45 protein-coding genes and 1 tRNA gene (2 of these 46 cut by a window edge) are annotated in these 57,671 nt (G+C 73.8%); 19 read left to right on the forward strand and 27 right to left on the reverse strand.

Annotation, left to right across the window (positions count from 1 at the left end; all coding sequences use genetic code 11):
• The 7 genes from tmk to ACFWMZ_RS06150 all read right to left on the reverse strand — a co-directional run.
• A protein-coding gene (gene tmk, locus ACFWMZ_RS06120; protein WP_383199742.1) for a dTMP kinase crosses the window boundary here: on the reverse strand, positions 1-2,347 show its 5' portion. 884 nt of this gene lie to the left of the window's left edge; the window shows 2,347 of its 3,231 coding nt (coding positions 1-2,347); it begins with the start codon at positions 2,345-2,347; the stop codon falls past the left edge of the window.
• A gap of 632 nt (positions 2,348-2,979) precedes the next feature.
• Positions 2,980-5,895 (reverse strand): type I DNA topoisomerase, encoded by a 2,916-nt coding sequence (gene topA, locus ACFWMZ_RS06125; protein WP_383178263.1) that lies wholly within the window; start codon positions 5,893-5,895, stop codon positions 2,980-2,982.
• A gap of 366 nt (positions 5,896-6,261) precedes the next feature.
• Positions 6,262-6,645 (reverse strand): hypothetical protein, encoded by a 384-nt coding sequence (locus ACFWMZ_RS06130; RefSeq protein WP_383199744.1) that lies wholly within the window; start codon positions 6,643-6,645, stop codon positions 6,262-6,264.
• A gap of 327 nt (positions 6,646-6,972) precedes the next feature.
• Positions 6,973-8,517: a methyltransferase gene (locus ACFWMZ_RS06135; RefSeq protein WP_383178257.1), complete on the reverse strand. Its 1,545-nt coding sequence runs from the start codon at positions 8,515-8,517 to the stop codon at positions 6,973-6,975.
• Between the two features lie 487 nt (positions 8,518-9,004).
• Positions 9,005-9,580 (reverse strand): small secreted protein, encoded by a 576-nt coding sequence (locus ACFWMZ_RS06140; RefSeq protein ID WP_383178254.1) that lies wholly within the window; start codon positions 9,578-9,580, stop codon positions 9,005-9,007.
• A gap of 263 nt (positions 9,581-9,843) precedes the next feature.
• Positions 9,844-10,272: an ATP-binding protein gene (locus ACFWMZ_RS06145; RefSeq protein WP_383199746.1), complete on the reverse strand. Its 429-nt coding sequence runs from the start codon at positions 10,270-10,272 to the stop codon at positions 9,844-9,846.
• Between the two features lie 285 nt (positions 10,273-10,557).
• A complete protein-coding gene (locus tag ACFWMZ_RS06150; protein ID WP_003949660.1) occupies positions 10,558-10,899 on the reverse strand; it encodes an STAS domain-containing protein in 342 nt (113 codons plus the stop codon).
• A gap of 162 nt (positions 10,900-11,061) precedes the next feature.
• Between ACFWMZ_RS06150 and ACFWMZ_RS06155 the strand changes: the two genes are divergently transcribed.
• On the forward strand, positions 11,062-13,503 hold the full coding sequence (locus ACFWMZ_RS06155; protein WP_383178246.1) for a DEAD/DEAH box helicase: 2,442 nt from the start codon (positions 11,062-11,064) through the stop codon (positions 13,501-13,503).
• Here the strand turns inward: ACFWMZ_RS06155 and ACFWMZ_RS06160 are convergent.
• The 7 genes from ACFWMZ_RS06160 to ssd all read right to left on the reverse strand — a co-directional run bounded on the left by ACFWMZ_RS06160 (position 13,466) and on the right by ssd (position 19,735).
• Complete coding sequence (locus tag ACFWMZ_RS06160) at positions 13,466-13,831, reverse strand: Rv3654c family TadE-like protein (protein WP_383178243.1); 366 nt, start codon at positions 13,829-13,831, stop codon at positions 13,466-13,468. The two genes, ACFWMZ_RS06155 and ACFWMZ_RS06160, sit on opposite strands and share 38 nt — an antisense overlap.
• A 386-nt stretch (positions 13,832-14,217) precedes the next feature.
• Positions 14,218-14,634, reverse strand: coding sequence for a TadE family type IV pilus minor pilin (locus tag ACFWMZ_RS06165; RefSeq protein ID WP_383178241.1), 417 nt, complete (start codon positions 14,632-14,634; stop codon positions 14,218-14,220).
• 121 nt (positions 14,635-14,755) lie between these two features.
• Positions 14,756-14,893 carry a DUF4244 domain-containing protein gene (locus ACFWMZ_RS06170; protein WP_383178238.1) on the reverse strand — a complete coding sequence of 46 codons (138 nt, stop codon included), beginning with the start codon at positions 14,891-14,893 and terminating at the stop codon, positions 14,756-14,758.
• A 690-nt stretch (positions 14,894-15,583) separates the two neighbouring features.
• On the reverse strand, positions 15,584-16,027 hold the full coding sequence (locus ACFWMZ_RS06175) for a type II secretion system F family protein (RefSeq protein WP_383199748.1): 444 nt from the start codon (positions 16,025-16,027) through the stop codon (positions 15,584-15,586).
• Positions 16,028-16,419: 392 nt separating this feature from the next.
• The gene (locus tag ACFWMZ_RS06180; protein ID WP_383178232.1) at positions 16,420-17,277 is read right to left on the reverse strand and encodes a type II secretion system F family protein; all 858 of its coding nucleotides are present in this window, start codon (positions 17,275-17,277) and stop codon (positions 16,420-16,422) included.
• Entirely contained in the window at positions 17,277-18,470 is a 1,194-nt protein-coding gene (locus tag ACFWMZ_RS06185; RefSeq protein ID WP_383199750.1) for a TadA family conjugal transfer-associated ATPase, read from the reverse strand. Before ACFWMZ_RS06185 ends, ACFWMZ_RS06180 begins: the two co-directional genes overlap by 1 nt.
• Positions 18,467-19,735, reverse strand: coding sequence for a septum site-determining protein Ssd (ssd, locus tag ACFWMZ_RS06190; RefSeq protein ID WP_383199809.1), 1,269 nt, complete (start codon positions 19,733-19,735; stop codon positions 18,467-18,469). The genes ACFWMZ_RS06185 and ssd overlap by 4 nt, the downstream gene beginning before the upstream one ends.
• A gap of 1,138 nt (positions 19,736-20,873) precedes the next feature.
• Between ssd and ACFWMZ_RS06195 the strand changes: the two genes are divergently transcribed.
• Positions 20,874-21,725, forward strand: a complete 852-nt coding sequence (locus ACFWMZ_RS06195) for an HAD family hydrolase (protein ID WP_383178226.1) — start codon at positions 20,874-20,876, stop codon at positions 21,723-21,725.
• Between the two features lie 336 nt (positions 21,726-22,061).
• Here ACFWMZ_RS06195 and ACFWMZ_RS06200 read toward each other — a convergent pair whose 3' ends face one another.
• Positions 22,062-22,910 (reverse strand): oxidoreductase, encoded by an 849-nt coding sequence (locus ACFWMZ_RS06200; RefSeq protein WP_383178223.1) that lies wholly within the window; start codon positions 22,908-22,910, stop codon positions 22,062-22,064.
• 101 nt (positions 22,911-23,011) lie between these two features.
• Here ACFWMZ_RS06200 and ACFWMZ_RS06205 point away from each other — a divergent pair, with 101 nt between their 5' ends.
• Positions 23,012-23,998: an ATP-binding protein gene (locus ACFWMZ_RS06205; RefSeq protein WP_383178220.1), complete on the forward strand. Its 987-nt coding sequence runs from the start codon at positions 23,012-23,014 to the stop codon at positions 23,996-23,998.
• Positions 23,999-24,114: 116 nt separating this feature from the next.
• Here the strand turns inward: ACFWMZ_RS06205 and ACFWMZ_RS06210 are convergent, their stop codons facing one another.
• Positions 24,115-25,389, reverse strand: a complete 1,275-nt coding sequence (locus ACFWMZ_RS06210; protein ID WP_383199752.1) for a hypothetical protein — start codon at positions 25,387-25,389, stop codon at positions 24,115-24,117.
• Positions 25,390-26,977: 1,588 nt separating this feature from the next.
• On the opposite strand from ACFWMZ_RS06210, the gene ACFWMZ_RS06215 reads away from it, so the two are divergent.
• The 6 genes from ACFWMZ_RS06215 to ACFWMZ_RS06240 all read left to right on the forward strand — a co-directional run bounded on the left by ACFWMZ_RS06215 (position 26,978) and on the right by ACFWMZ_RS06240 (position 35,634).
• Positions 26,978-29,422 (forward strand): SulP family inorganic anion transporter, encoded by a 2,445-nt coding sequence (locus ACFWMZ_RS06215; protein WP_383181480.1) that lies wholly within the window; start codon positions 26,978-26,980, stop codon positions 29,420-29,422.
• A gap of 321 nt (positions 29,423-29,743) precedes the next feature.
• The gene (gene acs, locus ACFWMZ_RS06220) at positions 29,744-31,741 is read left to right on the forward strand and encodes an acetate--CoA ligase (RefSeq protein WP_383181477.1); all 1,998 of its coding nucleotides are present in this window, start codon (positions 29,744-29,746) and stop codon (positions 31,739-31,741) included.
• Between the two features lie 301 nt (positions 31,742-32,042).
• Entirely contained in the window at positions 32,043-33,431 is a 1,389-nt protein-coding gene (gene nhaA, locus ACFWMZ_RS06225) for a Na+/H+ antiporter NhaA (protein WP_383199754.1), read from the forward strand.
• A gap of 339 nt (positions 33,432-33,770) precedes the next feature.
• Complete coding sequence (locus tag ACFWMZ_RS06230) at positions 33,771-34,313, forward strand: phage holin family protein (RefSeq protein ID WP_383181471.1); 543 nt, start codon at positions 33,771-33,773, stop codon at positions 34,311-34,313.
• Positions 34,310-35,248, forward strand: a complete 939-nt coding sequence (locus tag ACFWMZ_RS06235; RefSeq protein WP_383181468.1) for an alpha/beta fold hydrolase — start codon at positions 34,310-34,312, stop codon at positions 35,246-35,248. The genes ACFWMZ_RS06230 and ACFWMZ_RS06235 overlap by 4 nt, the downstream gene beginning before the upstream one ends.
• A gap of 197 nt (positions 35,249-35,445) precedes the next feature.
• Entirely contained in the window at positions 35,446-35,634 is a 189-nt protein-coding gene (locus tag ACFWMZ_RS06240; RefSeq protein WP_003949641.1) for a hypothetical protein, read from the forward strand.
• A gap of 172 nt (positions 35,635-35,806) precedes the next feature.
• Here the strand turns inward: ACFWMZ_RS06240 and ACFWMZ_RS06245 are convergent, their stop codons facing one another.
• The 3 genes from ACFWMZ_RS06245 to nth form a co-directional block, all read right to left on the reverse strand.
• Positions 35,807-37,006, reverse strand: coding sequence for a MarP family serine protease (locus ACFWMZ_RS06245; protein WP_383181464.1), 1,200 nt, complete (start codon positions 37,004-37,006; stop codon positions 35,807-35,809).
• 284 nt (positions 37,007-37,290) lie between these two features.
• Positions 37,291-38,022 carry an NUDIX hydrolase gene (locus tag ACFWMZ_RS06250; RefSeq protein ID WP_383181461.1) on the reverse strand — a complete coding sequence of 244 codons (732 nt, stop codon included), beginning with the start codon at positions 38,020-38,022 and terminating at the stop codon, positions 37,291-37,293.
• Positions 38,023-38,155: 133 nt separating this feature from the next.
• Positions 38,156-39,073, reverse strand: coding sequence for an endonuclease III (nth, locus tag ACFWMZ_RS06255; protein ID WP_383199756.1), 918 nt, complete (start codon positions 39,071-39,073; stop codon positions 38,156-38,158).
• Between the two features lie 570 nt (positions 39,074-39,643).
• Between nth and ACFWMZ_RS06260 the strand changes: the two genes are divergently transcribed.
• Complete coding sequence (locus tag ACFWMZ_RS06260) at positions 39,644-40,318, forward strand: Crp/Fnr family transcriptional regulator (RefSeq protein WP_010643916.1); 675 nt, start codon at positions 39,644-39,646, stop codon at positions 40,316-40,318.
• 96 nt (positions 40,319-40,414) lie between these two features.
• Here ACFWMZ_RS06260 and ACFWMZ_RS06265 read toward each other — a convergent pair whose 3' ends face one another.
• The 4 genes from ACFWMZ_RS06265 to ACFWMZ_RS06280 all read right to left on the reverse strand — a co-directional run bounded on the left by ACFWMZ_RS06265 (position 40,415) and on the right by ACFWMZ_RS06280 (position 42,937).
• Positions 40,415-41,233 carry an MBL fold metallo-hydrolase gene (locus ACFWMZ_RS06265; RefSeq protein WP_383181455.1) on the reverse strand — a complete coding sequence of 273 codons (819 nt, stop codon included), beginning with the start codon at positions 41,231-41,233 and terminating at the stop codon, positions 40,415-40,417.
• Positions 41,230-42,120, reverse strand: a complete 891-nt coding sequence (locus tag ACFWMZ_RS06270; protein WP_383181452.1) for an NUDIX hydrolase — start codon at positions 42,118-42,120, stop codon at positions 41,230-41,232. Before ACFWMZ_RS06270 ends, ACFWMZ_RS06265 begins: the two co-directional genes overlap by 4 nt.
• Positions 42,121-42,314: 194 nt before the next feature.
• Entirely contained in the window at positions 42,315-42,782 is a 468-nt protein-coding gene (locus ACFWMZ_RS06275) for a RidA family protein (RefSeq protein WP_383181449.1), read from the reverse strand.
• Complete coding sequence (locus tag ACFWMZ_RS06280; RefSeq protein ID WP_383181446.1) at positions 42,779-42,937, reverse strand: hypothetical protein; 159 nt, start codon at positions 42,935-42,937, stop codon at positions 42,779-42,781. Before ACFWMZ_RS06280 ends, ACFWMZ_RS06275 begins: the two co-directional genes overlap by 4 nt.
• 84 nt (positions 42,938-43,021) lie before the next feature.
• Here ACFWMZ_RS06280 and ACFWMZ_RS06285 point away from each other — a divergent pair, with 84 nt between their 5' ends.
• Together ACFWMZ_RS06285 and ACFWMZ_RS06290 are read left to right on the forward strand one after the other, a co-directional pair.
• Positions 43,022-44,011, forward strand: coding sequence for an ArsA family ATPase (locus ACFWMZ_RS06285; RefSeq protein ID WP_383199758.1), 990 nt, complete (start codon positions 43,022-43,024; stop codon positions 44,009-44,011).
• Positions 44,012-44,053: 42 nt separating this feature from the next.
• Complete coding sequence (locus tag ACFWMZ_RS06290) at positions 44,054-45,439, forward strand: ArsA family ATPase (protein ID WP_383199760.1); 1,386 nt, start codon at positions 44,054-44,056, stop codon at positions 45,437-45,439.
• 182 nt (positions 45,440-45,621) lie between these two features.
• Here ACFWMZ_RS06290 and ACFWMZ_RS06295 read toward each other — a convergent pair whose 3' ends face one another.
• Positions 45,622-45,996 carry a WhiB family transcriptional regulator gene (locus tag ACFWMZ_RS06295; RefSeq protein ID WP_003949630.1) on the reverse strand — a complete coding sequence of 125 codons (375 nt, stop codon included), beginning with the start codon at positions 45,994-45,996 and terminating at the stop codon, positions 45,622-45,624.
• A 781-nt stretch (positions 45,997-46,777) separates the two neighbouring features.
• Here ACFWMZ_RS06295 and ACFWMZ_RS06300 point away from each other — a divergent pair.
• Positions 46,778-48,994 (forward strand): transglycosylase domain-containing protein, encoded by a 2,217-nt coding sequence (locus ACFWMZ_RS06300; RefSeq protein WP_383181436.1) that lies wholly within the window; start codon positions 46,778-46,780, stop codon positions 48,992-48,994.
• Positions 48,995-49,101: 107 nt separating this feature from the next.
• Here the strand turns inward: ACFWMZ_RS06300 and ACFWMZ_RS06305 are convergent, their stop codons facing one another.
• Positions 49,102-49,566 carry a GatB/YqeY domain-containing protein gene (locus ACFWMZ_RS06305; protein WP_383181433.1) on the reverse strand — a complete coding sequence of 155 codons (465 nt, stop codon included), beginning with the start codon at positions 49,564-49,566 and terminating at the stop codon, positions 49,102-49,104.
• A 76-nt stretch (positions 49,567-49,642) separates the two neighbouring features.
• On the opposite strand from ACFWMZ_RS06305, the gene ACFWMZ_RS06310 reads away from it, so the two are divergent.
• The 4 genes from ACFWMZ_RS06310 to ACFWMZ_RS06325 all read left to right on the forward strand — a co-directional run bounded on the left by ACFWMZ_RS06310 (position 49,643) and on the right by ACFWMZ_RS06325 (position 53,895).
• The gene (locus ACFWMZ_RS06310) at positions 49,643-50,572 is read left to right on the forward strand and encodes a metallophosphoesterase (protein WP_383181430.1); all 930 of its coding nucleotides are present in this window, start codon (positions 49,643-49,645) and stop codon (positions 50,570-50,572) included.
• A 239-nt stretch (positions 50,573-50,811) separates the two neighbouring features.
• Positions 50,812-50,885 (forward strand) — tRNA-Pro (locus ACFWMZ_RS06315).
• Between the two features lie 1,103 nt (positions 50,886-51,988).
• Positions 51,989-52,498, forward strand: a complete 510-nt coding sequence (locus ACFWMZ_RS06320) for an ATP-binding cassette domain-containing protein (RefSeq protein ID WP_383199811.1) — start codon at positions 51,989-51,991, stop codon at positions 52,496-52,498.
• A gap of 5 nt (positions 52,499-52,503) precedes the next feature.
• On the forward strand, positions 52,504-53,895 hold the full coding sequence (locus ACFWMZ_RS06325) for an ABC transporter permease (RefSeq protein WP_383199762.1): 1,392 nt from the start codon (positions 52,504-52,506) through the stop codon (positions 53,893-53,895).
• Here the strand turns inward: ACFWMZ_RS06325 and ACFWMZ_RS06330 are convergent.
• On the reverse strand, positions 53,892-54,902 hold the full coding sequence (locus tag ACFWMZ_RS06330; RefSeq protein ID WP_383181427.1) for a helix-turn-helix transcriptional regulator: 1,011 nt from the start codon (positions 54,900-54,902) through the stop codon (positions 53,892-53,894). The genes ACFWMZ_RS06325 and ACFWMZ_RS06330 overlap by 4 nt on opposite strands.
• A gap of 154 nt (positions 54,903-55,056) precedes the next feature.
• Here ACFWMZ_RS06330 and ACFWMZ_RS06335 point away from each other — a divergent pair, with 154 nt between their 5' ends.
• On the forward strand, positions 55,057-55,641 hold the full coding sequence (locus ACFWMZ_RS06335; RefSeq protein ID WP_383199764.1) for a DinB family protein: 585 nt from the start codon (positions 55,057-55,059) through the stop codon (positions 55,639-55,641).
• A 140-nt stretch (positions 55,642-55,781) separates the two neighbouring features.
• Positions 55,782-56,891 (forward strand): winged helix DNA-binding domain-containing protein, encoded by a 1,110-nt coding sequence (locus ACFWMZ_RS06340; protein ID WP_383199765.1) that lies wholly within the window; start codon positions 55,782-55,784, stop codon positions 56,889-56,891.
• Positions 56,892-56,937: 46 nt separating this feature from the next.
• On the opposite strand, the gene ACFWMZ_RS06345 is transcribed toward ACFWMZ_RS06340, so the two are convergent.
• Positions 56,938-57,671, reverse strand: the 3' portion of a protein-coding gene (locus ACFWMZ_RS06345; protein ID WP_383199767.1) for a glycosyltransferase. 31 nt of this gene lie beyond the right edge of the window; the window shows 734 of its 765 coding nt (coding positions 32-765); its start codon lies beyond the right edge, outside the window; it ends in the stop codon at positions 56,938-56,940.

Raw genomic sequence — 57,671 nt, forward strand, 5'->3', positions numbered from 1 at the left:
GCTCGGCCTGCCGCTCCGCCTCCAGCCGCTTGGCCTCCTCCAGCTCGCGCTTCTTGCGCTCCTCCTCCTCGGCACGCAGCCGGGCGAGCTGCTCCTGGCGCTCGCGCTCCAGGCGCTCCTCCTCGGCCTTGCGCGCGGCCTCTTCCTCGGCCTTGCGGCGCGCCTCCTCCTCGGCGGCGCGACGGGCCTCCTCCTGCGCCTTGATCTCCGCCTCGGAGAGCGGCAGCAACTGGTCCAGGCGGTGCCGGATGACGGTGGTGACGTCCTCCGGCTGCTGGCCCGCGTCGACGACGAGGTAGCGGTCCTGGTCGGCGGCGGCGAGGGTGAGGAACCCGGCGCGTACGCGCTGGTGGAAGGCGGCCGGCTCGGACTCCAGCCGGTCCGGTGCCTCGGTGAACCGTTCGCGGGCCGTCTCCGGCGAGACGTCGAGCAGCACCGTCAGGTGCGGGACGAGACCGCTGGTGGCCCAGCGGGAGATCCGGGCGATCTCGGTGGGCGCGAGGTCGCGTCCGGCGCCCTGGTAGGCGACGGAGGAGTCGATGTACCGGTCGGAGATGACGACGGCGCCGCGCTCCAGGGCGGGGCGGACGACGGTGTCGACGTGCTCGGCGCGGTCGGCCGCGTAGAGCAGGGCCTCGGCGCGGTGCGAGAGCCCGGCGCTGGAGACGTCGAGGAGGATCGCGCGCAGCCGCTTGCCGATCGGGGTCGCCCCCGGCTCACGTGTCACCACGACCTCGTGGCCCTTGGCGCGGATCCACTCGGCGAGCGCCTCGGCCTGGGTGGACTTCCCGGCGCCGTCGCCGCCCTCCAGGGCGATGAAGAAGCCGGTCGCGGCGGGCGCGGTGGCCGGGTCGTCGCCGCGCAGCGCATCCCGCAGGTCGCGGCGGAGCGGCACGCCCTGCCGGTCGTCGGCCTTGGCGAGCAGGATGGCGGCGACCGGCAGCAGCAGCGCGCCGAGCAGCATCAGGGTGAAGGCGGCACCGCCGTGGGCGAAGACGAACTTTCCGGCCTCGACCCGGTGCCGGCCGATGGCACCCGCGATGAGCGGGGCGGCCAGGACCGAGACGGCGAGGGCCAGCCGCACCACGGCCTGGAGGTGCTCGCCCTGGCGGGACCTGCGGAACTCCTCGGTCTCCTGGTCGATCAGGGTGTGCCCGGCCTGGGCCGCGACGCCCGCCGCGACACCGGCGAGCAGCAGCAGGAGCAGCACGGTCGTCACGTCCGGCACGAGCCCCGCCGCGAGCAGGGCCACGCCGGTCACGGCGACGGCGAGCGCGAGCAGCCTGCGCCGGGAGAGCGCGGGCAGCAGGCGCGGAGCGCTGCGGACGCCGAGGCCCGTACCGCCGGTGAGGGCCAGGACGAAGAGGCCGTAGAGGACGGGTCCGCCGTCGAGGTCCTTGGCGTGGATCACGGAGACGGCCACGGCGCCGGAGATCGCGGCGGTGACCGAGGCGCAGCCGATGACCAGCAGGCCGATGGTGCCGGTGCGGCCCCGGTCGGCGCCGGTGCCCGTCTTCGGGCGGCGCAGCCCCTCCAGCGGGGAGCGGGCGCGCGGCGTACGGGTGCCGGGCAGCGTCAGGAAGTGGACGACGGAGAGGGAGGCGGCGAACAGGCCGGCCGCGACGTACGAGGCCGGCGCCACCTGGTGCTCGGCGAACCAGTCGATGCCGGTGGCCAGCAGGTTCCCCGCCAGGGTGACCGCGACCAGCGCGGCGGCGGCCAGCGGCACGGCGATGAAGGTGGTGCGCAGGAAGAGGCGGTGCAGGGCCTCCGAGCGGTCCGGCAGCGGGCGTACCGCGTCGGCTCCGGGGGCCGGGGCGGGCAGCAGCGCGGGCGCCGCGCTCTCCCGGCAGACCGTCCAGAAGCGCTCGCCGACGCCGAGGACGAAGACCGTCACCAGCAGGGTCGCGAGGGCCGTGTCCGGGGTCCAGTCGATCCAGAGCGGCGCCACGATCAGCAGGGCGGCGCGCAGACCGTCGGTGACGAGCATCGTCCAGCGGCGGTCGAGCGGCCCGTCGGGCGCCGTCAGGGAGCTGACCGGGCCGAGCAGGACCGCGCCGAAGAGCAGCGTCGCGAGGACGCGTACCGCGAGGACGATGCTGACGGTGAAGGCCGCGCCCTGGTAGCCGCCGCCGAACGCCGCTTGCGCCAGCGAGGTCTGGAAGGCGAGCACCACCAGCACGAAGAGGGCCAGGACATCGCCGACACCCCCCACCAACTGGGCGCTCCAGAGCTGCTTGAGGGGGCGGAAACGCAGCAGGGCGCGCACGGCGCGCTCTCGGGAATCTGCGACCAGGGCGTCGTCGGGGGCCGGGTTCACGACCGTTGGCTGCTCGGCTCGCGTCATCCCGCCAGCCTAGCCCGCTCGTTCGTCACCCGGTCGGCCCACCCGAACATACGACCGGCCGACCCGGGGCAAAACCGCCCCACACCGGCATTCGACGCCGCCCGCGCACTCCTGGGCACCACGCACTCCTCCGCTTCCCGCCGCGCTCCGGCAGCCTCCTGATCCACCCGCACCCCTACCTCCACCGTCGCTCCTCGGTCGGCCCGCACCAGCGCCGTCCATCCGCCGCCGCACCGACCTCTTCCGGGCGGAGGGCCCGCCCGGAAATCCGGCGTACCGAGGGGCACCGCGTCCGCTCCACCCTCATGCCGGCCCTCCCGACGCTCCGTGATCACGCTGTCGTCGGGCACCTGCCCCTCGTACGCCTGAACGAAAACCGCCCCGCCCCGAAAGATCACGGAGCGGGGCGGCGCACAAGCGCACTCGACCCGGCGAGGCGCACACCGCGCGCCTCATAGAACAACCGTTCGCGCCGTCCGCGCCCGGGGGCCCGGCAGACAGCGCCCGGCGGACACAGAGGGAGGGACGTTTCCGCAGCCGAAGGCCGCGAGGCCGGCGGCGGGGCCAGGACCTGCGCCAGGGCCGGCGAACCGACCCGACCGGGCCCGGCCCGAAAGCCGGGCCCGGTCGGCTCACTCCTCCCCGGAGTCCGCCCCGTCCGCGCTGCCCGCGCTCTTCTTCGCCGCGGCCGACTTCGACGCGGTGCTCTTCGCGGCCGTCGCCCCGGTCGCCTTCTTCGCGGCGGTCTTCTTGGCCGTCGTCTTGGCGGCCGCCGTCTTCGTCGCCCCCGCGGTCTTCTTCGCGGCGGCGGTCTTGGCGGGCGCCTTCTTGGCCGGGGCCTTCTTGGCGGTCGTCTTCTTCGCCGGAGCCTTCTTCGCGGTCTTCTTCTTGACCGGACCGCGCGCCCGCTTCTCCGCCAGCAGCTCGTACCCGCGCTCGGGCGTGATCTCCTCGACGCTGTCGGCCACCCGCAGCGTCGCGTTGGTCTCGCCGTCGGTGACGTAGGCGCCGAAGCGGCCGTCCTTGACCACGACGGGACGCTTGCTGACCGGGTCCTCGCCGAGCTCCTTCAGCGGCGGCTTGGCGGCGGCGCGGCCACGCTGCTTGGGCTGCGCGTAGATCGCGAGGGCCTCGTCCACCGTGATGGTGAAGAGCTGCTCCTCACTCTCCAGCGACCGCGAGTCCGTCCCCTTCTTCAGGTACGGGCCGTAGCGGCCGTTCTGCGCGGTGATCTCGACGCCCTCGGGGTCGGTTCCGACGACGCGCGGAAGCGACATCAGCTTCAGCGCGTCCTGGAGCGTGACCGTGTCCAGCGTCATCGACTTGAAGAGCGAGGCGGTGCGCGGCTTGACCGCGTTCTTGCCCGTCTTCGGCGTGCCCTCGGGCAGCACCTCGGTGACGTACGGCCCGTACCGGCCGTCCTTGGCGACGATCTGGTGGCCCGTCTCCGGGTCGGTGCCCAGCTCGAAGTCGCCGCTGGGCTTGGCCAGCAGCTCCTCGGCCAGCTCGACGGTCAGCTCGTCGGGCGCCAGGTCCTCGGGGATGTCGGCGCGCTGGTGGTTCTCGGCGTCCTTCTCACCCCGCTCGATGTACGGCCCGTACCGGCCGACGCGCAGCTTGATGTCGTCGCTGACCGGGAAGGACGAGATCTCCCGGGCGTCGATCGCGCCGAGGTCGGTGACGAGCTCCTTGAGGCCGCCGAGGTGGTCGCCGTCGCCGTTGCCCGCGGCGGAGGCCGCGCCCGCGGCGGCGTCGCCCTCGCCGAAGTAGAAGCGGCGCAGCCACGGCACGGCCTGGGCCTCGCCGCGGGCGATGCGGTCGAGGTCGTCCTCCATGCGGGCGGTGAAGTCGTAGTCGACCAGGCGGCCGAAGTGCTTCTCCAGGAGGTTGACCACGGCGAAGGAGAGGAACGACGGGACGAGCGCCGTCCCCTTCTTGAAGACGTACCCGCGGTCGAGGATGGTCCCGATGATCGACGCGTAGGTCGACGGGCGGCCGATCTCGCGCTCCTCCAACTCCTTGACCAGCGACGCCTCGGTGTAGCGGGCGGGCGGCTTGGTGGAGTGGCCGTCGACGCTCATGGCCTCGGCGGCGAGCGGGTCGCCCTCGCCGACCTGCGGCAGGCGGCGCTCGCGGTCGTCCAGCTCGGCGTTGGGGTCGTCGGCGCCCTCGACGTACGCCTTGAGGAAGCCGTGGAAGGTGATGGTCTTGCCGGAGGCGGAGAACTCGGCGTCGCGCCCGTCGGCGGAACGGCCGCCGATCTTCACGGTGACCGAGTTGCCGACGGCGTCCTTCATCTGGGAGGCGACGGTCCGCTTCCAGATCAGCTCGTAGAGACGGAACTGGTCACCGGTCAGGCCCGTTTCGGCGGGCGTGCGGAAGCGGTCGCCGGAGGGGCGGATCGCCTCGTGCGCCTCCTGCGCGTTCTTCACCTTGCCCGCGTACGTCCGCGGCTTGTCGGGCAGGTAGTCCGCGCCGTACAACTGCGTGACCTGCGCCCGGGCGGCGCCGACCGCCGTCTCGGAGAGCGTCGTGGAATCCGTACGCATGTAGGTGATGAAGCCGTTCTCATACAGCTTCTGGGCGATCTGCATCGTCGCCTTGGCACCGAAGCCGAGCTTGCGGCTCGCCTCCTGCTGGAGCGTGGTCGTGCGGAACGGCGCGTACGGCGAGCGGCGGTACGGCTTCGACTCGACCGAGCGGACGGCGAAGGCGGTGTCGGCGAGGGCGGCGGCCAGGGCGCGGGCGCCCGCCTCGTCGAGGTGGAGCGTGTCGGACTTGAGCTGTCCGACGGAGCTGAAGTCGCGGCCCTGCGCGATCCGCTTGCCGTCGACGGAGCTCAGGCGGGCGACGAGCTGCGCGGGATCGCTGCTGTCACCGCCCCGGCCGGTGCCGAAGGTGCCGGTCAGGTCCCAGTACTCGGCGGTGCGGAAGGCGATGCGCTCGCGCTCCCGCTCGACGACGAGGCGGGTGGCCACCGACTGGACGCGGCCCGCCGACAGGCGCGGCATGACCTTCTTCCACAGGACCGGCGAGACCTCGTAGCCGTAGAGGCGGTCGAGGATGCGGCGGGTCTCCTGGGCGTCGACCAGCTTCTTGTTGAGCTCGCGGGGGTTGGCGACGGCCGCGCGGATCGCGTCCTTGGTGATCTCGTGGAAGACCATCCGGTGGACGGGGATCTTCGGCTTCAGCACCTCCTGGAGGTGCCACGCGATGGCCTCGCCCTCGCGGTCCTCATCGGTGGCGAGGAAGAGTTCGTCGGACTCGGCCATCAGCTCCTTGAGCTTCCTGACCTGCGCCTTCTTGTCCGCGTTGACCACGTAGACGGGCTGGAAGTCGTGCTCGACGTCGACGCCGAGCCGGCGGACCTCGCCCGTGTACTTCTCCGGCACCTCTGCGGCGCCGTTCGGAAGGTCACGGATGTGTCCGACGCTCGCCTCGACGGTGTAGCCGGGGCCGAGGTAGCCCTTGATCGTCTTCGCCTTGGCGGGCGACTCGACGATGACGAGGCGGCGGCCGCCCTCTGCGGTCTCGCTGGTCGGGGACAACGTGGCTCTTCTCTCCGGTCGACACTGAATCCTTCCCGAGCCCGTGGTTCCGGGATGGGGGCCGGGCTTGCGCTGCGGAGTGTGACGGTACATCCCGCCCCCGTGTCAAACGGGAAAAGCCCACCCCGGCCACTGGAACGGTAACCCGACTCCGTCCGTTCCTGCCGCCCGGAGTACCGACCTGGCCATTCACCGCAGATCGGGACGGGGCCGACGGGTATGCTTCCGCGCCGCCACGGGGCCGGGCGCGGTACGGATCGGGCGGTACGCGTACGGGTCGGGCCGGGGCCCACCGGGGAGGCGGCACCGGGCGACCGGGCTGGCAGGCCGATGCCGGCCGGGCAGACCGGCTGCCGGGTCAGCCGTTCAGATGCGGCTGAAGCACCACAGGCCGAGCGCCAGCGACACCACGGCCACCAGCGCGGAGACGGCCGCCGAGGCGACCGGGGCGGCGCCTTCGTAGACGGGCCTGCGGTGCCGGGCGCGGACGGCCGTCCAGACCAGCAGCCCCAGCCCGAACAGGGCGAACACGGCTCCGGCGAAGGCGGCGGGGGTGGCATCGACCAGGTTCCCGAGCGGCTGGGCACCGCCGCTCCCGGCCACCTCGGCCACCGCCCGGCCGCCCTCGCCCGTCCCACCCCCGGCCCCGGGCGTGGCGAGCGTCGCGCCCAGCCGGTCGCCGATCCCCGCGTCCATCCGCACGGCGGCGCCGACGGCGGTCCCCTCCGACACCCCGGCTGCCCCGCTCATGACCTGCTCCCCCTTGTCCGCCGGGCCGACTCAGCAGCTCCGCGACCAGGAGGCTGACACCCCGGTACGACGCCCGGGAGAACCCGGGGTGAACATCCGGCCGGTACCGCGTGTCACCCGGGCGACCCGCCTCCGCGCCGCCCTGCCGCCCCGGCGCGCGGCACGCCCAGGACACCCCGGACGTACGACACCGGCGTACGGCATCCGGCGCAAGCGGCCCGGGACCGGCGGCGGGAGCGGCGACCGGACGGCGGGGCTCCCGGAGGTACGCGCGTCCGGGCAGGCCGGAGCGGACCGGCGGCCACACCCCGGGGCGCGGCCGTGCGGTTACGCGCCGGCCGCCGTCGCCTCGTCCACCGGCTCCAGGAAGCCCTGCTCCACGAGGAGCCGGATCTGAGCGGGCGTCTGGTCGCGGAGCAGCACCGGGTCCTCGCCGATGAGCTGGGCGATGGCGTCGAGGATCCGCCCGGCGCTCAGCGAGCCGTCGCAGACCCCGGCGAAACCCGCGCCGACGGTGTCGACCTGGGTGGCCCGGCGCATACCCCGGTGCTGACGGAGGACCACGTGCTCGGGGTCCTCGGCGCCGGGCAGGCCGATCTGCTCCTGGACCACCTCAGGCGCCAGGGTGAAGTGCCCGGCGAGCAGCGCAGCGTCGTCGTGCGTGCGCAGGTGGTCCTGGCGGGCGAAGTGGGCCCGGACCGTCTCACCGAGAGGCTGCTCGACGGGGTGCGGCCACTCCTCCACGACGATCGACGGCTCGGCCGCGTCACTGCGGCGGAGCGTGATCCAGCCGAAGCCGATCGCCGTGGTGTTCCGCGCCTCGAACTCGTCCAGCCACGCCTCGTACCGCGCCGCGTAGGTCTCCGGGTCGATGCGGTGGTCCCCGGCGTCCCGCAGCCACAACTCGGCGTACTGGGTGATGTCCTGCACCTCGCGCTGCACGATCCAGGCGTCGCAGCCCTGCGGCACCCAGGAGCGGAGTCGGTCACTCCACTCTTCGCCGTCGACGTGCTGCCAATTGGCCAGGAAGTGCGCGTACCCCCCTTCGTTGAGCCGTTCCCCCGCCTGCTGAACGAGCGTGCGGCACAGATCGTCCCCACTCATCCCGCCGTCCCGGTACGTGAGCCGGGCGCCCGGGGAGATGACGAAGGGCGGGTTGGAGACGATCAGGTCGTAGCGGCGCTCGCCGACCGGCTCGAAGAGGGAGCCTTCGAGTAGTTCCGCCTCGGGGGCGCCGGAGAGCGCGAGGGTCAGCGCGGTGAAGCGCAGGGCACGCGGGTTGAGGTCGGTCGCGGTGACCCGCGTGGCGTCCACGGCGGCGTGCAGGGCCTGGATGCCGGAGCCGGTGCCCAGGTCGAGGGCCTCCTGCACGGGGCCGCGCACGGTGAGCCCGGCCAGCGTCGTGGAGGCGCCGCCCACCCCGAGGACGACACCCTCGGCCGCGCTGCCGATCCCGCCCGCACCGCCGACGGCGCACCCGAGGTCCGAGGCGATGAACCAGTCCTGGCCGTCCGGCCCGCCGTACGGCCGTACGTCGATCACGGCGCGGATCTCCTCCTCCCCGGCCGTCTCGCGGCGCAGCCACCCACCGTCCACAGCGTCGGCGAGCAGCCCGCCGGGCAGCGCGGCCTCGGCGTCGGCAGGGGAGACGGCGCGCTGGAGAAGGAAGAGGCGGACCAGCGTGTCGAGCGGGGTGCCGCCCCGGGTGGCCCGCAGCGCGGGGACCGTCTCCGCGCGGGCGAGGGCGGCGTACGCGGGGGCGCCCAGCCGCTCCAGGAGGCCGTCGGCGGTGAAATCGGCGGCGAGGAAGGCGGTCCGCAGGCGCGGGGCCAGGTCGGAGCGGTCGGTCGGGGGCAGGCTGAGGGTACTCACCTGACCATTGTGTCGGCTGGGGGTGGCTTCGGCGGGCAAGGGTGCTCGGTGGGCTCCGCCCGGGGGTGCCGACCTGGGGCCGTGAGGTTCGGCTTCGGGGCTCCAGGTGCCGGTACGCGGTGGCCTCAAGCGCCGGCCGGGCTGGAGTTGGCCGAGGCGGCCGCGCCGAACGGGCTGGGCCCCGGCCCCCGGCGCCCGTACAAGATGGCCTCAAGCGCCGGCCGGGCTGAGGTTGGCCGGCGTGGGCCGCGCCAAATGGGCTGGGTTCGCGCCGATACAAGGTGGCCTCAAGCGCCGGCCAGGCTGGAGTTGGCCGAGGCGGCCGCGCCGAACGGGCTGGGCCCCGGCCCCCGGCGCCCGTACAAGATGGCCTCAAGCGCCGGCCGGGCTGGAGTTGGCCCGGCTGGAGTCGGGCGAGGTGGGCCCGGGCGGCGGCGCGGCTGGTGGCCCCGGAGGGCCGGCCGGCCGCCGCGTCGGTGACGTGGGGTCAGGCTCCTGAGGGTGACGGGACCGGGGGCGTGGTGGAGCTCTTGCAGGACTCCTGGTTCTTCATCGCCTCGCCGACCTCGCCGGACTGGAGCTTCTCCAGAGCCTCGTTGCCGCTCTTGCTGATCTTCGACAGCTCGCCGGCGATGTCCTTGAGGCCGTCCGCGAACTCACCCTGGTCGCCCGTGTCGAGATCGTCGATCTGCTTCTTCAGGTCGCCGTAGGCCGTGGAGATGCCGTTGAGTTCCTTCACGGCGTCGTTCTTCGTCTTCTCGCCGTCGTCGACCGGCGGGGCCCCGGCCTTGTTCACCGCGGAGCCGATCGCCTTGTAGGCGGCGGACATGTCCCCGAAGGCCTTCGAGTCGGTCTTCTGGACGTCCTCAGGACTGCTGTTGTCCGAGGTCTGCTCCTGGATCGCGGTGTTCGCGTCGGAGATCTTCTTGGCCTGCGGCTGCACGTCGTCGCAGACCTGCTTGGCCCACGCGTCGAGCTTCTCTTCCTTGTCGTCGCCGCATCCCGTCAGCGCCATCGCCAGTACCGCACCGCCGGACAGTGCGGCTGCGAGCTTCTTGTTCACCGGATTGGTCCCTTCCGTGGCTCTCGGCCCCGGAACTTACACCGCCCCTGGCTACCAACCCTCACGCGAGCGTCCGATACCTTCCCTTTTGAAGCCCTTTGGCCCAAGAGAGACAAGGCTCACGAACCCCGCACAACCCCTTAGGGAACCATCACGCCGCCAAACTCCGCCCGCATACCGGCGGTTGGCCGTACGCCTCGGACGCGACGCAGGTCAGTGGCGGTGCGAGCGGCTGCGGGGGCGTCAGCTTTCGGCCCGTCAGCTCAGACGGGGACGCCGGTCGGCCAGGACATCCGGATCAGCCCGCCGGACTCGCCGGTCTTCACCTGGACGTCGTCGACGAGGCCGCTGATGACGGCGAGACCCATCTCGTCCTCGCCCTCGGGGTCCTCGGTGACGGGGAGCCCCGCCGTACCGGCCTCGATGTCGGCGGGCGCCGCGTGCGGCGCCTCGTCCACGACCTCGATGGAGAACTGCTTCTCGTCCTCGATGAGCCGCACCTGCACCGGCTCGGCCACCTCGTGGAGCTGGTGCAGGCCCACGGCGCGGGTGCACGCCTCGCCCACGGCGAGCCTGACCTCGTCGAGGGCCGCGTCCGCCACCCCGGCGCGGCGCGCCATCGCGGCCCCGACCAGACGCGCGGTCCGCACATGCTCGGGCAGCGGGGTGAAACGAAGCTCAACGGTGGCCATGCGTCCCCCTCGGATGTACGGGAGTGCTCTCCGGGAGAACCGGATCACCGAAATCCGGCGACTCCCGCTGCTGTGGGCCCGAGCCTGCCACGTGCCGTACGCACGGCCTGCGGCGGGCACAGCGGACCGCGTCCGCGAGCAGCCACGACCGGGCAGGAACGTATGCGCACCGGACCGGAGCCCCGTACGCGACGCGCGGGCATCGGGCGAACGACGGGCGGTCGCGAAGCGGCCACCCGCCGACGACGGCGCGCACCGGGACGGACCCGGCGCGCGCTCCACGTCTCAGTCGGTGGCCGCGATGGCCTCGTCGACCGACTGGTGGATGGGGAAGACCTTGGTGAGCCCCGTGATCCGGAAGATCTTGAGGATGCGTTCCTGGTTGCAGACCAGGCGCAGGGAGCCCTCATGGGCCCGCACGCGCTTCAATCCGCCCACCAGCACACCGAGGCCGGTCGAGTCGAGGAAGTCGACGTTCTCCATGTCGACGACCAGATGGAAATTGCCGTCGTTCACCAGCTCGACCAGCTGCTCACGCAGCTTGGGCGCGGTGTACACATCGATTTCGCCACCGACCTCGACAACCGTACGATCATCGACGGTGTGGGTCGACAGGGACAGGTCCACGGATCCTCCAGCACCTTGCTATCGAGCGGTCATCCCTCGGGACACCTCGGCTTGATCCCCCGGGACGGTTCGCCAGCCGCGTGGGCATTCAATCACTTACCAGCAGGCGTGCACGACGCCTTCGCTCCATTGTCCGTCACGCCAGTGACAGACTCGGAGCCGATGACCGAGTTCTCCCGGCCGAGCCGTCCCGATGGGGGCGGAGCTCCCCGCCCCACGCCTCGCACGGTCCTGGACCGCCTGGTGGCCTCCCGACAGGGCAGTGGCCACGGCTTCGCCGCGCCTGCCGAAGGGGGCCACGAGGGCGGCGGACCGGCCGCGACGCCGGAATCCCGCATCACTCATACGGAGCACCTGCCCCCGCGAGCCGGACGTCATGCCGTCTGGCCGGACCGGATTCGGCCACACGTGATCGCGGCCGTCCAGAAGGCGGGTATCGCCGACCCGTGGGCCCACCAGGCGGCCGTCGCCGAGCACGCGCTCGACGGCCGGTCGGTGATCGTCGCCACCGGCACCGCCTCCGGCAAGTCCCTCGCCTATCTGGTCCCGGTCCTCTCCAGCCTGCTCGACGGCTCCGAGGCACCCAACGGCCGCGGCGCCACCACCCTCTACCTGTCGCCGACCAAGGCCCTCGCCGCCGACCAGCTCCGCGCCGTCAAGGAACTCTCGGCCCCGCTCGGCACGGCGGTCCGCCCCGCCGTCTACGACGGCGACACCCCGGTCGAGGAGCGCGAATGGATCCGCCAGTACGCCAACCTCGTCCTCACCAACCCCGACATGCTCCACCGGGGCATCCTGCCGTCGCACCCCCGCTGGTCCTCCTTCCTGCGCGCCCTGCGCTACGTCGTCATCGACGAGAGCCACACCTACCGGGGCGTCTTCGGCTCGCACGTCGCCCAGGTGATCCGCCGCCTGCGCCGGCTCTGCGCCCGTTACGGTTCCGATCCCGTCTTCCTGCTCGCCTCGGCCACCGCGGCCGAACCCGCGGTGGCGGCCGGACGGCTGACCGGGCTGCCGGTCAGCGCGGTGGACGACGACGCCTCGCCCCGCGGCGAACTGGTCTTCGCCCTGTGGGAGCCACCGCTGACCGATTACCACGGGGAGAACGGCGCACCGGTCCGCCGTACGGCGACCGCCGAGACCGCCGACCTCCTCACCGACCTCGCCGTCCAGTCGGTCCGCACGGTGGCCTTCGTCCGTTCCCGCCGGGGCGCCGAGCTGATCGCCGTCATCGCCCAGGAGCGCCTGGCCGAGGTCGACCGGGCCCTCGCCCGGCGGGTCGCGGCCTACCGCGGCGGCTACCTCCCCGAGGAGCGCCGCGCCCTCGAACGCGCCCTGCACTCCGGCGACCTCCTCGGCCTCGCCGCCACCACCGCCCTGGAGCTCGGCGTCGACGTCTCCGGCCTCGACGCGGTCCTGATCTGCGGCTACCCGGGGACGCGCGCCTCCTTGTGGCAGCAGGCCGGACGCGCGGGCCGTGCCGGGCAGGGCGCGCTGGCCGTCATGGTGGCCCGTGACGACCCGCTGGACACCTATCTCGTCCACCACCCCGAGGCGATCTTCGACCAGCCGGTGGAGTCCACCGTCCTCGACCCCGACAACCCGTACGTCCTGGCGCCCCACCTGTGCGCCGCCGCGGCCGAACTGCCGCTCACCGAGGAGGACATCACCCTCTTCGGCCCGGCCACCGGCGAACTGCTGCCGCAGCTGGAGGCGGCCAAGCTGCTGCGCCGCCGCGCCCACGGCTGGCACTGGACGCGCCGCGAGTCGGCCGCCGACCTCGCCGACATCCGGGGCGGCGGGGGCCGGCCCGTGCAGATCGTCGAGGCGGGCACCGGCCGGCTGCTGGGCACCGTGGACGCGGCCGCCGCCCACGGCTCCGTGCACACCGGCGCCGTCCACCTCCACCAGGGCCGCACCTACCTGGTGCGCGACCTGGACCTGGAGGACTCGGTGGCCCTCGTGGAACAGGCCACGCCGTCCTACTCGACCACCGCCCGCGACACCACCGCCATCTCCGTGCTGGAGACCGACGCCGAGATCCCCTGGGGCGACGGGCGGCTCTGCTACGGCTCCGTCGAGGTCACCAACCAGGTCGTCTCCTTCCTCCGCCGCCGCCTGATCACCGGCGAGGTCCTCGGCGAGACCAAGCTCGACCTGCCGCCGCGCACCCTGCGCACCCGGGCCGTGTGGTGGACGGTCACCGAGGACCAGCTCGACGCCGCCCGGGTCAACCCGGAGCAGCTCGGCGGGGCACTGCACGCCGCCGAACACGCCTCCATCGGCATGCTCCCGCTCTTCGCGACCTGCGACCGCCGCGACATCGGCGGCGTCTCGATACCGCTCCACCCGGACACCCTCCTTCCCACGGTCTTCGTGTACGACGGCCACCCCGGGGGCGCCGGCTTCGCCGAACGGGCCTTCCACACCGCCCGGGAGTGGCTGACCGCGACCCGGGAGGCCATCGCCGCCTGCGAGTGCGACGCGGGCTGCCCCTCCTGCATCCAGTCGCCCAAGTGCGGCAACGGCAACGAGCCGCTCCACAAGCGCGCCGCCCTCCGGCTGCTCACGGTGCTCCTCCAGGGGGCCCCGCCCGCGCCCTGACCCGTACCGCGAACGGCCCGGCCCCTGCCTGCGCCGTCACGTCCGACACCTCGCCGCGCAGCACGCACCGCACCACCTCGGCCCCCTGCGCGGCCGCCACCCGCCGAGCCTGGCCGCACGCCCCCTCCTCCCCCTCGCCCCAGTGATCGGCCGCGGCGAGGGCGGCGAGATCGGCGACGCCTCCGGCCTGGTGCCGTACGGCGACGGCATGTCCCATCGCCAGCAGCACGGCGAACACCACACAGAGCGCCGCCGACGCCACCGCCGCCCAGACCGTGGCGGCACCTCGGTCGGAGGGCTCGCCCGTACGCGGACCGGCCTCCCGCACACGGACGCGGTGCCGGAGCCCGCCTGCGTCTCCCCGGAGGCCGGTCTCGGCGGCACAGACCTTGGGCTGTGTGGCAAGGGCGCGCGCGTCGGCCGCACGGCTGCCTGGCTCGGGGGACCTGCTGCCTGGCCGGCCGGGCCCCGTTCGTGGCTCGGCGGGCATGCTGCCTAGCCGGTCGAGCTTGGCTCGTGGCTCGGCGAGCCCGCTATGCGGCTCGGTGGGCCGGGGCGCTGTCGCGGGGCGGGGCGTCGGGCCTCCCGGTGCAGGGGGTCGTCCCTCGGGCGGGGGCAGGGGCGGGGGCGGGGGCTCGGCGCGAGGGAGCTTCCCCTCCGGGCCTCGCGGCTCACGCGTAGGTCTGCCCGCCGTCCTGGGGCGAAGTGGATGCCTCATCCTTCGGCCCCCTCCCCGGTACCGTCGGCGGTTCCGCCCTCTCCTGGTGCGGCAGGGCTCCCCCCGCCGGACGCGGCTTCGGCCGGCCCGTCCGCGCCCACGGTCTCCTCCGCCAGGGCCAGCGCCCGGGCGTGCAGGCCGATGGTCAACGCGCCCAGGCCGGGCGTCCTGGCCCTCACCTCGACCTGGACCAGGTCGCCGGTGCGGCCGACGGTCACCTCCGCGCCCTCGGGTGCCGCCTGGAGGGCCGCGTCGACGACGGCGGCGGGCGCATCCTGCCGGGCCGCGGCGCGGGCACCGGCCCGCGCCGCGTCGACGCACTGGATGTGGGCGGCGACCGCCAACAGGGCCCAGACCAGCGCCAGCAGGAACACCACCAGCGTCGGCAGCACGACCGCCGCTTCGGCGGTCACCGCGCCCCGCTGCCCGTCCCTGCGCCGGCCGTCACCGCGATCCCGGTACCGGCTCACCGAGCGCGCCGCCGCCGCTCGGCTCCCCCGGGGCACGGGCCGGCACCCACGCCGCGCCACCCGGTCAGAAGGGCGCATCGAGTGCCTTCTCCACCGCCGCCTGCAAGGCGGACGCCACCGCGCCACCCGTGACGATCTTGTAGAGCACCCCGGCGAAGGCCACCGCCGCCAGCAACGCCATCGCGTACTCCGAGGTGGCCATCCCCGCGTCCCGCCGCACCCGAGCCGTTCGCGCCGCCCGGAGGCGCCGCCGGGCGCCCTTGCCCTCGCGAGCCCCGGGCCCACGAGCGTCCTGTCGACGGCGCCCGGGCCCACCGGCCGAGCGGGCGGACTTCTCCCGTGCCCCCAGCTCGGTGCCGTCTCCGGTCGGCAGCAGCACGAGCCGCGCCGCAGACGTCTCGCCCGGCCCCCGCGCGCCCGGCCCGGCCCCGGCCGCAGCCCTCCGCAAGGTTCGCTCCCGCGCCCGGACGCGGGCCAGAGCCCTGCCCGGTGCAGGCACCAACGCCCCTGACCTGACCTGCCCCATCGCCTCGACCACCTCATCGGCAGAGCCCTGCCCAGCCGACGGCGCGCCCTCAGCTCGCCGCTCCTCAGCCCCGTCGGGAACGCGCCCCTGACGGCGGGTCACGTCGATCCCGTCGACTCCCACCCCGTTCACAGCCGAACCCCTCATCCCAGAACCCCTCACGTCAGAACTCCTCACGCCAGCACGCCTCATGTCGGAAACCGCCTGTCTGCATCCCTCGGTCCCTTTGGACCGTCGAGCCCCTCGGGCAGGCAGCCATCAGCCCTGTCCGTCTCCGGCCGTGGCTTCCGGCCGCCCGTGGCCCACAGCCACACCCCCGGCAGCGGCGGACCTCGCGCCGCCCCGCCGATGCGAACGCCCACCGCTTCAGCCACCGCCCCTCAGCAACCCGCTCGCCAGCCCGATCACCACCGGAGCCACCCCGAGCGCGAGGAAGGCGGGAAGGAAGCAGAGGCCCACCGGTGCTGTCACCGCGACCGCCGCCCGCCGGGCGCGTTCGGTGGCCGCCCGGTTCCAGTCGGCCCGTGCCTCGGCAGCGAGCCGGGCCAGCGGTTCGGCGGCCGGTGTGCCGGAGGCCGCCGCGCGTTCCAGGCAGCGGGCCAGCGCCGACGCCCCCGGCACCTCGGCGACATGGCGCCAGGCCGCCTCCGGGTCGCCCCCGAGCCGCACGTCGGCCGCCGCCCGGGCGAGCCCGTCGCCCACCGGCCCGCCCACCGACGCCCCGACCGCCCGCGCCGCCTCCACGGGCCCGGCTCCCGCCGCGACACAGGCCGCGACCAGGTCGGCGGCGAGGGGAAGCCGAGCGTCCACCGCCGACGGAGCCGCTTTCCGCCGCCACGCCCGCCTCCTCGACGACCACCGCCCCCGGGCCGAAGGCCGCCCGGCGCGCCGGGCACCCCAGCGCCACGCCCACCATCCGGCCATCCCACCCGCGACCGCCTCCAGCGCACCGCCGCCCGCCAGCCAGCCGCCGGCCGCACCGGCGAACGCCCACACTCCGGGGGCCCGCCCCACGAGCCAGGCCCGCCCTCGCGACGAGCCTCCGCCAGCCACCGCGCCGTGCACCACACGCCATCGCGCCCGGGCCGAACGGCGAACCCTCACCGCCGCTCCCCACCCCGCCAGCAGCACCGCCGCCGCCGACACCCACACCGTCGCCCCCAGCCTGTGGACAACTTCGGCGCTGTGGAAAATCTCGGCGCTCATCGCCGCGCCCCCGCCCGGCGCACGATCCCCAGCGCCCACCACAGCCCGGCCGACTCCAGGGCGGAGCCGAGCAGGAGGCAGGCGAGCCCCGCCGGAGTGTGCAGCAGCACCCGCAGCGGGCCGGCGCCCATCGCCCAGCCCAGGACCAGGCCCAGCAGGGGCAGCGCCGCCAGCATCAGCACCGTCGACCGGGCACCTGCCAGCTGGGCCAGCAGGTCGGCCGCCTGGTCGCGCTCGGCCCGCAGCGCCGCCGCCAGCCGTTCGACACCGGCCGCCAGACCCGCGCCCCGATCGACCGCCACCTCCCAGCAGGCGGCCAGGCCGGACAGTCCCTCCGCGCCGGGCTCCCCCGCGGCCTCCCGCAGCGCACCCGCGACGTCCCCGCCGAACCGGGCGGCCGCCAGCACCCCGGCCTCGGCACCGCCGAGCCCCCGGGCCTCCCCGACCGCGTGCAGCAGGGCCGCCACCGGCTGCCGCCCCGAGCGCACCTCCTGGGCCAAGGCCCCGCACAGCTCCCGTACCGCCTCGGCCCGCCGCTCACGGGCCTTCGCCGCGGCCCGCGCGGCCAGCCTCCGCCGTACCAGCGGCACGGCCACGCACCCGGTGGCCAGCGGCAGAACCGACCCGCCCGCTCCGGCCAGCACCGCCCCCGCCGCCAGGCAGGCCCACTCGGGCCGGGCCCGGGCCCGGCGCCGTAACGCCTCCGCCGTCCACCGGGTGTCCGTGCTCGCCGTACCGACGATCCGGGCGGCCCGGTTCCGCGCCCGGGCCCGCCCGTGCACCCGCCGCGCGGCCGCTTCCACGCCCCACGCCAGCCCCGTCACGGCCACCGCACTCACCACGCCCCCGCTCATCACTCCGCCTCCCCTGCTCGCCCGCTCGCCCCGTCGTGCCGTCCCAGCAACTCCCGCAGTCGCGGCCACCCCTTCTCCCCGGTGAACCCGTCCGCGCCCCAGCGCAGGGCCGGGACGGTCATCACCAGCCCGGCCGCGTCCCGGGCCAGCACATGGACCTCGGCCAGCCGCCGTCTGCCACCCCGGTCCCGTGCCAGGTGGAGCACGACCGACAGGGCGGACGCCACCTGGCTGTGCAGCGCGGCCCGGTCCAGTCCGGCCGCCGTCCCCAGCGCCTCCAGCCGGGCCGGGACGTCGGCGGCGGCGTTGGCGTGCACCGTCCCGGCGCCGCCCTGGTGGCCGGTGTTGAGGGCGGCGAGGAGGTGCAGCACCTCGGCGCCGCGGACCTCACCGACCACCAGCCGGTCCGGGCGCATCCGCAGCGCCTGGCGGACCAGGTCGTCCAGGGCCACGGATCCCCGGCCCTCCTGGTTGGCGGGCCGCGTCTCCAGCCGGACGACGTGCGGGTGGTCGGGCCGCAGCTCGGCCGAGTCCTCGGCGAGGACGATCCGCTCCGCCGGGCCGACCAGGCCGAGCAGGGCCGAGAGCAGCGTCGTCTTGCCGCTGCCGGTCCCACCGCTGATGAGGAAGGAGAGCCGCGCCTCGACCAGGGCCGCCAGCAGGCGGTCGCCGCCGGGCGGCAGCGTGCCCGCCGCGACCAGCTCGGCGAGGGTGAACGCCCTGGGGCGGACCACCCGCAGGGCGAGGCATGTGCAGCCGACGGCGATCGGAGGCAGGACGGCGTGCAGTCGCGTGCCGTCCGGCAGCCGCGCGTCCACCCACGGCCGGGCGTCGTCCAGCCGACGCCCCGCCACCGCGGCCAGCCGCCGGGCCAGTCCGCGCACCGCCTCCGCGTCGGGGAACCGCACCTCGCTCAGCTCCAGGCCGGCGCCCCGGTCGATCCACACCCGGTCGGGGGCGGAGACCAGGACATCGGTGACGTCCGGGTCGGCGAGGAGCGGTTCGAGCGGGCCGGCCCCGGCGATCTCCGATCGCAGCCGGGCCGCCGTCCGCAGCACCTCCGCCCCGCCCAGCATCCGGCCCTGCTCCCGCAGCGCCTGAGCCACCCGGGCCTCGGTGGGTTCCGCGCCCTGTTCGGCGAGGTGGCGCCGGACGGCGTCCAGCAGGCCCGCCTCCGCGACGATCGCGCTCATGCCGCGGCACCCCCTGAAGCCGGAGCCCACGCGTTGCCGAGCGCTGCCCGGAGCAGGTCACCGCGGCGCGGCGGCTCCTCCTCGGCACGCCCCTCCGCCCCACCCTCCGGTTCGGGTCCCGGAGTGGCGGCGCGCCCCCACAGCTCCCGGCAGAACCGCGCCAGCGGGCTCCGCGGCCCACTGCCCGGTGGCGTTCCGGTCTTCTCCGCTTCGACGGCGGCGGGGTCGTGCGGCAGCACCCCGGCGAGGGGAAGGCCGAGCAGCCCGGCCACCGAGTCCGGCGGCAACCCGTACCCGGACGTCCCGGGCCCGCCCGCGGGCCGCACGACGACCCGCAGGTCCCGCACCTCAGGGGTGAGTACCGCGGCCATGCGCCGGGCCGCGGCCACCGCACGCAGCTCGGCCGGGACGACCAGCAGGGCCAGATCGAGTTGGGCCAGCGCCTCGGCCACCTCGCCGCCGGCCCGGCGCGGCAGGTCCACGACGACCGTGCCGCCGCCCCGCCGGGCCGCGCCGAGCACCGCCCGTACCGCCTGGGGCGGGACGGCGGCCGTGTCGCTCCGGTCCCAGCTCAGCAGCCGGAGCCCGTACACCTCGGGCAGCGACTCCTCCAGCGCGCGGCGCGCCACCCTGCCCCGGGACTGGGCGAAGGCGGGCCAGCGCAGTCCCTCGGCCTGTTCGCCGCCGAGCAGGACGTCGAGTCCGCCGCCGAGCGGATCGGCGTCGACCAGGACCGTGCGGCTGCCCCCGGCGGCCGAGGTCACGGCCAGCGCACAGGCGAGCGTCGACGCCCCCGCGCCGCCGCGCCCGCCGACGACGCCCACGGTGCGGGCGCTGCGCCCGGCTCCCTCGACCACGTCGGCGATCCGGTCGACCAGCCACGCCTCGGCGTCGGGCAGCCGCAGCACGTGCTCGGCCCCGACCCGGACGGCCCACTGCCAGACGGCCGGGTCGTCCTGGTCCCGGCCGACGAGCAGGACGCCCTGCCGGCGCGGAACCGCGCCCACCCGCGCCGCGGCGTCGTCGCCGATCAGCACCAGCGGCGCGGCCTCCCATTCCCCGTGCCGCTCCGGCAGCGTCGGGAGGACGAGCGGCCGGGCCCCGGCGGCGGCACAGAGCCGCAGCAGGTCGTCCAGGAGCCCGGGGTCCTCGGTCACGACGAGCGGCCCCGCCGTCCTCCCCGGGCCTCCTCCGGACCGGCCGTCGCCCCCTCCCCCACCAAGACCGGACGATCCGCCTCCGCCACCAGGACGCCCCTGCCCCATTCCGGCGCCCCAGCCCGTGTCCACGCCCACGCCTACGTCCGCCCCCGCACCCATTTCCGCCCCCGCCTTGCGCCTCATGCCTTCGCCCTCTCCCCGCCGACCAGCCGTCACCACGCCGGTTCCTCCTCGTCCCGTGCCCACCGCCGACCGGCCCTGTCCTCACGAGCTCCGCGATCAGGCCCCGCCCGTCCACGGCCCACGCCCTCCCCGCTCCGGGCCCACCACCAGATCCCGCCAGCCTCCGGACCGGCGCAGCCAAGCCACCTCGCACCCACGCCTCGACTCCTCCCAGCCATCGCCATCCCTCCGCGTCCTCCCTCTCCGGCCCTCGGGCCGTCCGTCTCCACGCAGCGGGACGCGCGTCCATCGCGCAGCGCCCCGTCGGCCGCCGCCGGCCGTCCTCTCGCGGGCACGCCGAACCGGTGGTCCGCTTCCGGCCAGGGGGAAGATCCACCGACCCTCGGGCCTCGCCGGAAAGTCAGCGGAACCGTGGGCTCCCCGTGGCCGAAAGTCGATGCCACCGGCCGTCGTTCGCGGGGAACTCGACTGATTGCCGGCAGGAAGTCAGGGCGAAGTCGCGTGAACTCGCGCCCGAACTCCGGTCACGGCATTCACCTTGCAGAAGCCCGGGAAAAGATGTGGATCTTGGTCGAAAACCGTGGACTACTCGGAGGTTGTGAATAACTCCGTCACCCGGACGAGAACCGCCCGCCGGGAACTTCCGGAGAACTGCCGAAGAGGGGCGCCGAGCTCTCCATGAACATGACGGAAGAACTCCTTCACCGCCGGCACTCAGCCGGTAGAGGTGTGACGCGAGGAGACAAGAGCGACGAACGCGAGCATGTCGTCCGCGCACTGACGTCCTGACGGTGCGTAATCGAACGCCAGACAGGACGGGCATATGCCAAAGGCGCCTTGCGCGACTCGCGCAAGGCGCCTTCAGTAGGTCCGGACCCGCAAAACGTGCCCGGACATGCGACGACCCCCGCCGGGGGGGGAGAGCGGGGGTCGTCCCCACGGCCGACTCGGGGGGGGGGGAGGAGTCGGACCGGGGTAGCACGGTCGCGAACGATCCGTGACTTCCATGGTGTACCCGAGGGCCTTCTCAGGCAAACCCACGCGCCACACCTTACGCCGAATGGTGGGCGCCTATGCTCGACCCGTGGAAAACCGCTCCTTGCCCCGCACCGCAGCCTTCTTCGACCTGGACAAGACGGTCATTGCGAAGTCGAGCACACTCACCTTCAGCAAGTCCTTCTACCAAGGCGGCCTCATCAACCGCCGCGCCGTACTGCGCACCGCGTACGCACAGTTCGTGTTCCTCGCGGGAGGCGCCGACCACGATCAGATGGAGCGCATGCGCGCCTATCTGTCGGCCCTCTGCCGTGGCTGGAATGTGCGGCAGGTGAAGGAGATCGTCGCCGAGACGCTGCACGACCTGATCGACCCGATCATCTACGACGAGGCCGCCTCCCTGATCGAGGAGCACCATGCGGCCGGACGGGACGTGGTGATCGTCTCCACCTCGGGAGCCGAGGTGGTCGAGCCCATCGGCGAACTGCTCGGCGCCGACCGCGTGGTGGCCACCCGCATGGTGGTGGGCGAGGACGGCTGCTTCACCGGCGACGTGGAGTACTACGCGTACGGGCCCACCAAGGCGGAGGCCGTGCGTGAGCTGGCCGAGAGCGAGGGGTACGACCTGGCGCGCTGCTTCGCGTACAGCGATTCGGCCACCGATGTGCCGATGCTGGAGGCGGTCGGCCACCCGCACGCCGTCAATCCGGACCGGACGCTTCGGAAGGAGGCGGTGGCCCGCGAGTGGCCGATTCTCGACTTCCACCGGCCGGTCCGTCTCAAGCAGCGCATCCCCTCCCTCTCCCGCGCCCCGCGTCCTGCGCTGGTCGCCGCGGCCGCCGTCGGCGCGGCGGCGGTCACCGCGGGAGTGGTCTGGCTGACCGCCCGCTCCCGCCGGGGTTCGGCCGCCGCCTGAGCCCCCGGGCTGGGGCTGCCGAAAGAAGCGGCCGCCCGGGTTCCGCTCCGGCGGTCGAAGGAGTACAAAGAAACTAACGGCCCGCGAGACCAGGGACATCCGAGAGGATGACCTTTCACGCAGCAAGGCCCCACGGACCGCGCAGGACCGCCGAGTACCCACGCCACGCTGGGCCCGACGAATCGGGCAGGCCGTACTAGGTGACGGACAAGGACTCCGGCCTTGCGGCACATTCGCGAGGACGCTTGGTAACCCGACGGCCCTACGGAGCAGCGGTACGCGTACGCGTACCGCTGCTCCTTCGTTTCCCGTGCGTCCCGCCCGCCGGCCGGCCGCTCAGGCGGCACCGCGCTGGAGCGCCTCGCAGACCGCGGTGGACTCGCGGGCTCCCAGCTCCAGAGCCTTGCCGCAGTGGGTGATCCAGGCCGCCATCCCCTCCGGCGTACCGGAGACGTAGCCGTCGAGGGCGGCGACGTAGGCGGCCCGGCCCAGCTCGGCGTGGCCGACCTCGGCCGGGCAGATGGACTTGGGGTCGAGCCCGCTGCCGACCAGCACGATGCGCTCGGCGGCCCGCGCGATCAGGCCGTTGTACGAGGTGAAGGGGCGCAGCGCCAGCAGTTCGCCGTGGACGACGGCGGCGGTGACGAGGGCGGGGGCGGCGGAGCCGGCGAGGAGCATCGAGGTGAGCCCGTCGAGGCGGCCCGCGACCTCGTCGGCGTCGGGCTGCGCCAGCTCGATCAGCGGCTCGTCGGCGCGCTCGCCCGCCTTGCGGGGGCGGCCCACCGTGTCGTCGCTGTCGGCGGCGGCGACCAGGTGGAGGCGGGCCAGGACCCGCAGCGGCGACTGGCGCCAGATGGAGAGGAGCTGGCCCGCCTCGGCGGTCAGCCGCAGCGCCGCGCCGACGGTCCGGTCCTCGCCGAGGCTGAAGTCACTGCGGCGACGGAGCTCCTCCAGCGCCCAGTCGGCCCCCGCCAGGGCGGCGGAGGCGCGGGCTCCGCGCAGGGCCGCCTCGGAGGTGATCTCCGTGCTGCGGCGGCGCATGACGCGGTGGCCGTAGACGCGGTCGACGGCCTTGCGCACGGATTCCACGGCTTCGGGCACACCGGGCAGCTCGCCGAGCGCGACCAGGGGGTCGGCCGGTCCTGCGGCGGGCGTGGGCCCTGCGGACGCACGTGACGTACTCATGGGTACGACAGTACGCAACGGACACCGCCGCCCCACGATGGAGTGGTCTTCTTCACGCCGGTTCGCCACGGACCGCACGCGCCGCACTACGCTAGGTGAACATGAAGATCGGTTTCGTCGGGAAGGGCGGCAGTGGCAAGACCACGCTGTCCTCTCTGTTCATCCGCCACCTGGCCACCACCGGCGCACCCGTCGTCGCCGTGGACGCCGACATCAACCAACACCTCGGCCCCGCCCTCGGGCTGGACGACGCCGAGGCCGCCGCACTGCCCGCGATGGGCGGCCACCTGCCGCTCATCAAGGAGTACCTGCGCGGCGCCAACCCGCGGATCACCTCCGCGGAGACCATGATCAAGACCACCCCGCCGGGCCGGGGCTCCCGTCTGCTCCGGGTGGACGAGGAGAATCCGGTCTACGCGGCCTGCGCCCGGCCGGTGCGGCTCGACGGCGGCGAGGTCCGGCTGATGGCGACCGGCCCGTTCACCGAGTCGGACCTCGGGGTCGCCTGCTACCACTCGAAGGTCGGCGCGGTGGAGCTCTGCCTCAACCACTTGGTCGACGGCGCCGGCGAGTACGTGGTGGTGGACATGACGGCGGGGTCGGACTCGTTCGCCTCGGGCATGTTCACCCGCTTCGACATGACCTTCCTGGTGGCCGAGCCGACCCGCAAGGGCGTGTCGGTCTACCGCCAGTACCGGGAGTACGCGCGGGACTACGGCGTCGCCCTGTGCGTCGTCGGCAACAAGGTGCAGGGCCCGGACGACCTGGCGTTCCTGCGCGACGAGGTGGGCGACGACCTGCTGGTGACGGTGGGCCACTCGGACTGGGTCCGGGCGATGGAGAAGGGGCGCCCGCCGCACTTCGCCGCGCTGGAGGAGGAGAACAGGGCCGCGCTCGAGACCCTGCTGGCCACCGCCGACGCGGCGTACGGGCGGCGCGACTGGGAGCGCTACACCCGGCAGATGGTGCACTTCCACCGGAAGAACGCGGAGAGCTGGGGGAACGAGCGCACCGGCGCCGACCTCGCCGCGCAGATCGATCCCGAGTTCGTCCTCAGCGAGGAAGCCGTCCTCGCCCTGCCGGGCTGATCCGCCGCGCCCCGGCCGTGCACGGCCGCCCGCTCCCGTCGCGTACGGCCGTCGGCCCCCGGCCGTCCGCGACGGTCGGGGGCCGACGGCTACGCCTCGGGCGGGCGCGTCGCCCGTTACGCGTCTCCGGCCTGGTCCTTGCCGGAGCCGCCGGACTTGGCCGGCGCGGCGGGGGTCTTGACCGGGAACTTCTCCCAGCCCTCCTTCGGCGTCTTGCCCACCTTCAGGTCACGGAGCTTGTCGAGGACCTCGGGGTCCTGGGCGTCCAGCCAGTCGACGAGCTGGCGGAACGACACGCAGCGCGTCTCCGGCTTGGTGCAGACGTGCTCGATCGTCTCCTCGATGGCACGCATGTAGGTGCCGCCGTTCCAGGACTCGAAGTGGTTGCCGACGATCAGCGGCGCGCGGTTGCCCTCGTACGCGCGGTCGTACGCCTGGATGAGGCCGTCGCGGAGCTGGTCGCCCCAGGCGTCGTGCATGTCCGGGTCGCCCTGGGTGGTGGTCCCGGACTGGTTGACCATGAAGTTGTAGTCCATGGAAAGCGTCTCGAAATCGCGCCCCGGCAGAGGTACGAGCTGGAGCGGGATGTCCCACAGCCCCTTCTTCCTGCCGGGCCAGACCTGGTTGCCGATGCCGCTGGAGTCGTAGCGGAAGCCGAGGTCGGCGGCGGCGCTGACGAAGTTCTCCTGGCCTTCGAGGCAGGGGGTGCGGGCGCCGATCAGCTCCTTGTCGTAGTCGAAGGGGAGCGGTTCGGCGTCCTTGAGGCCGCTGTGCGACTTCCAGGTCTTGACGAAGCTCTTGGCCTGGGCGATCTCGCTCTTCCACTCACCGACGGACCACGTGCCGACGCCGCCGTCGGGCCCGCAGAAGTGGCCGTTGAAGTGGGTGCCGATCTCGTTGCCCTCCAGCCACGCGCCGCGGACCTCGCGGACGGTGTCGGCGATGCCCTCGCGGTCGTTGAAGCCGATGTCGGAGAGACCCGCGGCGTGCTGGGGCGCCTGGTACTTGTCCTTCAGCTCCTCCGGCAGCAGATAGACGCCGCTCAGGAAGTAGGTCATGGTCGCGTTGTTGGCCTTGCCGACCTTGCGGAAGTGGGAGAACAGCTTCTGGCTGTCCTCGCCGGCGCCGTCCCACGAGAACACGACGAACTGCGGCGGCTTCTGGCCCGGCTTCAGCCGCTGGGGTCGCGGCTGGAGCGGCTGAGCGCCGGTGTGGGCGGTGGAGCCGTCGCCGATGAGGCGGACGGCGTTGTCCGGGGCCGGGGCGGGGGACGCCTTGCCGCCGGGCGCCTGCCCGGCGCCGGTGCCGCGCTCCGTACCGCAGCCCGCCAGCCCCGCGGCGCAGACCGCTGCGGTGACGACGCCTGCGGTGATCCTCCTGGTGGCGGCCATCTCGGCACACCTCTTCCTTGGCTCGGGGTCTCCGGCTCGCCCGCACTCGTCCGGCCGCGCCGCCGGGGGGAGTTCCGTCCCCGGGACCGCCGGGACCTCCAGGCCCAGCCGCATGCGCCGTCAAGGTCGCACGGCATGGTTCCGGCCAAGCCATGACAAGGCCGCATATAAGCCCACTATTCGCTCGCGCGAGTGAACCGATGACCCATTTACGCCGTTTGCCCCACCTCGCTCTTTACTCTGCATTACGATCCGTTTACTGAGAGTTGAGAGAAGCAGGAGCCGGGCCCCGGCGTCGCCGCCCGCACCGCGACGCCCGCCCAGCGCCGAGGACCCCACCCGCCTCCGTCAACCACTGCCCTCCCGGGGCCGGCCGCACCCGACCCGGCCTCCGGGCACGGGCCCGACGGTCGGCGGGTGACGGTCCGCGGCACCCCGCCGTTCCGCGCCGCCCGGCCCGCACCCCGGGGGTCGCGGGACGGGACCGCCGCCCACGGGTGGGTGTGCGGTCACCATGCGGGCTCTCCGTCAGGCCGGGTCGCCGGACGGCAGCACCAGGGGTCACAGAGGTCGGCCCCGGCCCCCCACCCACGGGGCCGGAGCCTCAGCACCGGGGCGGCACCGCCGCACCCGGCACCACCACAGGACAGAGGCGTACGAGCGAGCGGCCCGAGGGGGCTCCGGGCCCGACCCCGGGCACCTCCCCGGCCGGGCCCGGCCACCGGCGGCGCACATCCGGCGACGGCGCGGCCCGGCAGCGGGCTCACAGGGCAGAAGGCGCGGCCCCCGCAGCGGGGCGGCCACAGCGGTAACCGCCCATGGCGGCAGGCAGACACGACAGCAGAGGCCCACCAGCGAGCGGCAGGGCGACGCGTGACGACACGACAGGAACGAGTGACATGAACGCAGGCGGTATCAGCGACCGATGAGCGACCAGTACGTAGCGGGGGCCGCCCCCTGTCGTCCCGGCGGTCCCCGCCCCGGCCGGGCCCATCCTCCCGACGCGGGGCGGGCGCGGGCGCGGGCCCCCGCTCAGGCGCCGCCCCGGGTCTCACGGCCGCCCGGCGCGCAAGCTCCGGCGCCCGGCACCGACGGCACCCCGGCCCCACTGCCCGCGAGGCCCCACGTCTCACGGCCGGAGCGGACCCGCCCCCCAGCCACCCCCTCCGACGGAGCCGGGGCTCGGCCTCGTGCCGTACGGCCGGGACGGACTCACCCGACAGGACCGGCAGGCCCACCCGGCGGCGCGGCAGCACCACCGGGCGGGCCGGACGGGCCGGACGCGACGCCGTGCGGTTCTGGACCACCGCCCCACCTCACCGGGACGGCGCCCGGCGCCCCGGGCTCACCACCCAGCGGCGCGGATGCGCCCGCAGGGAGCGCAGGCGCGCCCGCAAACGCCTCGGGCGCACCACCCGACGCCGCGGTTGCGCCCCCAGTCGCCGAGGGCGCACCACCCGGCACCGCGGGAACACCGCCCGCCCCTCACCCACCCCCAGCGGCGGCGCCCAGCGCCCCCGCGCGCCCCGGCACGAAATCCGTGCCGGACACGGCACATCCCCACGGAACAACCACGAAAGGACGGTCCATGACCGCCTCCACCTCCACCATCAACCCCCGCGACACGGCGGATCTCTCGCCGCCCTCCCGGGAGCAGGAGCCGCACGGGCCGCCGGGCGGCGGGCGGTTCCGTATCAGCGGTGCCGACCTCTCCGCCTCCATCGCGGTCTTCCTGATCTCTCTGCCGCTCTCCCTGGGGATCGCGCTGGCCACCGGCGCCCCGCTCCAGGCCGGGCTGGTCGCCGCCGCCTGCGGCGGGCTGGTCGCCGGGCGGCTCGGCGGCTCCCCTCTCCAGGTCAGCGGGCCCGCCGCCGGGCTCACCGTGGTCACCGCCGACCTGATCATCCAGTACGGCTGGCGGACCACCTGCGCCATCACCGTGCTCGCCGGGTTCGCCCAGATCGGCCTCGCCGCGCTGCGGGTCGCCCGGTCCGCGCTCGCCGTCAGCCCCGCCATCGTCCACGGGATGCTGGCAGGCATCGGCATCACCATCGCCGTCGCCCAGGTGCACATCGTGCTCGGCGGCACCCCTGACAGCTCGGTCGTCGACAACCTCCGGGCCCTGCCCGCCCAACTCGCCGCGGTGCGGCCCGAGGCCGTCCTGGTCAGCGCGCTCACCCTGGGCCTGCTGCTGACCTGGCCGCGGCTGCCGGGCCGGGGCGCGCGGCTCGCCAAGATCCTGCCCGCGCCCCTGGTCGCGGTCGCCGGAGCCACCGCCGCCGCCCAGCTCTCCGGGATGGCGCTGCCCCGGGTCGACCTGCCGTCGTGGAGCAGCCACGCGCTGGCCGGCTTCCCGACCGGACCGGTGACCGGCCTGATCACCGCAGTCATCGCCGTGACCCTGGTGACCAGCGTCCAGTCGCTGCTCGGCGCGGTCGCCGTGGACAAGCTGGTCAGCGCCCGGCCGGGCGACGACTCCCACATCCCCCGCTCCAACCTGGACCGCGAGCTGGTCGGCCAAGGCGCCGCCAACGTCGTCTCCGGCACCCTCGGCGGCCTGCCCGTCTCCGGCGTCGCCGTCCGCAGCTCGGCCAATGTCGCGGCCGGGGCGGTCAGCCGGGCCTCCACCATGCTGCACGGCCTGTGGGTGATCGTGGCGGCGCTGCTGCTCGTCCCCGTGCTGGACCTGATCCCGCTGGCGGCGCTCGCCTCGCTGGTGGCGGCGGTCGGCGTGCAGATGGTGAGCCTGAACCACATCCGGACCGTGACCCGGCACCGCGAGATCGCCGTCTACGTGGTGACGACGCTCGGCGTGGTCCTCTTCGGCGTCCTGGAGGGCGTCGCCCTCGGCATCGCCGTCGCCGTCGCCGTCGCGCTGCACCGGCTGACCCGGACCCGTATCACCCACCGCGAGTGGGACGGCGGCCACCACATCCGGGTGCGCGGCCAGTTGACCTTCCTCGCGGTGCCCCGGCTCAGCCGCGCCCTGCACCAGGTGGAGCGCGGCAGCCGGGTCGTCGTGGAGCTCGACGGCTCCTTCATGGACCACGCCGCCTACGAGGCGCTCCAGGACTGGCAGACCACCCACACCACCCAGGGCGGCGAGGTCGAGGTGACCGGCCGCGCGGGCACGCGGATCGCCGAACCCACCGCCACCGCCCACACCTGCTGCCGCCCGTGGACCCCGTGGCGCAACCACCACTGCGGCGACCATCCTGCGTCGCTCCTGCCCGGAGGCGACGCCCGGCCGGCCCCGGTCCGCGTCCACGAACTGGCCGACGGCCTCGGCGCCTTCCAGCGGGACACCGCACCCCACGTGCGGGGCGAGCTGGCGAGGCTGGCCCGCGAGGGGCAGCGACCCGCCCAGCTCTTCCTGACCTGCTCCGACTCCCGGCTGGTCACCAGCATGATCACCGCCAGCGGGCCCGGTGATCTCTTCACCGTCCGCAACGTCGGGAACCTGGTCCCGGTCCCGGGCACCGAGTCGGCGGACGACTCGGTGGCGGCGGCCATCGAGTACGCGGTCGACGTGCTGAAGGTCCGCTCGATCACCGTCTGCGGCCACTCCGGCTGCGGTGCGATGCAGGCCCTGCTCAACGCCCCGCCCCCCACCGGAGGCGAGGCCGTCACCCCGCTCGGCCGGTGGCTGCGGCACGGGTTGCCCAGCCTGGAGCGGCTGGGCGCCGAGGGCAGCTCCTGGGCCACGCTGAAGGGGCGGCCCCCCGCCGACGCCGTGGAGCGGCTCTGCCTGGTCAACGTCGTCCAGCAGCTGGAGCACCTGCGGGCGCACGAGGCGGTGGCCCGCCGGCTGGCCGAGGGCACGCTCCAGCTCCAGGGCATGTACTTCCACGTCGGGGAGGCGCAGGCCTATCTGCTCACCCCCGCACTGGACCTGTTCGACCGGGTGGTGGCGTCACCGGCGCCGGGTGCCTCGCACGGGGAACCCGCCGCCGACGCTCCCTCGTCCGGGGCAGCCGCCGCCGGGCCCGCGCCCGGGAGGATCACGGAGGAGGCGACCAGGGCCGCACGCTGAGCCGGTGGGCCGGGGCCGCCCGGGTGAACACGGGCGGCCCACCCGCTCCGCCGGAGCGTTTTCCCAGGGCGTCGCGGGTGAGCGGCCGGGGCCGGGGGTACGCGTCGGGCACCGTTCGGCAGGGCCGGGCGTCCCGGCCGGGCGGGCGTACCGCCCAGGTCAGGGGCCCGGCCCGGTTGAACCCGAAGCGGCCCGCGCCCGTGTCAGGGGGTACCCCCCGCGCGGGCTGGGGGCCGTACCCGTACCGCACGTCCACCACGCACACAGGTCTAAACCAATTCGCCTACACCCCTTGTCACCTGGGGCTGCGGATGATGAGCTGTGGCCTGGGACACAACGGACACCCTGGGAAAGGGAGATGTCGTGAGCAACGAAAGCCTGGCCAACCTTCTTCGCGAGGAGCGGAGGTTCGCACCCCCCGCCGAACTGGCGGCCCAAGCGAACGTCACCGCGGAGGCGTACGAACAGGCCAAGGCTGACCGGCTCGGCTTCTGGGCCGAGCAGGCCCGCCGCCTGACCTGGGAGACCGAGCCGACCGAGACGCTTGACTGGTCGAACCCGCCGTTCGCCAAGTGGTTCGCCGACGGCAAGCTGAACGTCGCGTACAACTGCGTGGACCGCCACGTCGAGGCGGGCAACGGCGACCGCGTCGCCATCCACTTCGAGGGCGAGCCGGGCGACAGCCGGGCCATCACCTACGCGGAGCTGAAGGACGAGGTCTCCCGCGCGGCCAACGCCCTGACCGAACTGGGCGTGCAGCAGGGCGACCGGGTCGCGGTCTACCTGCCGATGATCCCCGAGGCGGTCGTCGCGATGCTGGCCTGCGCCAGGATCGGCGCCGCCCACTCCGTGGTCTTCGGCGGGTTCTCGGCCGACGCCATCGCCGCGCGGATCGCCGACGCCGACGCCAAGGTCGTCATCACCGCCGACGGCGGCTACCGCCGGGGCAAGCCCTCCGCGCTGAAGCCCGCCGTGGACGACGCGGTGAGCCGCTTCGACTCCGTCGCGCACGTCCTCGTGGTGCGCCGCACCGGGCAGGACGTCGCCTGGACCGAGGGCCGCGACCAGTGGTGGCACGAGGTGACGGGCCGGCAGTCCGCCGAGCACACCCCGCAGGCGTTCGACGCCGAGCAGCCGCTCTTCATCCTCTACACCTCGGGGACGACGGGGAAGCCCAAGGGCATCCTGCACACCTCCGGCGGTTACCTGACCCAGGCGGCCTACACCCACCACGCCGTCTTCGACCTCAAGCCGGAGACCGACGTCTACTGGTGCACCGCCGACATCGGGTGGGTCACCGGCCACTCGTACATCACCTACGGTCCGCTGGCCAACGGCGCCACCCAGGTCATGTACGAGGGCACCCCGGACACCCCGCACCAGGGCCGGTTCTGGGAGATCGTCCAGAAGTACGGCGTGACGCTGCTGTACACGGCGCCCACCGCGATCCGGACGTTCATGAAGTGGGGCGACGACATCCCCGCCAAGTACGACCTCTCCAGCCTGCGGGTGCTCGGCTCGGTCGGTGAGCCGATCAACCCCGAGGCGTGGATGTGGTACCGCAAGAACATCGGCGGCGACCGCTGCCCGATCGTCGACACGTGGTGGCAGACCGAGACCGGCGCCATGATGATCGCGCCGCTGCCCGGCGTCACCGAGACCAAGCCCGGCTCCGCGCAGGTCCCGCTGCCCGGCATCGCCGCGACCGTCGTGGACGACGAGGCGAACGAGGTACCGGACGGTGGCGGCGGCTACCTGGTGCTCACCGAGCCGTGGCCGTCGATGCTCCGCACCATCTGGGGCGACGACCAGCGCTTCCTCGACACCTACTGGTCGCGCTTCCCCGAGCAGTACTTCGCCGGGGACGGCGCCAAGAAGGACGACGACGGCGACATCTGGCTGCTCGGCCGGGTGGACGACGTGATGCTCGTCTCCGGGCACAACATCTCGACCACCGAGGTCGAGTCCGCGCTGGTCTCGCACCCCAAGGTCGCCGAGGCGGCCGTCGTCGGCGCCGCCGACGAGACCACCGGCCAGGCCATCGTCGCCTTCGTCATCCTGCGCGGCACCGCCTCCGAGGACGACGCGCTCGTCGGCGAGCTGCGCAACCACGTCGGCTCCGCGCTCGGCCCGATCGCCAAGCCCAAGCGCATCCTGCCGGTGGCGGAGCTGCCGAAGACCCGCTCCGGCAAGATCATGCGGCGCCTGCTCCGCGACGTCGCGGAGAACCGCGAGCTGGGCGACGTCACCACGCTGACCGACTCCTCCGTGATGGACCTCATCCAGACGAAGCTTCCGAGCGCCTCGTCCGACGACTGAGCCCCACCCGCGCGGACGGGCCCGTCCCGCCCGCGCCCGCGTACGCACGCCGGGGCCCGGCAGCGCATCCCCGCGCCGCCGGGCCCCGGCGCGTACCGGCGGGGCCTCCCGGGCGCTCCCCGCGCTCCGTTGGCCGAAGCCGCCCCCGCCCCTCACCCGGTAGGGTGACGGAACGGCTCCCCCTGGCTCGCGCCCCGGGAGCTGGGACAACCGCAGAGGGGACGCCGGGAAGTCTGGTCGGCACGGCATCGCGACGATGCCACCGCAGCCGTACCCGGACTCCGACGAAGGGCCCCTCCCCATGCCCGGCACCACCCCTGCCGCCTTCACGCGCCCCCCGCTGCGCGAACGCCTGCGCCTCGCCGACGCCCTGCGGACCGAGACGGTCGGCGGGATACTGCTGCTCCTCGCCGCCGTCGCCGCCCTGATCTGGGCCAACACCGCCTCCGGCAGCTACGCGGCGGTCCGCGACTTCCACCTCGGCCCCGCCGTCCTCGGACTCGACCTGTCGATCGGGCACTGGGCGGCCGACGGCCTGCTCGCCGTCTTCTTCTTCGTCGCGGGCGTCGAGCTCAAGCGTGAGCTGGTCGCGGGCGAGCTCCGCGACCCGCGCCGCGCCCTGCTCCCCGTCGTCGCGGCGGTCTGCGGCATGGTGGCACCGGCCCTGGTCTACGTCGTCGTCAACGTGGCGGGCGGCGGCGCGCTCACCGGCTGGGCGGTCCCCACCGCCACCGACATCGCCTTCGCGCTGGCCGTCCTCGCCGTCCTCGGCACGTCGCTGCCCTCGGCGCTCCGCGCCTTCCTGCTGACCCTGGCCGTGGTCGACGACCTCCTCGCCATTCTGATCATCGCCGTCTTCTTCACCAGCGACCTGAACTTCCTGGCCCTCGGCGGCGCCGTGGTCGGCCTCGCCCTCTTCTGGTTCCTCCTGCGCACCGGCGTACGCGGCTGGTACGTGTACGTGCCCCTCGCCGTCACCGTCTGGGCGCTGATGTACAACAGCGGCATCCACGCCACCATCGCCGGTGTCGCCATGGGCCTGATGCTCCGCTGCACCACCCGCGAGGGCGAGGAGCACTCCCCCGGCGAGCGCGTCGAACACCTCGTACGGCCGGTCTCGGCAGGTTTCGCGGTCCCGCTGTTCGCTCTCTTCGCGGCGGGCGTCTCGGTCTCCGGCGGTGCCTTGACCGACATCTTCACCCGGCCGGAAACGCTCGGGGTCGTTCTCGGTCTGGTCGTCGGCAAGACCGTGGGCATCTTCGGCGGTACCTGGCTGACCACCCGCTTCACCCGCGCCTCCCTCAGCGACGACCTGGCGTGGCCGGACGTCTTCGCCGTCGCCTCACTGGCCGGTATCGGCTTCACCGTCTCCCTGCTCATCGGCGAGCTGGCCTTCAGCGACGACCCGGTGCTGGCGGACGAGATCAAGGCGTCCGTCCTGGTCGGTTCGCTCACCGCGACGCTGCTCGCGACGGTGCTGCTGAGGCTGCGGAACGCCAAGTACCGGAAGCTGTGGGAGACCGAGGAGCGCGACGAGGACCGCAACGCGATCCCCGACATAGACGAGCAGGACGACCCGGCCCACCACCGCCGTCTCGCCGAACGCCACGCCCGGCTGGCCGCCGAGCACCGGGCGCGCGCCGACGCGCTGGAGGCCGACGACACGCCGACGCCGCCGGCCGGCACCTGACGCCCCGCCACCCCCGGGCAGGCCCGCCCGGGCGCCGGTCGGGCACCGGCCGCGGCGGGTTCCCCCGGCCGGACAGGCATGTTCCGCCTTCCGGCGGGGATGCGCCGATGCGGAGGACGGGGCGTACGCCGGTGGTGTGCGGCCCGGACTTCCGGCACCGCGAGGAAGCGCTGGACGCCGCCGTCCGGCATGATCTGACGGAGCAGTAACCACAGAGAACCGGACGCGCGGGCCGAGGCCCGGAGCCACCGCCACGCGGCCGGGCCGGAGCGGAAGACGCCGGAGCAGACGTCGGACGAGATGCCGGTGGGGACACCGGGAGAGAAGAGGGAGATCGCGATGAGCGCACCCGTAGGCGCAGACCGCAGCATCGGCCAGTTGGTGGCCTCGGCCACCGCCGAGCTGTCCGCGCTGGTGCACGACGAGATCGCGCTGGCGAAGACGCAGCTCAAGCAGGACGTGACGCGGGGCCTGATCGGCAGCGCGGTCGGCATCGCCGCGGCCACGGTGCTGATCTTCTCCCTGCCGATGCTGAGCTTCGCGCTCGCCTACGGTTTCCGCACCTGGACCGGCCTGAACATGGCGATCTGCTTCCTGCTGTCCTTCGCCGTCAACGTGCTGGTCGCGGCGCTGCTCGCCGTGATCGCGCTGGTCTTCGTGAAGAAGGCGAAGAAGGGCCAGGGTCCGCAGAAGACCGTGGCCTCGGCCAAGCAGACGGCCGCCGTCCTCCAGAACGCCAAGCCGCACCCCCGCCCGGAACCGGTCGACGCCCTGCCCACCGTCTCGGGCCGCCCCTACCCGGCCGCGGCCGTCGAGGCCGGCGGGGCCCACCTCGACCGTGGCGGTGAGGGAGGCGCGGCTGTGGCACGCTCGTCCTCATGACGGACCCTGCCACCCATCCGGCCCAACCCGCGACGATCGTCCGCCCCGACGGCCCCTGGACCCACCGGGACGTGGCCGCCAACGGGGCGCGCTTCCACATCGCCGAGGCCGGTGAGGGGCCGCTCGTCCTGCTGCTGCACGGCTTCCCGCAGTTCTGGTGGAGCTGGCGCCATCAGCTCACGGCGCTCGCCGACGCCGGGTACCGGGCCGTCGCGATGGACCTGCGCGGCGTGGGCGGCAGCGACCGCACCCCGCGCGGCTACGACCCGGCCAACCTCGCCCTCGACGTCACCGGCGTCATCCGCTCCCTCGGCGAGCCGGACGCCGCCCTGGTCGGTCACGATCTCGGCGGGTACCTGGCCTGGACCGCCGCCGTGATGCGCCCCAAGCTGGTGCGGCGGCTGGTGGTCTCCTCGATGCCGCATCCGCGCCGCTGGCGCTCCGCGATGCTGACCGACCTGCGGCAGACCAGGGCCGGGTCGTACATCTGGGGGTTCCAGCGGCCCTGGGTTCCGGAACGTCAGCTCGTGGCGGACGACGCCGCGTTGACCGGGCGGCTGATCCGCGAGTGGTCGGGGCCGAGGCTCCCCGACGACGAGGCGGTCGACACCTACCGGCAGGCGATCCGCATCCCGTCCACGGCGCACTGCTCGATCGAGCCGTACCGCTGGATGGTGCGGTCGATGGCGCGGCCCGACGGCGCCCAGTTCAACCGCCGCATGAAGATGCCCGTACGCGTTCCCACGCTGCACCTGCACGGCGCGCTCGACCCGGTGATGCGCACCCGCAGCGCCGCGGGTTCCGGGGAGTACGTGGAGGCGCCGTACCGCTGGCGGCTCTTCGAGGGGCTCGGCCACTTCCCGCACGAGGAGGACCCGGAGGCCTTCTCGCACGAGCTGATCGACTGGCTCAAGGACCCCGAACCGGACCGCTGACCGCCGGGACGCCCCTGGGTACGCCGTCCGTCCGCCGGGCGGGCAAGTCCCCTGGCCGCCCCGCACCCTGGCGCACGCCGGGCCGCCCGTGCGCCCTCCGCACAGCCGTTCGCTCCGGCGCGACTTGCCGCGCGCATACGCCAATTGGGCGCCCCGGCCGCGGTTACCGACCATGGGGCGCGGGCACACGTCGGGGTATGGGCTGGACGCACGACTACAACGACGTAGCACGCAACCGCCGCCTGGCCGCAGCGCCGGGCACGCGCCGCCGGGGTGATCTCCGGGACCGGGGGCTCGAACCCGACTCCCGGGAGATCGGCATTCCCCGCATCCTCCGCCGCCGCGCCCGCTGGGTCTCGGCGCGGCTGCGGCACACGCGCGACTGAGCCCGACTCCGTGGCCTGACCGCCTCTTCCAGGCGCCTGCCCACGGTCCTCGGTCCCCACACACCGGCATGCCCCTGCGACCCGACACCCGCGCCCCACCGAGCCCGCCCCCGACACAGGGCGGGCTTGCTCATGGGGGCGCCACGCCCCACTCCCGGGCGCCGGGCGGGCGCTACATCGCGCAGGCGTCGCTGGAGACGGGCTGGGTCGCCCGGCGGCCCTCGCGGACGTCCTCGCGGACCTCGTCGGCGGTGAGGGCGTATCCCGTGTCGGGGTCATCCAGGGACTTGGCGAAGATGACCCCGTACACCTCGCCCTTGGGGGTGAGGAGCGGGCCGCCGGAGTTGCCCTGGCGGACGGTGGCGTAGAGGGAGAAGACGTCGCGGCTGACGGTGCCGCGGCGGTAGATGTCGGGGCCATCGGCGGTGATGCGGCCGCGGACGCGGGCCGCGCGGACGTCGTACCCGCCGTTCTCCGGGAAGCCCGCGACGATGGCGCTGTCGCCGCGTTCGGCGTCCTTGGAGGCGAAGTTGAGGGCGGGGGCGTCCAGCTCGGGGACGTCCAGGACGGCGACGTCCTTCTCCCAGTCGTAGAGGACCACGGTGGCGTCGTAGCGGCGGCCCTCGCCGCCGATCTGGACGGTCGGCTCGTCGACGCCGCCGACGACGTGGGCGTTGGTCATGACGCGGCGGTCGTCGAAGACGAAGCCGGTGCCCTCCAGGACCTTGCTGCAGCTCTGCGCGGTGCCGACCACCTTGACGATGGAGCGCTTCGCCTTCTGCGCGACGGAGCCGGCGGCGAGGCCGGTGTCGGGCGGCTGGACCTCGGTGATCGGCTCGTTGGCGAACGGGCTGAAGACCTGCGGGAAGCCGTTCTGCGCGAGGACCGAGCGGAAGTCGGCGAACCAGGTGCCGGCCTGCTCGGGCAGCGCCCGGTCGACACCCTGGAGCACCTTGGAGCCGCGCACCTCCTTGCCGACGGTCGGCAGGGTCGTCCCGGCGAGGAGTCCGCCGATCAGCCAGGCGACGAGGAGCATCGCGGCGACGTTGACCACGGCGCCGCCGGTGGCGTCGAGGGCGCGGGCCGGGGACCAGGTGATGTGGCGGCGGAGCCTGTTGCCCAGGTGGGTGGTGAGGGCCTGGCCGACGGAGGCGCAGACGATGACGATGACCACCGCGACGACGGCGACGACCGTGGTGACCTCGGCCTCGTCGGTGACGGCGTCCCAGAGCGCGGGCAGCAGCAGGACGGCGGCCAGTCCGCCGCCGAGGAAGCCGATCACCGACAGGATGCCGATGACGAATCCTTGGCGGTATCCGACCACCGCGAACCACACGGCGGCGATCAGCAGCAGGATGTCCAGCACGTTCACCGAATCTGCCCTCTCCTCTGTCGTGCCTGGGCACCTGGTCGTTGCCTGGAAGCTGCTGTCCGGTCCGCACCGGATCACGCCATCGCGTCCCGTGGGCTCGGTCACAGGGCGGCGGTCACGGCACGAGCGCGCGGCCCCCGTCGCCACGGCGTCCGGCGCCCGCCGGAGCGGGCCGCCCCGGGCGTCGCGGACACCCCGCAGCACCAGGGGGCCGAGCCACAACCGCACGCGGCCGACCGGAACCCGCCAGGGCCCTCCGGCGACCGCACACCCCCGTCACCTTGTCATGCGTGCCGGTCGAGCGTGACCTGCTTTGTACGGTCCCAGGGCTGCTCCCAGCCCGCGTAGTGCAGGATGCGGTCGATCACGCCGGCGGTGAATCCCCAGACCAGGGCCGATTCGACCAGGAAGGCCGGTCCGGCGTGGCCCAGCGGGTGGATGGCGGTGGCGCGGTTGGCCGGGTCCGTGAGATCGGCCACCGGGACGGTGAAGACGCGGGCGGTCTCGCCCGGGTCGACGGCCCGGACGGGGGTCGGTTCCCGCCACCAGGCGACCACCGGGGTCACCACGAATCCGCTCACCGGGATGTACAGCTTCGGCAGCACCCCGAACGGCTGGACGCCGAGCGGGTCGAGGCCGGTCTCCTCCTCGGCCTCCCGCAGGGCGGCCCGCAGCGGACCCGTGGTCAGCGGGTCGCCGTCCTCCGGGTCGAGCGAACCGCCGGGGAAGGAGGGCTGACCGGCGTGGGAGCGGAGTTTGGCGGCGCGCTCTATCAGCAGCAGCTCGGGCCCGCGCGGGCCCTCGCCGAAGAGGACCAGGACCGCCGACTGCCGGCCCGCGCCGCTCTCGGGCGGGAGATAGCTGCTGAGCTGGCGCGGGCGCACCGTGTCCACGACGTGCGCCACCGGACGCAGCCACTCGGGCAGCCCCTCGTCGCTCACCGTCACGCGGCCCTCGCGCTCCTCCTCGCGGACGCCGCTGTGGACGCCCTGGTCGATTCCGCCGGTCTGGGTCATCGGCACCCCCGTCTCTGTGTGCACAACGCGGCGGGCACCGCGGATCGTTCCAACCGGCCGCCGGGCACCCGGCCCGCCGGCGCGTACGGGCCTGGCGCGGCCCGCCCCGCCCTCCACCGCGGGCGTAACCCCCTCATCGCGCCCCCAGCTCGGGCGCGGGCAGGCCCGGATAGTCCGGCGGGGGCCTCAGGCGCTGGCCGGGGAAGCCGCCCTTCTCGTACTTCAGCAGCTTCCTGGCCTTCTCGGGGTCGGTCTCGCCCTCGCCGTACGACGGGCAGAGCGGGGCGATCGGGCAGGCGCCGCAGGCGGGTTTGCGGGAGTGGCAGATGCGGCGGCCGTGGAAGATGACGCGGTGCGAGAGCATCGTCCAGTCCTTCTTCGGGAAGATCGCCGCCACCTCCGCCTCGACCTTCTCGGGATCGGTCTGCTCGGTCCACTTCCAGCGGCGCACCAGCCGCCCGAAGTGGGTGTCGACGGTCAGGCCCGGCACGCCGAAGGCGTTGCCCAGCACGACGAAGGCGGTCTTGCGGCCGACGCCGGGCAGCGAGACCAGGTCGTCCAGCTTCCCCGGCACCTCGCCGTCGAAGCGGTCCCGCAGGGCGGCCGAGAGGCCCAGCAGCGAGCGGGCCTTGGCGCGGAAGAAGCCGGTGGGCCGGATGGTCTCCTCCAGCTCCTCGGGCACCGCGGCGGCCAGGTCCTCGGGCGTCGGGTACTTGGCGAAGAGCGCGGGCGTCGTCTGATTGACCCTCAGGTCGGTGGTCTGCGCGGAGAGCACCGTCGCCACCAGGAGCTGGAAGGGATTCTCGAAGTCGAGCTCCGGGTGGGCGTACGGATAGACCTCGGCCAGCTCGCGGTTGATCCGGCGGGCTCTGCGGACCATAGCGAGGCGCGACTCGTGCCAGGGCTTGCCGAGGGCGGCTCCCTGGACGGAACCCGACGCCCCGCCCCTCTTCGCCGCGGCGGGGGACGCGGCGGGCTCCCGCACGACGGGCGGCTTCCCGGCGTCGTCCGGCTTCTTCGCGGCGGGCTCACGCCCCGTGCTCTTGGCCATGGACCGAAGGCTACGCCGGACCGCCGACGCCCGGCGGGAACCCCACAAGAGCCCCTCACCCGGCCGCCCACCGCCACCTGCGCCGTCACGCCGCGCCGCCCGCCCCCCTTTACACCCGTACGTGCGTACGAGATGACGGTGCGTGTACGCGGCCGGAGCGCGGGTAGGCCGTCCGGGCGGCGGTCGGGACGCCGCCGGTGCGGCGTACGCGTTGCGCTGTTCGGTGACGCGCGTCCGCCTATCGGACGCACCGGCGGGAGGTGGCCATTTTGCCGTTCCTTTTCCTTCGGCCACCCCCGCCGAGACGCGTTCGCCCACAGCGCAACGCCCGGCCGTGACCCACCCGCCGAACCGCCGTGGCCTGCGCTCTCGCCGCTTCCCGCAAGGGCTGCGGGCCCTGTCCGTCCGTCACCCGGACAGCCGATCCTGGGCCCTGAGACCCCCCGATCGGGCCCCTGCCGTACGGAACGGCACACCCGTCCGGCATCCTTGTGATTGATCGCACTGTTTGACCCGTCCGGCAAAATGGGGACCACGGTTCCCTGAGCAGGTCGACATAGGAGAGAACTCGTGGACGATGTTCTGCGGCGCGCGCCGCTCTTCGCGGCGCTCGACGACGAGCAGGCCGCGGAGCTCCGCGCCTCCATGAGCGAGGCGACCCTCGCCCGTGGCGACGCGCTGTTCCACGAAGGCGACCCCGGCGACCGCCTGTACGTGGTCACCGAGGGCAAGGTGAAGCTCCACCGCACATCCCCCGACGGCCGGGAGAACATGCTGGCCGTGCTCGGCCCCGGCGAGCTGATCGGTGAGCTGTCGCTCTTCGACCCCGGCCCCCGCACGGCCACCGCCAGCGCCCTGACCGAGGTCAAGCTCCTCGGCCTCGGCCACGGCGACCTCCAGCCGTGGCTCAACGCCCGGCCCGAGGTGGCCTCCGCCCTGCTGCGCGCCGTCGCCCGGCGCCTGCGCAGGACCAACGACCAGATGTCCGACCTGGTCTTCTCCGACGTGCCCGGCCGCGTGGCCCGGGCCCTCCTGGACCTCTCCCGGCGCTTCGGGGTGCAGTCCGAGGAAGGCATCCACGTCGTGCACGACCTGACCCAGGAGGAGCTGGCCCAGCTCGTCGGCGCCTCCCGCGAGACGGTCAACAAGGCCCTGGCGGACTTCGCCGGCCGCGGCTGGCTTCGGCTGGAGGCCCGCGCGGTCATCCTGCTCGACGTCGAGCGCCTGGCGAAGCGCTCGCGCTGACCCACCCGAGGGCCGGGCGGGCCGTACCGGCACACCCGGCGCACGGCCCGCCCGGCCCTTCGGCATGCCCCCGCCCGGCTTCGCGCGGGCGGCCCCTCATCCCCCCAGCAGATACTCCAGCTGCGCCCGTACCGACAGCTCCGCCGCCGGCCAGAGGGTGCGGTCCACGCCCGCGTAGACCAGCGCGACCACCTCGCCCGGCTCCGTGACGCCGGCCTCGACGGCCGCCCTGACCTGGTCGAGGCGGGCCGCGCGGTGGCTGAGGTAGAACTCCAGGGCGCCCTGGGCGTCGTCGAGGACCGGGCCGTGACCGGGCAGGACGGTGCTGACGCCGTCGTCGGTGGTCAGGGAGTGCAGCCGCCTCAGCGAGTCGAGGTACTCGCCGAGCCGCCCGTCGGGGTGGGAGACCATCGTGGTCCCCCGCCCGAGGACGGTGTCCCCGGTCAGCACCGCCCGGTCGGCGGGCAGGTGGAAGCTGAGCGAGTCGGCGGTGTGCCCGGGCGTCGGGACGACGCGCAGCTCCAGTCCGCCGGTGGTGACGACGTCCCCCGCGCCGAGCCCCTCGTCGCCCAGCCGCAGCGCCGGGTCGAGCGCGCGGACCTCGCTCCCCGTCAGCTCGGCGAAGCGGGCCGCGCCCTCCGCGTGGTCGGCGTGGCCGTGGGTGAGCAGGGTCAGGGCGATCCGCCGCCCGGCCGCCTCGGCGGTGGCGACGACCGCCTTCAGGTGGCCCTCGTCGAGCGGGCCCGGATCGATGACGACGGCGAGGTCGGAGTCGGGCTCCGCGACGAGCCAGGTGTTGGTGCCGTCCAGCGTCATCGCGGACGGGTTGGGCGCGAGGACGTTGACGGCGCGGGCCGTCGCCGGTCCCGCGACGGCGCCCCTGGGCTGCCCGGGCAGTGCGGCCGCGTCGGTCATGACTGCTGCCCCTCAAGCGGTATGCGCGGCCCCGCCGGCACGTGCTTGGTGAACTCCTCGTGCCCCGGCCAGGTCAGCACGACCTCCTCGCCGCGCAGCTCCGCCTCGGCCACCACCGGGGTGAGGTCCTGGCCGGCGGCGCCCGCGAGCGCCTCGGCGGCGCTCGTGTACGGCAGGAGCGCGCGCAGGGTCGCGATGGTGGGCGGCATCATCAGCAGCTCGCCCCGGTCGTAGCGGGCGGCGGCGTCGGCGGGCCGGGCCCATTCGGTGCGGTCGGCCTCGCCGGAGGTCTCGACGGTGACCTGGCCCGCGGGCAGGGCGGCGGCGAAGAACCAGGTGTCGTAGCGGCGGGGCTCGAACTCCGGGGTGATCCAGCGCGCCCAGGCGGCGAGCAGGTCGGAGCGGAGGACCAGGCCGCGCCGGTCGAGGAAGTCGGCGAAGGAGAGCTCGTGGGCGACGAGCGCGGCCCGGTCGGCCTCCCACTCCTCGCCCGTGGTGTCGGCGACGACGCGGTCGGGCCCGTCCCCGGCCAGCAGCACCCCGGCCTCCTCGAAGGTCTCCCGCACGGCCGCGCAGACGATCGCCTGCGCCTCGGCCGCGCTCACCCCGAGCCGTTGGCCCCAGCTCTCCAGCGAGGGCCCGGCCCACCGGACGGGCCGGTCGTCGCGCGGGTCGACCCCGCCCCCCGGGTAGGCGTACGCGCCCCCGGCGAAGGCCATCGAGGCGCGGCGCCGCAGCATGTGCACGCGCACTCCGCAGCCGTCGGGCTCGTCGCGCAGCAGCATGACCGTGGCGGCCCGCCGCGGGGTCGCCGGGGTGAGTTCGCCGCTGGTGAGGGCCCTGATGCGGGCGGGCCACTCGGGCGGGTACCACTGACCGTTCGCCATGGCCGGAGGCTATCCGGTGCGGCCGGAATCTTCGAGAGCCCACCGCCCGGCGCGCACGCGTCCGCGCCCGCCCGGCGCGCGGCTCCCGCGGCCCGCCCCGACATGCGGAACGCACCGCTCCCCTGGAGGGAACGGCGCGTTCACCGCGTACGCGAGGCTCTGGGCCCGTACGCGTAAGAAAGGGGGCGGGAGGGTCAGGCCGCCGTCAGCTCCACCTGGATCTCCACCTCGACCGGGGCGTCCAGCGGCAGGACGGCCACGCCGACGGCGCTGCGGGCGTGGACGCCCTTGTCGCCGAGGACCTCGCCGAGGAGCTCGCTGGCGCCGTTGACCACGGCGGGCTGGCCGGTGAAGTCCTGGGCCGAGGCGACGAACCCGGTGACCTTGACGACCCGGGCGATCCGGTCGAGGTCACCGGCGACCGACTTCACGGCGGCCAGGGCGTTCAGCGCGCAGACGCGGGCCAGGCCCTTGGCGTCCTCGGGGGTGACCTCGCCACCGACCTTGCCGGTCAGCGGCAGGGCGCCGTCCACCATCGGCAGCTGGCCGGAGGTGTACACGTACACCCCGGAGGTCACCGCGGGCTGGTACGAGGCGAGCGGCGGCACCACGTCGGGCAGGGTCAGCCCCAGCTCCGCGAGGCGCGTCTCGACCGCGCTCACGCCTGCTTCTCGCGCTTGAGGTAGGCGACGAGCTGTTCGGGGTTGGGACCGGGCACGACCTGCACCAGCTCCCAGCCGTCCTCGCCCCAGGTGTCGAGGATCTGCTTGGTCGCGTGCACGAGGAGCGGCACCGTCGCGTACTCGAATTTCGTCATACGGCGACTGTAACGGCTCACGGGACCCACCCCGCGCGGCGGTCTCATGCGTACCGCGGCGGCCCAGTGGTTAGGCTCGAAGGCGTGAGCAGGCTCCAGGTCGTCAGCGGCAAGGGCGGGACCGGTAAGACGACGGTCGCCGCCGCACTCGCGCTCGCCCTCGCCTCGCAGGGCCGGCGCACCCTGCTGGTGGAGGTCGAGGGTCGGCAGGGCATCGCCCAGGTCTTCGAGACCGAGCCGCTGCCCTACGAGGAGCGGAAGATCGCGGCCGCGCCCGGCGGCGGCGAGGTGTACGCGCTGGCGATCGACCCGGAGCTGGCCCTCCTCGACTACCTCCAGATGTTCTACAAGCTGGGCGGCGCGGGCCGGGCCCTGAAGAAGCTCGGCGCCATCGACTTCGCCACCACCATCGCCCCCGGCGTGCGCGACGTCCTGCTCACCGGCAAGGCGTGCGAGGCCGTCCGCCGCAAGGACAAGACCGGCCGGTACGCCTACGACCACGTGGTCATGGACGCCCCGCCCACCGGCCGCATCACCCGCTTCCTCAACGTCAACGACGAGGTCGCCGGGCTCGCCAAGGTCGGCCCGATACACCATCAGGCGCAGGCGGTCATGGGCGTCCTGAAGTCGGAGCAGACCGAGGTCCACCTGGTCACGCTGCTGGAGGAGATGCCGGTCCAGGAGACCGTCGACGGCATCGCCGAGCTGCGCGGGGCCGGACTGCCCGTCGGCCGCGTCGCGGTCAACATGGTCCGTCCCGCCCCCCTCGGCGACGCCGCCCTGCGCACCGCCCTGGACGATCCGCCGCACACCGCCGTCGCCAAGGCCCTCTCCGCCGCGGGCCTCGGCGGCGCCCGCCGCGGCGGCAAGGCCGAACGCCTGGTCGCCCCGCTGCTGGAGCAGGCCGGCGAGTACGCCGAACGGCACACCCTGGAGCGCACCCAGCGCTCCGTCCTGGCCGGCCTCGGCCTCCCCCTGCACGAACTCCCGCTGCTCACCGAGGGCATGGACCTGGCCGGCGTCTACGAACTCTCGGCGCTCCTGCGCGCGCAGGGCGTCGGGGCCAAGGCGTGACCCGGTGAGCTGCCCGCGAACCTTGAGCGAGGAGGACCCCAGGTGAGTCTGGAACCGGCGAATCCGCTCGCCGTCGATCCACTGCTGGACGACCCGGAGACGCGGATCGTGGTCTGCTGCGGGTCGGGCGGTGTCGGCAAGACGACGACCGCCGCCGCCCTCGGCCTGCGCGCCGCCGAGCGCGGACGGCGGGTCGTGGTGCTCACCATCGACCCGGCCCGCCGCCTCGCCCAGTCCATGGGCATCGACTCCCTGGACAACGTCCCGCGCCAGGTCCCCGGCATCGAGGGCAAGGGCGAGCTGCACGCGATGATGCTGGACATGAAGCGGACCTTCGACGAGATCGTCGAGGCGCACGCCGACCCGGAGCGGGCCCGGGCGATCCTGGAGAACCCCTTCTACCAGTCGCTGTCGGCCGGGTTCGCCGGGACGCAGGAGTACATGGCGATGGAGAAGCTCGGCCAGCTCAGCGCTACCGACGCGTGGGACCTGATCGTCGTCGACACCCCGCCCTCGCGCTCCGCGCTGGACTTCCTGGACGCTCCGAAGCGGCTCGGCTCGTTCCTCGACGGCAAGCTCATCCGGCTGCTGATGGCGCCCGCCAAGGTCGGTGGCCGGGCCGGGATGAAGTTCCTCAACGTCGGCATGTCGATGATGACCGGCGTCCTCGGCAAGGTTCTCGGCGGCCAGTTCCTGCGGGACGTGCAGACCTTCGTCGCCGCCATGGACTCCCTGTTCGGCGGCTTCCGCACCCGTGCCGACGCCACCTTCCAGCTCCTCCAGGCGCCGGGTACGGCCTTCCTGGTGGTCGCCGCGCCGGAACGGGACGCCCTGCGCGAGGCCGCGTACTTCGTGGAGCGCCTCGGCGCCGAGAGGATGCCGCTGGCCGGGCTGGTCCTCAACCGCGTGCACTCCAGCGGCGCCGTCCAGCTCTCCGCCGAGCAGGCGCTGGCGGCCGCGGAAAATCTTGACGGCGCCGGCATTGTGGATCAGCCGCCCGGGAAAGCTGGACTCGTCGGTAACTCCGCCGCGCGGCCCACCGCGGCCGAGGCCGCCACCGACCGCGCCGCCTCCCCCGGCCCCGGCTCCCCCGCCGACCAGGACGACGCGCGCGCGGAAGCGGCGGCCGGAGCGGCCGACGAGCGGATGGGTGACACACCGGAGGCACGAGGAGGCGAGAAGGGCACAGTCGAGGAAGGACCGGTTCCGGTCGAGGAGTTGACGGCGGGGCTGCTGCGCCTGCACGCCGAGCGCATGCGCCTGCTCGCCCGCGAACAGCGCACCCGGGACCGCTTCACGGCCCGGCACCCCGAGGTTCCCGTCGCCGAGGTGGCCGCCCTGCCGGGCGACGTCCACGACTTGGCGGGACTGCGCGCCATCGGCACCGGGCTCGCCACCGCCGACCCGGCGGACGACGGGGCCGCCTGAGCGCGTACGGTCTGCCCGTACGCCCTACCCGTGTGGCGAGGCGGTGGGACGCGGGCATCCCGCATCGACCTCCGGCCCAGCCGCCGGCGACCCGGCGCTCAAGGGCACACGCTGGTCCCGCCCGGCCCGCGAAAGGCCCGCGCCCTGCTCCCGTACTCCCCGCTCGCTTGCGGCCGGCCGGTCTAGCCGACGGCGAGCAGCCGCGCGTAGACCTCGCGGTCGTCGGCGGTCAGTGCGGAGCCGTCGTTCACCTCCGCGTCGGCGGGCAGCAGGCCCACCCCACGCTCGTACTCCACGCGCGCGGTCTCCAGCAGGCGTCGCCACGACGTGACGGTGGGCCGCCGGCGCAGCAGCGCTCGGCGCTCCCGCTCGGTCATGCCACCCCACACGCCGAACTCGACGCGGTTGTCCAGCGCGTCGGCCAGGCACTCCGTTCGCACCGGGCATCCGGTGCACACCGCCTTGGCCCTGTTCTGCGCTGCTCCTTGTACGAACAGTTCGTCCGGATCCGTAGTGCGGCAGGCGGCCTGCGCACTCCAGTCGGTAACCCAGCCCATACCGGCGCCGTCCTCTCCCGAATCGAGGCTCCCCCACGGCGGCAGCGGCATATTCACCGCAGCCAGTTGAGGACGTTACGGAAGCCGGGCACAGCACAACACCCCCAGCGGGCCCAATCTTGAATGGCCCGAACGGACTATGCGTACGCGGCAGATCACCCAACGGAGTGACCTGAGGACATGCGCGACCTTCCCGGCGCATGAGGACGAGTGCACCGGGACATGGAGGGCATCGACGGAGGGATGCCCGCATAACGACGCCGGAAGGCGAGGGTGAGGCCCAGGGGTCCACTGGTCCGGATGTGCCAGGTGTTCGAGAAGTCCGGTGGCCGGGCCGACGTGGTGGCGCCGGAGTTCGGGGCTCCGGGCGCCGGGCGGCCGGGGCGGTCGGGCGGGCCGTCCGCCGGGCGCGCCGCCACCCACCAAGATTCGGGAGTCCGGGAGGGAGGGGTACGCCGTCGGGGGCCAGGTGCGGCTCGGTCTCAGGCTCTGGTCATGCGCGTTCCACGCTCGCATCGTGCACGGGGGCTTGCTACGGCAGTGCTGTGCTGTGACAGTTGTGGATACCTTAGGCCAAGGTTTGCGCCCCTGTCCGGCGAATCCCCACCTCCGCGCCGGGAGTTGCGGCCGCGCGCACGGCGTCCCGCGCCGGTCACGCACCGTCGCCCGGACTCCCTCATTCCGCCCGCCTCCGCCAACCGGATGTCACAGTCCGGTACCGCCCGCCCCCCAGGGCCCCGCTCCCTCGGAACAGCACTGATGACGGATTAGGCTGCCCCTCATGGGAAACAAGCGCTCGGGCGGCGGCCTGTCTCCGGCCCAGCAGGCCGCCAAGTTCCTCGGAGTCAGCGTGGTGGCCGGAGCGGTGCTCGCCGGCATCGCCCTGCCCGCCGCCGGGGCCCTGGGCCTGGCCGCGAAGGGCTCGGTCGAGGGATTCGACGAGCTGCCGGCCAACCTCAAGACGCCACCGCTGAGTCAGCGCAGCACCATCCTGGACGCGGAGGGCGGCAAGATCGCCACCGTCTACGACCGGGACCGCACGGTCGTCCCCCTCAAGGACATCTCCCCGTACATGCAGAAGGCGATCGTCGCCATCGAGGACTCGCGCTTCTACGAACACGGCGCGATCGACCTCAAGGGCATCCTCCGCGCGGTCAACGAGAACGCGCAGAGCGGCGGCGTCTCCCAGGGCGCCTCGACGCTGACCCAGCAGTACGTGAAGAACGTCTTCGTCGAGGAGGCCGGTGACGACGCCGACAAGGTCGCCGAGGCCACCCAGCAGACGATCGGCCGCAAGGTCCGCGAGCTGAAGTTCGCCATCCAGATCGAGGAGGAGCTCGGCAAGAAGGGCATCCTGGAGAACTACCTGAACATCACCTTCTTCGGCCAGCAGGCGTACGGCATCGAGGCCGCCGCCCAGCGCTACTTCTCCAAGCCCGCCAAGGACCTGAACATCCAGGAGTCGGCGCTCCTCGCGGGCCTCGTCCAGTCGCCCAGCCGGTACGACCCGGTCAACGACGAGCAGGAGGCGACCAAGCGGCGCAACACCGTCATCCAGCGGATGGCGGCGGTCCGCGACATCACCCCGGAGGAGGCCGAGAAGGCGAAGAAGGCGCCGCTCGGGCTCAAGATCAGCCGCCCGAGCAGCGGCTGCATCACCGCCGTCAAGGGCGCGGGCTTCTTCTGCGACTACGTCCGGCGTGCCTTCCTCTCCGACCCGGTCTTCGGCAAGACCCCCGAGGACCGCCAGAAGACCTGGCGCCGGGGCGGCCTGACGATCCGCACCACCCTGGAGCCCCAGGCGCAGGAGTCGGTGCAGGCCGCCATAGAGAACGGCGTCAACCAGGACGACGACGTCGCCACCGCGGTCGCCCTGGTCGAGCCCGGCACCGGCAAGATCACCGGAATGGGCCAGTCCAGGCCGTACGGCTACGGCAAGAACGAGATGGAGATGAACCTCTCCGTCAACGCCGACATGGGCGGCGGCGCCGGCTACCAGCCCGGCTCCACCTTCAAGCCCATCGTGGCCGCGGCCGCCCTGGAGCGCGGCATGCCGGTGACGAAGACGTACTCGTCGCCGTACGAGATGGAGTACCCGAGCCCGGTCTCCACCTGCTCCGGCAACTACGTCAACACGACGTCCGAGGAGCTGGCCAACGAGAACGACAAGGAGGTCGGGCCGTACTCCATGAAGGAGGCGACCGCCCTCTCGGTCAACACCTACTTCGTGCAGATGATCAGCGAGATCGGCACCTGTCCGGTCGTCGAGCTGTCGAAGAAGATGGGGATCGAACGCTCCGACGGCAACGACTTCGGGCAGGGCCCGTCGATCGCGCTGGGCACCCAGGAGGTGTCGCCGCTGACGATGGCCTCCGCGTACGCCACCTTCGCCACGCGCGGCACGTACTGCACGCCGATCGCCATCGCCTCCATCACCGGACCGGACAAGAAGTCGATGCCGGTGCCGAAGTCGACCTGCACCAAGGTGATGTCGGAGAAGACCGCCGACACCGTCAACACCCTGCTGCGCGGCGTGGTCGAGGACGGCACCGGCCGCCAGGCGGGGCTCGACGGCCGCGCCAGCGCGGGCAAGACCGGCACCACCGACTTCCGCTACGCCGCCTGGTTCGCCGGCTACACGCCGAACCTCTCCGGCGCGGTCTGGGTCGGCGACCCGCAGCACAAGCGCCAGATGGTCGACATCAGCATCGGCGGCCGCTACCACGACAAGGTCTTCGGCGGTGACGTCCCCGGCCCGATCTGGAAGACCGCGATGTCCGGTGCGCTCGAGGGCAAGGAGGCCCCCGGGTTCAGCCTGGTCGACATCCCCGAGCCCAGCAAGCCCGGCAAGGGCAAGCCCAACCGCCCCGGCGGCGGGGGTGGCGGGGGCGGCGGCGACAACAAGCCGGGCGGGAACAGCCCCGGGGGCGGCGGGGAGAACCCGTTCCCGGACATCGAACTCCCGCCGGACCTGTTCGGCGGCGGCGAGGGCCGGTAACGGCTCCCCGAGCAGCCGACGCGACGCATGAGACGCGACGCATGAGAAGGGCGCCCCCGGTACCGACCGGGGGCGCCCTTCCGCACGTATCAGGTGCTCCGCGGCGCTCAGCCCGCGAGCTGCCGCTTCACCAGCGCCGAGACCCGGCCGCCCTCGGCTCGGCCGGCCACCTTCGGGTTCACGATCTTCATGACCTGGCCCATCGCCCGCGGTCCCTCGGCCCCGGCCGCGCGCGCCTCCTCGACGGCCTGCGCGACGATCTGGCCCAGCTCCTCGTCGGAGAGCTGCTTCGGCAGGTACTCGGCGAGCAGCTCGCCCTCGGCCCGCTCCCGCTCGGCCTGCTCGGTGCGGCCGGCCTGGGCGAAGGCGTCCGCGGCCTCGCGGCGCTTCTTCGCCTCCTTGGCGATCACCTTCTGCACCTCGTCGTCGGAGAGCTCGCGCGCCTGCTTGCCCGCGACCTCCTCCTTGGTGATCGCGGCCAGCGTCAGCCGCAACGTGGCCGAACGCAGCTCGGCGCGGTCGCGAATCGCCGCGGTGAGGTCTTCCTGGAGCCTGGACTTGAGCGTGGTCATGACGTCAGTGTCTCAGGTGCGCCACCAGGGCCGCCCGCGGATTTCCCCGGCCCCCGCCGTCTGCGACGATGAGCCCATGCGCGCGCGATACGGAGTACCCCTGGGAATCACGGCGGCCGCGGCTGCCGGACTCGCCTACTCGGCCGGGTTCGAGGCCCGCTCCTTCCGGCTCCGCCGGGTCACGATCCCCGTCCTCCCCCGAGGCATGCGCCCCCTGCGCGTCCTCCAGGTCTCCGACATCCACATGGTCTCCGGCCAGCGCAAGAAGCGCGCCTGGCTCCAGTCCCTGGCGGGCCTGCGCCCCGACTTCGTGATCAACACCGGCGACAACCTCTCCGACCCCGAGGGTGTCCCCGAGGTCCTCGACGCGCTCGGCCCGCTGATGGAGTTCCCCGGCGCCTACGTCTTCGGCTCCAACGACTACTACGGCCCCCGCCTGCGCAACCCCGGCCGCTACCTGGTCGAGAAGCTCCAGGGCCGCCACGGCCTCAACGGCAACGAGCCCGTCTCCGGCGCCGTCCACAACCCGTGGGAGGGCATGCGCGACGCCTTCGACGAGGCCGGCTGGCTCAACCTCACCAACACCCGCGGCGCCCTCAAGATCGACGGCCACACCATCGGCCTCACCGGCCTCGACGACCCGCACATCAAGCGCGACCGCTACGCACGCGTCGCAGGCGGCCCGGCCCCGTCCGACGACTTCTCCCTCGCCGTCGTCCACGCCCCCTACCTGCGCACCCTGGACGCCTTCACCTCCGACGGCTACCCCCTGATCCTGGCGGGCCACACCCACGGCGGCCAGCTCTGCATCCCCTTCTACGGCGCCCTCGTCACCAACTGCGACCTGGACACCGACCGCGTCAAGGGCCTCTCCACCCACACCGAGGACGGCCGCACCTCCTACCTCCACGTCTCCGCGGGCTGCGGCACCAACCGGTATACGCCGGTCAGGTTCGCGTGCCCGCCTGAGGCGAACTTGCTGACGTTGACGGAGCGGGAGGGGTGAGGCTGAGGGGGTGGGGTCGGCTGCGTGCCCGCCCTGGTTCTGTGGCAGGAGGGCCGAGCCGCGGAGGCGTGCCCGCGGGCGCGCCGGGAGCCGGGCAGGGGCCCCGGCGATGTCGCGGCTGGGGCGGCTGACCGACTGACGCTGACCGTGGGCCACCACCCGGCCACCCCTGAGAACCGGATTTCGCCTCTGGACCGCAGTCCGCTAAAGTAACGGTGTCGCCGCGACGCGGACGACATCGGGGTGTAGCGCAGCTTGGCAGCGCGCTTCGTTCGGGACGAAGAGGTCGTGGGTTCAAATCCCGCCACCCCGACAGCCAGAAGTACCAGGTCAGGGGCCTGATCCGCAGTGCGGGTCGGGCCCCTGACTCGTTTCCCTTGCCTCTGGGAGCCGTTTAGCGGGCCACCTCCGGAAGCCAGCCCCCGAGGACTCACGGCTGCCTCGCCCGCTGAGAAGTGTCAGTGCCGATGCCAGCCTGCTCGTGTGCCTGTTCAGACCCTCACGTTGAGCGTCCTGACCGCATCGCCCGGCGACAGTACGGGCTGTGGCTCCGGCGACCCCTCTTTGGGCACCAGCCGGGCACCGCCGGCGTGAACAGCCACCAGGCTGCAGAGGGCTCAGGCGGAGACCACCCCTTGGGGAACGCGCACCTGTGTGCGTGGCTATCGCTCCCAGCTTCGGGATACCGCTCTGGCCCCAGCGCGACCTGAATGGCCGTCTTGGGCCAGTTCTCAAAGACGGCACACCGCTGCGGCCCTGGAGTCGGGCGCCGGCCTTGCCATCGGCCCTCCCGCCGTGCCCGGACGCCGTCTCGGCAACCCGGCGCCCTGCGGGAATGTTCCGCCTCACCACCTTCGGGTGAAGGGTTCGAGTGTTCGATCACTTTTCGGAGCCGCGTGCGTACTCTCCATGATTGATCATTTCCACTCTTCATTGCGGAGGCAACGATGCGTAGGACAACAGTGGCCGTGCTGGCCGCTGGACTCCTTCACGGGGGCGGGGAGTGCTGTGGCGGACGCGTGGCGCAGCAATGCCTGAGCTGAGGAGCAAGGGAGTCATCTTCAAGGACGGCAAATACACGATGTACCCCAAGTTCACCAAGCATGGCGGCTTCGGGTTCAAGGGAAGCTGGTGGACGCCAGCGCCTCCGGCGGCCACAACGTCCACGTGCAGGCGAGGGTCGAGGGTTACAGCTGGAGACGCTTCAACGGGCAGCAGAGGAAGACCGTCACGCTCCAGAAGGAGGTGTACGACGGCGCTGCCCTGTACGTGAGCAACGCCTGGATCCGGGCTTGCCGGGATCGGGGATCGCTGCGGCCCGACAACTGCACGCGGACTCTGCACTACACCCGATAAGTCCTTCCGCCACCAGGTGGACGGCTGGTGGGCGTCGCTCGCTCACCAGCCGAGAAAGAGCTGTCCTCTGTCCCCGCATCCTGTCCCTGTGCTCCGCGCCGAAGCGGTTGTGTCGATCTCACGCTCATGCCGGGTGAAGTCGTGGCAATCACCGGTAGCAGCGGGTCCGGGAAGAGCTCCCTGCTGCACTGTTTGGCCGGGGTTCTGGCGCCATCGGCCGGCTCGGTGAGTTTCGAAGGGCGGCGGTACGGCTCGCTCGGGGACGAGGAGTTGTCCGCGCTGCGACGCGAGCGCTTCGTCGCACGTGCCTTGGTTCACCAGCCGACCGTCGTCTTCGCCGACGAACCCACCGGCGCCCTCGACTCCGTCAACGCCGCGACCGTGCTCGACGAGTTCCTCACGCTCGCCAGGGACCGCGGTACCGCCGTGCTGCTCGTCACGCACGACGAAGGGGTCGCCTCCCACGCGGACCGGCGTTACGTCATGTGCGACGGCCGCATCAGCCTCGGCCGGGGTGTTCCCGCGCCCGCCGTGGGTGAGCCCGAGCCCGCTCCCCGGAGCGCCTCTTGAATCCCTTGGCTGCGTACGCCGCCGGGCGGCGGCACGCCAGGGAGGCCGCCCTGCGTCCGCTCGCCGTACGCCGTCAGGCCCGGCCCGCCAAACCTCGACGCTGGCTTGCGGCGCTGCTGGTCCTGCCGGGGCTGGGAATCGTCACCGCGTACTGCGTGCTCGGGGCTCTCGGGGTCCACGTCGAGCCGAGCGCGCTCACCTCTTTCCTGGTGCCTGCCGGTGCCCTGCTGACCGGGGCGGGGCTCGTGCTCGCGCTGCCGCCGGTCACTGCCTGGCTGGCCGCGCGGGTCGCCGCCAGCACCCAGCGGCTGCCGCTCACCTTGGCGATGCGGCACCACGAGACGACACCGGGCGCCGCCCTCCGCGTCGTCAGCGGACTCGTCCTCCTGGTCTACGCGGCCTCCCTCACCCAGGGCGTGCTGGTCGAGCTCGACCAGGTGAGCCGCCGGACAGCGCCGAGCCAGGAGTACGAGGGGCCGTACGAGGGGGTGACGGCCGAGCAGCGGGCGGCGATGGCGAAGGTGGAAGGGGTGTCGGGGCAGGCGATCTCGGCTGACCTGGCGTCGAGCCAGGGGGCGCTTCTGGTGGCCACGTGCGCGCAGTTGGAGAAGTTCGTCCGGCCCGGAAGCATGCGGGGATGCGTGGGCGGTCGGCCGCTCGCCCTGCGCGACCCAGATGTCCCGGCGGATGAGCTGAGGACGCCTGGATCGAAGCATCCGATCGTGTTGCGGGATGAGACCGGGCGGGCGGTGGCGACCGCACGGTTCACCGCCCCGGAGGAGACCGTCACCTTCAGCGTCGCGCAGCCGTCCGCTCTGACCTCTGCCGTGCTGCTCGTGCCGCCGAAGGCCCTGCCCCCGGGCCTCCACCCCACCGGCGCCCACCTCCTCCTCAGCGGCGCCCCCGACCCCGAAGCGGTCCGCGCCGTGCTGGACCGGCTCGCCGGGATCGCGCCCGCGGCGCAGATCGACCCGGTCGGCATCGTCATCGAGTCGCTCAGCCAACTCGGCGTGATCAAGGGGCTGCTGGGGACCGGGATGGTGCTCGGCCTGGTCATCGGTGTGGCCGCCTTCCTGGTCTCGGCGGCCGACCGGGCCATGGACCGGCGGCGCAGGACGGCGACCCTCACCTTGCTAGGCATGCGGCCCCGTACCCTCCGGGCCGCGCACTGCGCCCAGGTGCTGCTGCCGCTCGCCGTCGGGATCGGTGGGGCGCTCGTCGCCGGACGGCTGGCCGAGTCCAGTTACCTGGTCACGGGGGGCGGGGCCGTGTTCTGGGACGGCGAGGGGTTGCCGCTGTCGCTGCTCAGCGGGCTCGGGGTGCTGGCCGTCGCCGGGCTGGCCTCCCTGCCGATGGCGCGGCGGCATCTCGACCCCGAGTTGCTGCGGCGGGACTAGGAGGTGTCGCCGAGGGTGCTCCGGGCCGCCGCCTCCCCGTACCGCCTCCCCAGCCGCGCGAACGCCTCCCCCAGCTCCGCCGGCCCCACGAGTTCGAACTCCGCGTCGAAGCGGCCGATGAGGGCGGCGAGGCTGGGCCAGGACCAGGAGCCCAGGGTGAGGTGGCAGCGGTCGGGGCCGAGTTCCCGGACGATGCCGTCGTGGACGTGGCCGGAGACCTCGGTGGCGGGCAGGTGGAGGACTACCTCGCCCTGGCAGGGCCAGGCGGGGGTGCCGTCGGGGTGGAGGGCGCCGCGGAAGCGCGTGGCGACGTAGGCGGCCACGTCGCCGCCGGGGAGTTGGCGCGGGGTGAAGCGCGGGCCGGTCGGGGTGCGCGGGGTGAGGCGGTCGGCGCGGAAGGTGCGCCAGTCGTCGCGGTCGAGGTCCCAGGCGACGAGGTACCAGCGGCCGCCCCAGGTGACGAGGTGGTGGGGCTCGACCCGGCGGGGCGGGGGCGACGCGGGCCCCGGGGCGGGTTCGGGGGCACGGTAGTCGAAGCGGAGGGTGTCGTGGGCGCGAATGGTGGTGCTGAGGGTCATGAGGACCGCGCTGTCGACCTGCGGGGTGAGGGGGGTGCTCGGACGGTCGACCGCGGTGATCTGGAGGGCGTCGATCCGGTGGCGCAGCCGGGCGGGCATGACCTGGCGGACGGTGGTCAGGGCGCGGGTCGCGGCCTCCTCGATGCCCGCGCCGGTGGCGGCGGCGGTCTGGAGGGCGACGGCGAGGGCGACGGCCTGGTCGTCGTCGAAGAGGAGCGGCGGCAGTTCCGTACCGGCACCGAGGCGGTACCCGCCGTCGGGGCCCTTGGCGGCGGCGATGGGGTAGCCGAGGTCGCGCAGGCGGTCGACGTCGCGGCGTACGGTGCGCGGGCTGACCTCCAGGCGTTCGGCCAGGAGCGCGCCCGGCCAGTCGCGGCGGGCCTGGAGCAGGGAGAGCAGGGCCAGCAGCCGCGCCGAGGTTTTCTGCATGGCTCCCATGGTGCCGCGAGTAGCGGCCACACCCTGGCCTTTTCTGCTGGGACGGTGGTCCTGTGCCCGCCCGGCGAACGGCGCGAGCACAGCATCACGGCGGAGCCGGCCTCCGTCGGCACACCCGGACACCACCCCGAAGGAGGCGGCCCCTGTGGCTGCGACCACCACGACCCACGCCCGCACCCCGCTCGACGCCGAGCGCGCCGACCTGATCGACACCTTGGCGGCCGTACGCGGGGCGATGACCGCCACGGTGGCCGGGGTGAGCGACGCGCAGGCCGGGGAGCGGCCGACGGTCAGCGCGCTCTGCCTGGGCGGGCTGATCAAGCACGTCACCGCCGTGGAGGAGATGTGGTCGCGCTTCATGGTCGAGGGGGCGTCGGCGATGCCGTTCGACCTGCCGGCCGGCGTCACCTGGGCCGACATCGCGGCCGGCACAGCCCGCGAACTCCCCCGCTGGATGACCGAGCGGGAGGACGAGTTCCGGATGCTGCCGGGCGAGACGGTGGCGGGGGTCGTCAAGCGGTACGAGGAGGTGGCCGCGCGTACCGACGAGGCCATCGCCTCCGTACCGGACCTGTCGGCCACGCATGCGCTGCCGGACGTGCCGTGGCAGGAGCCGGGCGAGGTGCGCAGCGCGCGCCGGGTGATCGCGCACATCATCGCCGAGACGGCGCAGCACGCCGGGCACGCGGACATCCTCCGCGAGACGCTCGACGGGCGGACGGGCAGCTGACGCCGCCGTCCGACGGCCGGTCCGCCCGGGGCGGGGCCGCTTCGGGAGGCGATCATCGAGGGAAGGGCGGGCCGGAGCATGAAGAGGTACGAGGTCGTCGGGCGGCTCGGCGGCAGGGGCCACGGCGGCGGGGTGCGCCGATGACCGTGCTCTCCGCCCGCGCGCTCAACCGGGCGACTCTGGCACGGCAGTCGCTGCTCGACCGTGCCGACATGCCCGCCCTCGACGCCGTCGCCCACCTGGGCGGGCTTCAGGCCCAGGAGCCGCAGGAACCGTACGTCGGGCTCTTCTCCCGGCTGCGCGCCTTCGATCCGGTGGAGCTCTCGGAGCTGCTGACCGGGCGCCAGGTGGTCCGCACCCACCTCATGCGCCGCACCGTCCACCTCGTCACCGCCGACGACGCGCTGGCCTGGCGCGCCCGGCACGAGGCGATGCTGCGCAAGCGCGTCCTCGGCGTCTACCGCGCCGAACTCGCCGGCGTCGACCTGGAGGAACTGGCCGAGGCGGGCCGGGCGGTCATGGCCGACGGCCGCCCGCGCACCATGGCCGAGGTGGCGCGGGAACTCGCCGACCGCTGGCCGGAGCCGGGGAAGCGGGCGCTGGGCGAGATGGTGGTGGCCGCGCTCGTCCCGATGGTGCAGCTCCCGCCGCGCGGGCTGTGGCGCCGGAAAGCGGGCGTACGCAACGTTCCACTCACCACCTGGCTCGGCCGCGACCTCGCCCCGCCGCCGGAGCCGGGCGGCGCCGATCCGGCCGGGGAGGCCCTGGTACGCCGCTACCTGGCCGCGTACGGCCCGGCCGCCTCCGCCGACCTGCGCGCCTGGTGCGGCCTGGCCGGGCTGCCGTCGGCCGTCGCCGCCGTCCGCGACGAACTGGTCGCCTTCCGGGACGAACGCGGCCGCCTCCTCCTCGACCTCCCCGACGCTCCCCGCCCCGACCCCGACACCCCGGCCCCGGCCCGCTTCCTCCCCGCCTTCGACAACGCCGTCCTCGGCTACCACGACCGCACCCGCATCATCGACGACGCCCACCGCGGGCTGTCGGTGGCGGGGGCGCGGGTGGTGCTGGTGGACGGGCGGGTGCGGGGAACGTGGGAGGTGGCGGACGGGGGCGAGGTGACGGTGAGTCCGCTGGGGCGGTTGTCGCGGGGCGAGGTGGACGAGGTGGTGGAGGAGGGGCGGGGGGTGGCGTTGTTCTTGTCGGAGGGGGAGCGCCAGGAAGTGCGGATCGCCTCGGCTGCCGACAGGTGACCGCCGCGGCGGTCCACGGCGCAGGCGGCCGGCGGCGCCCTCGGCCTCAGCTCTCGGCACTCCACGCCGGGGCGGCCGCCAGCAGTGCGGCTCTCTCCCGGACCATGGCGATCTGCATGCCTCTGCCCGCGAAGGCAGCGGCATGCCGGGAGTGCTGGCCCGAGTGGCGGCGGTAGCGGAGGGTGGGCTGCTCGATGAGAACGCCCTCGGTGAGGGCGGAGGCGGCCAGCAGAAGTCCCGTGTCCTCCATGCCCTGGAGGGCGGACCACCCGCCGAGGGTGAGCAGCAGCGGGCGGCGCCACATGATCCCGGCCGGGTGAACGGGCAGGCGGGGGGCTTCCCCGGGCGCCTGCCAGGCCGACAGGACGGCGCCTCGAGGGAGGACGCCGGGCGGCAGGGGCAGGGGAGGGTCCACCAGTCGGCCGTCGGGCATGAGGTCGCGGGCGCGGCCCACGGCGTAGCCGGCCCGCCGGTGGTGGGTGAGGGCCGCCGCGAGGGCGGTGAGGGCGCCAGGTTCGAGGGCGTCGTCCGCGTCCATGTTCTGGACGAAGGGGGCGGTGGCGCGGCCCAGCCCGATGTTGCGGGTGACGGCGGGCCCCTCCTTGGTTCCGTGCGCCGCGATCTTCACGCGCGGGTCGGCCGCGGCGCCGCACGATTCCAGGGCAGCCGTCACGGAGGCGGGTTCGCCGTCTATCTGGACCAGCCAGCTCCAGCCAGGATGCGTCTGGCTGAGCAGGGAGTGCCAGGCGGCGGCCAGGAACGGGGCGTACGAGGAGTGCA

Origin of the sequence: Streptomyces sp. NPDC058373, from assembly GCF_042723275.1 — a bacterium.
Taxonomy (GTDB): Bacteria; Actinomycetota; Actinomycetes; order Streptomycetales; family Streptomycetaceae; genus Streptomyces.

Bases quoted from the DNA above. Each gene is read 5' to 3' on its own strand.
- ACFWMZ_RS06130 (WP_383199744.1), bottom strand. From the start codon at position 6,645: ATGAGCGGGGCAGCCGGGGTGTCGGAGGGGACCGCCGTCGGCGCCGCC.
- ACFWMZ_RS06145 (WP_383199746.1), bottom strand. From the start codon at position 10,272: ATGGCCACCGTTGAGCTTCGTTTCACCCCGCTGCCCGAGCATGTGCGG.
- ACFWMZ_RS06155 (WP_383178246.1), top strand. From the start codon at position 11,062: ATGACCGAGTTCTCCCGGCCGAGCCGTCCCGATGGGGGCGGAGCTCCC.
- ACFWMZ_RS06170 (WP_383178238.1), bottom strand. From the start codon at position 14,893: ATGGCCACCTCGGAGTACGCGATGGCGTTGCTGGCGGCGGTGGCCTTC.
- ACFWMZ_RS06180 (WP_383178232.1), bottom strand. From the start codon at position 17,277: ATGAGCGGGGGCGTGGTGAGTGCGGTGGCCGTGACGGGGCTGGCGTGG.
- ACFWMZ_RS06185 (WP_383199750.1), bottom strand. From the start codon at position 18,470: ATGAGCGCGATCGTCGCGGAGGCGGGCCTGCTGGACGCCGTCCGGCGC.
- ssd (WP_383199809.1), bottom strand. From the start codon at position 19,735: ATGGGGCAGGGGCGTCCTGGTGGCGGAGGCGGATCGTCCGGTCTTGGT.
- ACFWMZ_RS06195 (WP_383178226.1), top strand. From the start codon at position 20,874: ATGGTGGGCGCCTATGCTCGACCCGTGGAAAACCGCTCCTTGCCCCGC.
- ACFWMZ_RS06200 (WP_383178223.1), bottom strand. From the start codon at position 22,910: ATGAGTACGTCACGTGCGTCCGCAGGGCCCACGCCCGCCGCAGGACCG.
- ACFWMZ_RS06205 (WP_383178220.1), top strand. From the start codon at position 23,012: ATGAAGATCGGTTTCGTCGGGAAGGGCGGCAGTGGCAAGACCACGCTG.
- ACFWMZ_RS06210 (WP_383199752.1), bottom strand. From the start codon at position 25,389: ATGGCCGCCACCAGGAGGATCACCGCAGGCGTCGTCACCGCAGCGGTC.
- ACFWMZ_RS06215 (WP_383181480.1), top strand. From the start codon at position 26,978: ATGACCGCCTCCACCTCCACCATCAACCCCCGCGACACGGCGGATCTC.
- nhaA (WP_383199754.1), top strand. From the start codon at position 32,043: ATGCCCGGCACCACCCCTGCCGCCTTCACGCGCCCCCCGCTGCGCGAA.
- ACFWMZ_RS06230 (WP_383181471.1), top strand. From the start codon at position 33,771: ATGAGCGCACCCGTAGGCGCAGACCGCAGCATCGGCCAGTTGGTGGCC.
- ACFWMZ_RS06235 (WP_383181468.1), top strand. From the start codon at position 34,310: ATGACGGACCCTGCCACCCATCCGGCCCAACCCGCGACGATCGTCCGC.
- ACFWMZ_RS06240 (WP_003949641.1), top strand. From the start codon at position 35,446: ATGGGCTGGACGCACGACTACAACGACGTAGCACGCAACCGCCGCCTG.
- ACFWMZ_RS06250 (WP_383181461.1), bottom strand. From the start codon at position 38,022: ATGACCCAGACCGGCGGAATCGACCAGGGCGTCCACAGCGGCGTCCGC.
- nth (WP_383199756.1), bottom strand. From the start codon at position 39,073: ATGGCCAAGAGCACGGGGCGTGAGCCCGCCGCGAAGAAGCCGGACGAC.
- ACFWMZ_RS06265 (WP_383181455.1), bottom strand. From the start codon at position 41,233: ATGACCGACGCGGCCGCACTGCCCGGGCAGCCCAGGGGCGCCGTCGCG.
- ACFWMZ_RS06270 (WP_383181452.1), bottom strand. From the start codon at position 42,120: ATGGCGAACGGTCAGTGGTACCCGCCCGAGTGGCCCGCCCGCATCAGG.
- ACFWMZ_RS06280 (WP_383181446.1), bottom strand. From the start codon at position 42,937: ATGACGAAATTCGAGTACGCGACGGTGCCGCTCCTCGTGCACGCGACC.
- ACFWMZ_RS06295 (WP_003949630.1), bottom strand. From the start codon at position 45,996: ATGGGCTGGGTTACCGACTGGAGTGCGCAGGCCGCCTGCCGCACTACG.
- ACFWMZ_RS06300 (WP_383181436.1), top strand. From the start codon at position 46,778: ATGGGAAACAAGCGCTCGGGCGGCGGCCTGTCTCCGGCCCAGCAGGCC.
- ACFWMZ_RS06305 (WP_383181433.1), bottom strand. From the start codon at position 49,566: ATGACCACGCTCAAGTCCAGGCTCCAGGAAGACCTCACCGCGGCGATT.
- ACFWMZ_RS06310 (WP_383181430.1), top strand. From the start codon at position 49,643: ATGCGCGCGCGATACGGAGTACCCCTGGGAATCACGGCGGCCGCGGCT.
- ACFWMZ_RS06330 (WP_383181427.1), bottom strand. From the start codon at position 54,902: ATGCAGAAAACCTCGGCGCGGCTGCTGGCCCTGCTCTCCCTGCTCCAG.
- ACFWMZ_RS06340 (WP_383199765.1), top strand. From the start codon at position 55,782: ATGACCGTGCTCTCCGCCCGCGCGCTCAACCGGGCGACTCTGGCACGG.